This is a genomic window from Trabulsiella odontotermitis (assembly GCF_001297775.1).
Lineage (GTDB): Bacteria > Pseudomonadota > Gammaproteobacteria > Enterobacterales > Enterobacteriaceae > Trabulsiella > Trabulsiella odontotermitis.
Map to the genome: position 1 here is coordinate 57,672 of NZ_LIFX01000009.1, position 57,671 is coordinate 115,342.

50 protein-coding genes (2 of these 50 cut by a window edge) are annotated in these 57,671 nt (G+C 56.4%); 29 read left to right on the forward strand and 21 right to left on the reverse strand.

Annotated elements, in window-relative coordinates; translation table 11 throughout:
• The 3 genes in view from AOY23_RS13105 to AOY23_RS13115 are tightly spaced (at most 31 nt apart) and all read right to left on the reverse strand, a layout consistent with a single transcriptional unit that may run on beyond the window.
• Window positions 1–1,082, reverse strand: partial view of an efflux transporter outer membrane subunit gene (locus AOY23_RS13105; protein ID WP_054180053.1) — the 5' portion only. 292 nt of this gene lie to the left of the window's left edge; 1,082 of the gene's 1,374 nt are visible here — the first part of the coding sequence; the start codon lies at window positions 1,080–1,082; its stop codon lies beyond the left edge, outside the window.
• The gene (locus AOY23_RS13110) at window positions 1,079–2,161 is read right to left on the reverse strand and encodes an HlyD family secretion protein (protein WP_054180054.1); all 1,083 of its coding nucleotides are present in this window, start codon (window positions 2,159–2,161) and stop codon (window positions 1,079–1,081) included. The genes AOY23_RS13105 and AOY23_RS13110 overlap by 4 nt, the downstream gene beginning before the upstream one ends.
• Window positions 2,162–2,192: 31 nt before the next feature.
• Window positions 2,193–3,845 (reverse strand): MFS transporter, encoded by a 1,653-nt coding sequence (locus AOY23_RS13115; protein ID WP_054180055.1) that lies wholly within the window; start codon window positions 3,843–3,845, stop codon window positions 2,193–2,195.
• 255 nt (window positions 3,846–4,100) lie between these two features.
• Here AOY23_RS13115 and AOY23_RS13120 point away from each other — a divergent pair, with 255 nt between their 5' ends.
• Window positions 4,101–4,901 carry a YdcF family protein gene (locus AOY23_RS13120; RefSeq protein ID WP_054180056.1) on the forward strand — a complete coding sequence of 267 codons (801 nt, stop codon included), beginning with the start codon at window positions 4,101–4,103 and terminating at the stop codon, window positions 4,899–4,901.
• A gap of 44 nt (window positions 4,902–4,945) precedes the next feature.
• On the opposite strand, the gene gap is transcribed toward AOY23_RS13120, so the two are convergent.
• On the reverse strand, window positions 4,946–5,947 hold the full coding sequence (gap, locus tag AOY23_RS13125) for a type I glyceraldehyde-3-phosphate dehydrogenase (RefSeq protein ID WP_054180057.1): 1,002 nt from the start codon (window positions 5,945–5,947) through the stop codon (window positions 4,946–4,948).
• A gap of 190 nt (window positions 5,948–6,137) precedes the next feature.
• Here gap and cybB point away from each other — a divergent pair, with 190 nt between their 5' ends.
• From cybB to AOY23_RS13150, 5 genes are all read left to right on the forward strand, one after another.
• A complete protein-coding gene (gene cybB, locus AOY23_RS13130; RefSeq protein ID WP_054180058.1) occupies window positions 6,138–6,668 on the forward strand; it encodes a cytochrome b561 in 531 nt (176 codons plus the stop codon).
• Between the two features lie 375 nt (window positions 6,669–7,043).
• Window positions 7,044–7,670: an isochorismate family cysteine hydrolase YcaC gene (gene ycaC, locus AOY23_RS13135; protein ID WP_054180059.1), complete on the forward strand. Its 627-nt coding sequence runs from the start codon at window positions 7,044–7,046 to the stop codon at window positions 7,668–7,670.
• A 257-nt stretch (window positions 7,671–7,927) separates the two neighbouring features.
• Window positions 7,928–10,348: an oxygen-sensing cyclic-di-GMP phosphodiesterase DosP gene (dosP, locus tag AOY23_RS13140; protein WP_054180060.1), complete on the forward strand. Its 2,421-nt coding sequence runs from the start codon at window positions 7,928–7,930 to the stop codon at window positions 10,346–10,348.
• 113 nt (window positions 10,349–10,461) lie between these two features.
• Window positions 10,462–11,580: an S-(hydroxymethyl)glutathione dehydrogenase/class III alcohol dehydrogenase gene (locus AOY23_RS13145; protein ID WP_054180061.1), complete on the forward strand. Its 1,119-nt coding sequence runs from the start codon at window positions 10,462–10,464 to the stop codon at window positions 11,578–11,580.
• A 157-nt stretch (window positions 11,581–11,737) separates the two neighbouring features.
• On the forward strand, window positions 11,738–13,426 hold the full coding sequence (locus AOY23_RS13150; RefSeq protein WP_054180062.1) for a methyl-accepting chemotaxis protein: 1,689 nt from the start codon (window positions 11,738–11,740) through the stop codon (window positions 13,424–13,426).
• A gap of 46 nt (window positions 13,427–13,472) precedes the next feature.
• Here AOY23_RS13150 and AOY23_RS13155 read toward each other — a convergent pair whose 3' ends face one another.
• Window positions 13,473–14,396: a LysR substrate-binding domain-containing protein gene (locus tag AOY23_RS13155; protein ID WP_054180063.1), complete on the reverse strand. Its 924-nt coding sequence runs from the start codon at window positions 14,394–14,396 to the stop codon at window positions 13,473–13,475.
• Window positions 14,397–14,609: 213 nt separating this feature from the next.
• On the opposite strand from AOY23_RS13155, the gene hglS reads away from it, so the two are divergent.
• Complete coding sequence (gene hglS, locus AOY23_RS13160; RefSeq protein WP_054180064.1) at window positions 14,610–15,953, forward strand: 2-oxoadipate dioxygenase/decarboxylase HglS; 1,344 nt, start codon at window positions 14,610–14,612, stop codon at window positions 15,951–15,953.
• 41 nt (window positions 15,954–15,994) lie between these two features.
• Entirely contained in the window at window positions 15,995–17,503 is a 1,509-nt protein-coding gene (locus AOY23_RS13165) for a carboxylesterase/lipase family protein (RefSeq protein WP_054180065.1), read from the forward strand.
• Here AOY23_RS13165 and AOY23_RS13170 read toward each other — a convergent pair.
• Window positions 17,490–18,338, reverse strand: a complete 849-nt coding sequence (locus AOY23_RS13170; RefSeq protein WP_054180066.1) for a LysR substrate-binding domain-containing protein — start codon at window positions 18,336–18,338, stop codon at window positions 17,490–17,492. The genes AOY23_RS13165 and AOY23_RS13170 overlap by 14 nt on opposite strands.
• Window positions 18,339–18,450: 112 nt before the next feature.
• Here AOY23_RS13170 and AOY23_RS13175 point away from each other — a divergent pair, with 112 nt between their 5' ends.
• From AOY23_RS13175 to rimL, 4 genes are all read left to right on the forward strand, one after another.
• The gene (locus tag AOY23_RS13175; protein ID WP_054180067.1) at window positions 18,451–19,620 is read left to right on the forward strand and encodes a pyridoxal phosphate-dependent aminotransferase; all 1,170 of its coding nucleotides are present in this window, start codon (window positions 18,451–18,453) and stop codon (window positions 19,618–19,620) included.
• A gap of 12 nt (window positions 19,621–19,632) precedes the next feature.
• Complete coding sequence (locus AOY23_RS13180) at window positions 19,633–20,406, forward strand: ABC transporter substrate-binding protein (RefSeq protein ID WP_038154178.1); 774 nt, start codon at window positions 19,633–19,635, stop codon at window positions 20,404–20,406.
• A gap of 241 nt (window positions 20,407–20,647) precedes the next feature.
• Window positions 20,648–22,303: a glucan biosynthesis protein D gene (locus tag AOY23_RS13185; protein WP_054180068.1), complete on the forward strand. Its 1,656-nt coding sequence runs from the start codon at window positions 20,648–20,650 to the stop codon at window positions 22,301–22,303.
• Window positions 22,304–22,364: 61 nt separating this feature from the next.
• Entirely contained in the window at window positions 22,365–22,922 is a 558-nt protein-coding gene (gene rimL / locus AOY23_RS13190) for a 50S ribosomal protein L7/L12-serine acetyltransferase (protein ID WP_054180069.1), read from the forward strand.
• Here the strand turns inward: rimL and ydcK are convergent.
• Complete coding sequence (gene ydcK / locus AOY23_RS13195; protein WP_054180070.1) at window positions 22,914–23,843, reverse strand: YdcK family protein; 930 nt, start codon at window positions 23,841–23,843, stop codon at window positions 22,914–22,916. The genes rimL and ydcK overlap by 9 nt on opposite strands.
• Window positions 23,844–23,963: 120 nt before the next feature.
• Between ydcK and tehB the strand changes: the two genes are divergently transcribed.
• On the forward strand, window positions 23,964–24,557 hold the full coding sequence (tehB, locus tag AOY23_RS13200; RefSeq protein ID WP_054180071.1) for a tellurite resistance methyltransferase TehB: 594 nt from the start codon (window positions 23,964–23,966) through the stop codon (window positions 24,555–24,557).
• A 132-nt stretch (window positions 24,558–24,689) separates the two neighbouring features.
• Window positions 24,690–25,358, forward strand: coding sequence for a DUF3313 domain-containing protein (locus AOY23_RS13205; RefSeq protein WP_054180072.1), 669 nt, complete (start codon window positions 24,690–24,692; stop codon window positions 25,356–25,358).
• A 36-nt stretch (window positions 25,359–25,394) separates the two neighbouring features.
• Here AOY23_RS13205 and AOY23_RS13210 read toward each other — a convergent pair whose 3' ends face one another.
• Window positions 25,395–26,303: a DMT family transporter gene (locus AOY23_RS13210; RefSeq protein ID WP_054180073.1), complete on the reverse strand. Its 909-nt coding sequence runs from the start codon at window positions 26,301–26,303 to the stop codon at window positions 25,395–25,397.
• A gap of 183 nt (window positions 26,304–26,486) precedes the next feature.
• Here AOY23_RS13210 and AOY23_RS13215 point away from each other — a divergent pair, with 183 nt between their 5' ends.
• Window positions 26,487–27,359: a helix-turn-helix transcriptional regulator gene (locus AOY23_RS13215; protein ID WP_054180074.1), complete on the forward strand. Its 873-nt coding sequence runs from the start codon at window positions 26,487–26,489 to the stop codon at window positions 27,357–27,359.
• Here AOY23_RS13215 and AOY23_RS13220 read toward each other — a convergent pair.
• Entirely contained in the window at window positions 27,339–28,502 is a 1,164-nt protein-coding gene (locus AOY23_RS13220; protein WP_054180075.1) for a benzoate/H(+) symporter BenE family transporter, read from the reverse strand. The genes AOY23_RS13215 and AOY23_RS13220 overlap by 21 nt on opposite strands.
• Before the next feature lie 140 nt (window positions 28,503–28,642).
• Between AOY23_RS13220 and AOY23_RS13225 the strand changes: the two genes are divergently transcribed.
• Entirely contained in the window at window positions 28,643–30,601 is a 1,959-nt protein-coding gene (locus AOY23_RS13225; RefSeq protein WP_054180190.1) for a peptidase U32 family protein, read from the forward strand.
• 35 nt (window positions 30,602–30,636) lie between these two features.
• On the opposite strand, the gene AOY23_RS21835 is transcribed toward AOY23_RS13225, so the two are convergent.
• From AOY23_RS21835 to AOY23_RS13235, 3 genes are read right to left on the reverse strand one after another with little or no spacing between them, the layout of a single operon-like run.
• Entirely contained in the window at window positions 30,637–30,762 is a 126-nt protein-coding gene (locus tag AOY23_RS21835; RefSeq protein WP_072171001.1) for a DUF2474 domain-containing protein, read from the reverse strand.
• Window positions 30,762–31,772, reverse strand: coding sequence for a cytochrome d ubiquinol oxidase subunit II (gene cydB / locus AOY23_RS13230; RefSeq protein ID WP_054180076.1), 1,011 nt, complete (start codon window positions 31,770–31,772; stop codon window positions 30,762–30,764). The genes AOY23_RS21835 and cydB overlap by 1 nt, the downstream gene beginning before the upstream one ends.
• Window positions 31,772–33,169, reverse strand: coding sequence for a cytochrome ubiquinol oxidase subunit I (locus AOY23_RS13235; protein WP_054180077.1), 1,398 nt, complete (start codon window positions 33,167–33,169; stop codon window positions 31,772–31,774). Before AOY23_RS13235 ends, cydB begins: the two co-directional genes overlap by 1 nt.
• A gap of 248 nt (window positions 33,170–33,417) precedes the next feature.
• Here AOY23_RS13235 and AOY23_RS13240 point away from each other — a divergent pair, with 248 nt between their 5' ends.
• The 3 genes from AOY23_RS13240 to AOY23_RS13250 all read left to right on the forward strand — a co-directional run bounded on the left by AOY23_RS13240 (window position 33,418) and on the right by AOY23_RS13250 (window position 35,791).
• Window positions 33,418–33,732 carry a type II toxin-antitoxin system TacA family antitoxin gene (locus AOY23_RS13240; protein WP_054180078.1) on the forward strand — a complete coding sequence of 105 codons (315 nt, stop codon included), beginning with the start codon at window positions 33,418–33,420 and terminating at the stop codon, window positions 33,730–33,732.
• A complete protein-coding gene (locus tag AOY23_RS13245) occupies window positions 33,707–34,240 on the forward strand; it encodes a GNAT family N-acetyltransferase (protein WP_054180079.1) in 534 nt (177 codons plus the stop codon). Before AOY23_RS13240 ends, AOY23_RS13245 begins: the two co-directional genes overlap by 26 nt.
• A gap of 135 nt (window positions 34,241–34,375) precedes the next feature.
• On the forward strand, window positions 34,376–35,791 hold the full coding sequence (locus tag AOY23_RS13250) for an aminotransferase-like domain-containing protein (protein ID WP_054180080.1): 1,416 nt from the start codon (window positions 34,376–34,378) through the stop codon (window positions 35,789–35,791).
• Window positions 35,792–35,823: 32 nt separating this feature from the next.
• Here AOY23_RS13250 and AOY23_RS13255 read toward each other — a convergent pair whose 3' ends face one another.
• A complete protein-coding gene (locus tag AOY23_RS13255; protein ID WP_054180081.1) occupies window positions 35,824–38,268 on the reverse strand; it encodes a trimethylamine-N-oxide reductase 2 in 2,445 nt (814 codons plus the stop codon).
• Between the two features lie 21 nt (window positions 38,269–38,289).
• Complete coding sequence (locus AOY23_RS13260) at window positions 38,290–39,384, reverse strand: NapC/NirT family cytochrome c (RefSeq protein ID WP_054180082.1); 1,095 nt, start codon at window positions 39,382–39,384, stop codon at window positions 38,290–38,292.
• Between the two features lie 686 nt (window positions 39,385–40,070).
• On the opposite strand from AOY23_RS13260, the gene ydcS reads away from it, so the two are divergent.
• The 5 genes from ydcS to patD are packed head-to-tail and all read left to right on the forward strand — an operon-like array spanning window position 40,071 to window position 45,433.
• The gene (gene ydcS / locus AOY23_RS13265; protein WP_054180083.1) at window positions 40,071–41,216 is read left to right on the forward strand and encodes a putative ABC transporter substrate-binding protein YdcS; all 1,146 of its coding nucleotides are present in this window, start codon (window positions 40,071–40,073) and stop codon (window positions 41,214–41,216) included.
• 15 nt (window positions 41,217–41,231) lie between these two features.
• Complete coding sequence (locus AOY23_RS13270) at window positions 41,232–42,245, forward strand: ABC transporter ATP-binding protein (RefSeq protein WP_054180084.1); 1,014 nt, start codon at window positions 41,232–41,234, stop codon at window positions 42,243–42,245.
• A gap of 1 nt (window position 42,246) precedes the next feature.
• The gene (locus tag AOY23_RS13275) at window positions 42,247–43,188 is read left to right on the forward strand and encodes an ABC transporter permease (RefSeq protein ID WP_054180085.1); all 942 of its coding nucleotides are present in this window, start codon (window positions 42,247–42,249) and stop codon (window positions 43,186–43,188) included.
• Window positions 43,178–43,984, forward strand: a complete 807-nt coding sequence (locus AOY23_RS13280) for an ABC transporter permease (protein ID WP_054180086.1) — start codon at window positions 43,178–43,180, stop codon at window positions 43,982–43,984. Before AOY23_RS13275 ends, AOY23_RS13280 begins: the two co-directional genes overlap by 11 nt.
• 21 nt (window positions 43,985–44,005) lie before the next feature.
• Window positions 44,006–45,433 carry an aminobutyraldehyde dehydrogenase gene (gene patD / locus AOY23_RS13285; RefSeq protein ID WP_054180087.1) on the forward strand — a complete coding sequence of 476 codons (1,428 nt, stop codon included), beginning with the start codon at window positions 44,006–44,008 and terminating at the stop codon, window positions 45,431–45,433.
• Between the two features lie 100 nt (window positions 45,434–45,533).
• Here patD and yncL read toward each other — a convergent pair whose 3' ends face one another.
• Window positions 45,534–45,629, reverse strand: coding sequence for a stress response membrane protein YncL (yncL, locus tag AOY23_RS23110; protein WP_072171002.1), 96 nt, complete (start codon window positions 45,627–45,629; stop codon window positions 45,534–45,536).
• 187 nt (window positions 45,630–45,816) lie between these two features.
• Between yncL and AOY23_RS21845 the strand changes: the two genes are divergently transcribed.
• Window positions 45,817–45,990, forward strand: coding sequence for a GhoT/OrtT family toxin (locus AOY23_RS21845; RefSeq protein ID WP_072171003.1), 174 nt, complete (start codon window positions 45,817–45,819; stop codon window positions 45,988–45,990).
• Between the two features lie 36 nt (window positions 45,991–46,026).
• Here the strand turns inward: AOY23_RS21845 and AOY23_RS13290 are convergent, their stop codons facing one another.
• From AOY23_RS13290 to AOY23_RS13300, 3 genes are read right to left on the reverse strand one after another with little or no spacing between them, the layout of a single operon-like run.
• Window positions 46,027–48,174 (reverse strand): virulence factor SrfC family protein, encoded by a 2,148-nt coding sequence (locus AOY23_RS13290; protein WP_054180088.1) that lies wholly within the window; start codon window positions 48,172–48,174, stop codon window positions 46,027–46,029.
• Complete coding sequence (locus tag AOY23_RS13295) at window positions 48,171–51,149, reverse strand: virulence factor SrfB (protein ID WP_054180089.1); 2,979 nt, start codon at window positions 51,147–51,149, stop codon at window positions 48,171–48,173. Before AOY23_RS13295 ends, AOY23_RS13290 begins: the two co-directional genes overlap by 4 nt.
• Before the next feature lie 4 nt (window positions 51,150–51,153).
• A complete protein-coding gene (locus tag AOY23_RS13300; protein ID WP_054180090.1) occupies window positions 51,154–52,512 on the reverse strand; it encodes an SrfA family protein in 1,359 nt (452 codons plus the stop codon).
• Between the two features lie 270 nt (window positions 52,513–52,782).
• On the opposite strand from AOY23_RS13300, the gene AOY23_RS13305 reads away from it, so the two are divergent.
• A complete protein-coding gene (locus tag AOY23_RS13305; protein ID WP_054180091.1) occupies window positions 52,783–54,378 on the forward strand; it encodes an ABC transporter substrate-binding protein in 1,596 nt (531 codons plus the stop codon).
• 16 nt (window positions 54,379–54,394) lie between these two features.
• Window positions 54,395–54,628, forward strand: coding sequence for a YdcY family protein (locus AOY23_RS13310; RefSeq protein WP_054180092.1), 234 nt, complete (start codon window positions 54,395–54,397; stop codon window positions 54,626–54,628).
• Window positions 54,629–54,630: 2 nt separating this feature from the next.
• On the opposite strand, the gene AOY23_RS13315 is transcribed toward AOY23_RS13310, so the two are convergent.
• Together AOY23_RS13315 and AOY23_RS13320 are read right to left on the reverse strand one after the other, a co-directional pair.
• Complete coding sequence (locus AOY23_RS13315; protein WP_054180093.1) at window positions 54,631–55,080, reverse strand: DMT family transporter; 450 nt, start codon at window positions 55,078–55,080, stop codon at window positions 54,631–54,633.
• Window positions 55,077–55,595: a GNAT family N-acetyltransferase gene (locus AOY23_RS13320; protein ID WP_054180094.1), complete on the reverse strand. Its 519-nt coding sequence runs from the start codon at window positions 55,593–55,595 to the stop codon at window positions 55,077–55,079. The genes AOY23_RS13315 and AOY23_RS13320 overlap by 4 nt, the downstream gene beginning before the upstream one ends.
• A gap of 58 nt (window positions 55,596–55,653) precedes the next feature.
• On the opposite strand from AOY23_RS13320, the gene AOY23_RS13325 reads away from it, so the two are divergent.
• The gene (locus AOY23_RS13325; RefSeq protein WP_054180191.1) at window positions 55,654–56,229 is read left to right on the forward strand and encodes a helix-turn-helix domain-containing protein; all 576 of its coding nucleotides are present in this window, start codon (window positions 55,654–55,656) and stop codon (window positions 56,227–56,229) included.
• Between the two features lie 286 nt (window positions 56,230–56,515).
• On the forward strand, window positions 56,516–57,175 hold the full coding sequence (locus AOY23_RS13330; RefSeq protein WP_054180095.1) for a GntR family transcriptional regulator: 660 nt from the start codon (window positions 56,516–56,518) through the stop codon (window positions 57,173–57,175).
• Window positions 57,176–57,257: 82 nt separating this feature from the next.
• On the opposite strand, the gene pqqU is transcribed toward AOY23_RS13330, so the two are convergent.
• Window positions 57,258–57,671, reverse strand: partial view of a TonB-dependent receptor PqqU gene (gene pqqU, locus AOY23_RS13335; protein ID WP_054180096.1) — the 3' end only. Its footprint extends 1,698 nt past the window's final position; the window shows 414 of its 2,112 coding nt (coding positions 1,699–2,112); its start codon lies off the right edge, out of view — the gene reads right to left on this strand; the stop codon is at window positions 57,258–57,260.

Below are 57,671 nucleotides of genomic sequence, written 5' to 3' on the forward strand. Positions count from 1 at the left end.
TAACCGTAGAGCGCCTGGTTGCGCTGCGACATGGAAACATCCACCTGCGCGTTCAACGCCTGACGGTTCAGCAGCGGGGCGAGAATACTGCCGCCAATGCTCCACAACCGCAGCGGATTATCCAGCAACCCGGGTAACGTATCGTCCTGATAACTGCCAGAGGCGGTAAGATTAAGCGACGGCAGCAGTTTCGCCTGTGACGTGGCCAGCGTCGCATCGGCGGCGAGCAACTGGCGCTGCGCCTGAACGATATCCGGTCGGCGGTTCAACAGGGTGGATGGCAGTTGCGAGGGAAGCGACAGCGGCGTCAGCGCATCAAACTTACCGCGTTTCAGCGCACCGGGGTTTTGCCCGGTCAGTACGCTGAGCGCATTTTCCTGCTGCGTGATTTGATGCTGTAGCTGCGGCACCTGCGCGCGGGTGGCGCGCAGTTCAGAATCGGCCTGCATCAGCTCCAGCCGCGAGGTATAGCCGGTTTCATATTGCCGTCTGGCGAGCGCATACGCCTCTTCGCGCGATGTCAACGTGGCTTCGGTGACACTCAGTTGTTCATCAAGCGACAGCAGGGTGACATAACCGGAAGCGACGGACGTCGCCACGGTCAGATCCGCCGCCGCCGCGGCCGCTTTTTGCGCTTCCAGCGAGGCCTGTGCGGCACTGGCGGCGCTGCGATTCGCGCCCCAGAGATCCACATCGTAGCTGGCAGTCAGATTCCCGCGATACAGCGTGCTGTGAACAGGTAACCCCGTCGCCGCGGACTGCGCGCGGGCGCGGGTGCCGCTTAGCCCGGCGTCCAGCTCCGGGAACAGAACACCTTCAGCGGCGTAGACTCTGGCCTGATATTCATTCACCCGCTCACGGGCAATCAGCACGTCGCTGTTGTAACGCAGCGCCTGATCAACATAACCGTTGAGGGCGCTGTCGTGAAAGTTGCGCCACCAGACACCTTCGGCTGCGCTGGCCGGTCCGGATTCAGCGCGCCACTGCGCCGGGATCTGCAGCGTGGAGGGCGCCTGTTTAACGTCAACGGACTGGCAACCGGCCAGCCACAGCGCGGCGGCAATGAGCGTCAGACGCCTCATTTTCCCGCCTCCAGCGTATCAATGGTCACCTGCACCGACATCCCCGGACGCAGCCGCTGCATGTTCGACTGATCACTGTTAATGGTGATCCGCACCGGAATACGCTGGGCAATTTTCACAAAGTTGCCGGTGGCGTTATCCGGGGAGATGGCACTAAATTCGACGCCGGTGGCAGGGGAAATGTTTTCCACTTTGCCGTGAAATTTTTCATCGTTCAGCGCATCGACCGTGAAGGTCACCCGCTGCCCGGTATGGATCTCCGCCAGTTGTGTTTCTTTGACGTTGGCGATCACCCAGCGCTGTGGCGGTACCAGCGAGGTGAGGTGCGTTCCGGCGGTCACGTAGGCGCCAAGACGCACGGCGATCTGCCCTAACTGGCCGTCGCGCGGGGCGATGATGCGGGTGTTTTGCAGATCGATCTGCGCCATTTCCAGCGCCGCTTTCGCATTCTGCACATCCGCTTCCAGTGCGCCGCGATTGACGATCGTTGACTGCAAATCCTGCTGCGAGACGGCGAGCGTCGCTTTTGCCTGTTCGATATCGGCATCGCCCTGCGCGGCGCTTGCCAGCGCAGCATCGCGCTCACGAATGGAGAGCGACCCGTCAGCGGTTAAATCCTTCACGCGTTTTAAATCCGCCTGGGATTTCAGGCTCTGCGCCCGGGCGTTTTTCAGCGCCGCCGCGTTGCGGGCAATCACGGCCTCTGCGCTCTTACGCTGTTGCAGGTTATTGTTCAGCGCCGCCACTTTCATCGCCAGTTGCGCCTGCGCCTGATGAACGCGCTGTTTGTACTGGCGATCGTCAATCTGAATCAGCACGTCGCCCTGTTTAACGTGGTCAAAATCCTTGACGTTAACGGCAGTGATATAGCCATTCACCTGCGGGCTGATAAAGGTGGTCAGCCCACGCACATAGGCGTTATCGGTGAACTGGCTGTGACGGGTGAACGGGGGAAGTTGCCAGGCGTAGAGGATCACCAGCACGCCGACAAGCCCAATGGCGCCAGCGCTAAAAAGGGAAACAATACGCAAGTTGCTGCGCGTACTGGCTTGCGCTTTGGCGGCATCCTGCTGACTCATAGCCACTCCCGTTGCAAAACATCATTCATTATTATTTGGTTCCTGTCGCACGTTTCAGAGCCTGGCGGGCGGTGATTTTCAGACGCAGAAGGCGCCAGAAGATCCAGATCAGGGTGAATCCTGAGATTACCGCCGTCAGCATATAGGTATCATTGTATGCAAGAATATTCGCCTCCAGCGTGCTGGCGGTCTGTAGCTGGGTGAGCGCCTGGGTGCTGAGCGCCGCGCTGTCACCGGTCAGGTTCTGGTACATCCCGGTATACTGCTGGATACGTTCATTGACCCACGGATTAAGTGTGGTGAGCTGGTCGGCAAGCAGACTGGAGTGGTATTTTTCACGCCACGTCTGGAACGTGCCGAGGATCGCCGAGCCGAGTAAACCGCCGATGTTCTGGCTCATTCCGAAAAGCACCGAAAAACTCACCAGATTACGCGGGTCGGCCACCACGCCGCCGATACCCGCCAGCATGGCAGGCGCGAGGAAAAAGGCGCTACCGAAACCAAGCAGGAACTGGCTGAACATCAGTTGATCGGGGCGCGTCAGGTTATTTGACTGGCTGTCCAGCAGGGAGGCGATCATCATGGCGGTCACTGAAATCACAATGGGCCAGGTCAGTTTTTGCGGCTTCAGCGTCAGGCAACTTGCGACAATGCCGCAGACGATCCCGGCAAAAATGGACCACGCCAGATGCGTCATCTGTTCGTTTTGCAGCCCCATAAACTGTAGCCAGCCAACCACCCCGGTGTTCTGTTCCGCCAGCACGATACGGATCAGCAACATGATCAGCCCAAGGCGCACGATACTGCCGCTCGACAGCCAGCGGGTGTTGAGCAACGGGTTACTGCGGTTATGTTCAAAGACGATCGCCGACACGATCAGCACCACCGATGCCGCCAGCGACCAGCCAATCCACGGCGCTTCAAACCACCAGTCGAGCCGCCCGAGCGATAACACGGCGCAAATCAGCGCCATACCGGGCGCCAGCAAAAAGAAGGTAATGAAGTCTTTCTTTTCGAAGACTTTTTTGCGATCGCTGGGCGGCAGTTTCAGGGCGATCACACAGGCGAGCGAGACCAGCGCCAGCCCGAGTTCAAAGAAATAAAGACCACGCCATTCGTCGAGTTGCAGCAGTTCCGTGGAGAAAAGGCGGGCGAGGGGAATAGCCAGCGACGAGCCGGTGATGCCGATAACCAGCCCTTTCAGACGGTGTTTCGCTGGCCACGCCTGAATCTGATAGTAAATGCCGAGCGAGCTTAGCGCGGCGGCCACCATGCCGTGCGCGGCGCGAACCATCAATGCCGAACTCAGATCGTTCACGAACAGATGGAAGAAGGTGACCAGCACATACAGCACCAGAAATCCTTCAGTGAAGGCGCGCAGCCCGTACTGCTGGCGAAATTTCACCAGTAACAGGTTGATGGAGACGTTAGTCATGACATACACCGCGGGCAGCCAGGCGATCTCCGTGGACCAGGCGGCAAACGTGCCCTGCAAGTTTTGCAGGTTAGCGGTGACGACGGCATTGCCGAGCGCCCCGGTCAGGCAGACCAGCAGGCCCACCACACCATACGCAATGCGTTTTAACGCGGGGTGGTAGGGTGTCGAAGGCGACCCCAGGAGCGCTGGTTTTTCGTGCGGTGCCCAGTCATGTGGTACATACGGATCGTGTTTCGGCAGACGCATAACAGGTTATCAGCGCGCGTCACAGGCGGTCGCTGCAACGTCGGCGGTCGATGTCCACAAATAGTTTGAGTGAATGATTAATACTCAAGGGAGTTTACCTTCGATAGAAATTATTTATCAAGAGAATGTCGCCGCGCGGGTAAAATACCGGAAACGATTCAGGCACAAGGGGTTTTATGGCTTTCGGAGTGATCCCCTGTGTTCATCAGACGCATGCGTTACCCTGTCGTTTTATTGAGGAAAGAAGGGAGAATTATGTTAACGAATTTTCCGGAATTACCCGAATCAACGCTGAATGCCGCGAATACGGTTGGCGCATGGCTGGCGCAGAACGACTATCCATCGTGCCCACGTCCTGGCGAGGCGGATCTGGTGGTGCTGGCCGGTAACGCAGTGATCCCAACGATTGATGCCGCCTGCCAGCTGGTTGCTGGTGGCGAACAAACGCTGCTGATAAGCGGCGGTATTGGTCACTCAACAACGTTTCTGTATGCGGCTATCGCCCGCCATCCGCGCTATCACAGCATCCGTACCACCGGGCGTGCGGAAGCGGCGATCCTTGCTGATATCGCCCATCAGTTCTGGAACATTCCCCGCGAAAGGATACTGGTGGAAAGCAAATCGACCAACTGCGGCGAGAACGCGCTGTTCACCCGCGCGATGATGGAAGAGACCGGCATTCACTGTCAGGAAGGCGTTGTGGTGCAGGATCCGACCATGCAGCGGCGGACCATGGCGACCTTTGCCCGCGTCTGGCAGGACTGCGCCAGCGCGCCAGCGTGGAAAAGTTATCCGGGGCTGACACCAGTATTGCGTAACGGTGAGCAGGGGGCGTGTTTCAGTGGCGACAGTCACGGGTTATGGCCGGTGGAGCGCTATTTGTCGCTGATCGTCGGTGAATTACCCCGCCTGCGTGATGATGAACAGGGTTACGGTCCGCGCGGCAAAGGATTTATCAGTCATGTTGATATCCCGCCCGACGTGGAAGATGCCTGGCGGCAGTTGCGCAATGATGCGTTGCTGGTGGAGGCGTTAAAAAGTCGTGCGCTGATGTGATCCTGCGGGGAAAACGCGGATGGCCTCAGCCATCCGCAGGGGATTTACAGTTTCGCGAATTTATCCAGCACGCGAATCAACTGAGTGACAAAGCCATATTCGTTATCGTACCAGGAGACGGTTTTTACCAGTTGCAGATCACCGGCTTCGGTGATTTCGGTTTGCGTGGCATCGAAAATCGAACCGAAATGCGAGCCGACCACGTCTGAAGAGACAATCTCTTCTTCGGTATAGCCAAACGATTCGTTGTTTGTCGTCGCTTTTTTCAGTGCCTGGTGGATCTCATCCACGGTCACTTTTTTATCCAGAATGGACACCAGCTCAGTGACGGAGCCGGTTTTCACCGGAACACGTTGCGCGTGGCCTTTCAGTTTACCGCTCAGCGCCGGGATCACCAGACCAATGGCTTTCGCCGCGCCGGTAGTATGCGGAATGACGTTTTCAGCCGCGGCGCGCGAAGCACGCAGATCTTTACCGCGCGGGCCATCGACCAGCGCCTGGGTACCGGTATAGGCGTGGATCGTGGTCATGGTGCCAATTTTAATGCCAAAGGCGTCATGCAGCGCTTTTGCCATCGGCGCCAGGCAGTTGGTGGTACAGGAGGCGACGGAAATAATCGTATCGCTGGCCTCCAGCGTATCGTCGTTCACGTTGTAGACGATGGTTTTCATTTCACCCGCCGGGGCGGAAATCAGCACTTTCTTCGCACCTGCATCAAGGTGTGCTTTGGCTTTGTCCGCAGAGGTGTAGAAGCCGGTACATTCGACGATAATCTCAGCGCCCACCGCTTTCCACGGAATATTTTTCGCCTCTTTTTCGGCATAGACAGTGATTTTTTTACCATCGACGATCAACGCATCTTCGGTGAAATCAACGCTCCACGGGAAGGGGCCATAGTTGCTGTCATGTTTGAGCAGATAGGCCAGCACTTTCGGGGAGGTCAGATCGTTAATGGCAACCACATCGGCAGGGCTTTTGACTTCCAGAATGCGGCGCAGGACCAGACGGCCGATGCGACCAAAACCGTTAATACCAATTTTACTCATGGATCATCTCCTTCATAACTCAACGAGTCGATATCGTGCACTTCACCAGGCTTAGTTCAGGAAATCGAAATGAGCAACCAGCAAGTGGCAACAGACTGAAACTGTTTAGAAATTGGTACAGAAAAGTTAATGAATTCTTAAGAAAAGGCCGTTATCGTGTTCCGGTAACCTTTATCTGCGGGATAACCACATGCGTGACAAATATTCGGGCTTACAAATTGGCCTTCACTGGGTAGTTTTTTTACTGATCATCGTGACCTATTGCGCGATGGAGTTGCGGGGCTTTTTCCCGCGCGACTATCGTCCGGTGTTTAATATGGTCCACGTTTCCGGCGGGATCACGATTCTGGTGTTGACGGTGGCTCGTCTGTTGATCCGCCTGAAACGCCCGGCACCGCCGATTGTGCCAAAACCAAAACCGATGATGACGGGGCTGGCGCATCTCGGGCATCTGGTGATCTATCTGTTGTTCATTGTGTTGCCGGTGATTGGCTTTGTGATGATGTACAACCGCGGTAATCCGTGGATAGCCTTCGGTATTTCGATGCCCCACGCGGCAGAGTCAAATTTTGACCTTGCGGATACGCTGAAGGAGTATCACGAATTTCTGGCGAACCTCGGCTACTGGGTGATCGGCCTGCATGCCGCGGCCGCGCTGGCGCATCACTATTACTGGCGTGATAACACGCTGTTGCGGATGATGCCGCGCAAGCGTTCGTGATTGATATTAAGCGTTCGTGATTGATATTTAAGGGTTGAATATGTGACCTGCGGAGAAAGTTTCCGTTCACTTCAATTTCTCCGTTTCTCTGAAACCATAATACCCGTGAACGTGTTAAGGGTGCTCGTCGCCGCACCCTTAACAATCCCGGCTCCCGGCAGGAAAATTGCCGCTTCGCGGTGCCCTCCGCTTATTCCTCCAACCCAACTCCAACATAAAAACTTATCGTTCCGAAAACGCAACGCTGCGTCCTCCTTTTACGGTCTAACCGAACGCCGATAACTCGACTATGATTTTTATGACCCCAGCAGAACCGCGCAGAATCAGGCGCATCGCCGGGAGAAATAACACCGTAATTTTGAAGAGGAAAGGATAATGTCTTCTAAACCGTATGTTCGCCTGGATAAAAATGACGTCGCTGTATTGTTAGTGGATCATCAGGCAGGATTGCTGTCACTGGTTCGTGATATTGATCCTGACAAATTTAAAAATAACGTGCTGGCGCTGGCAGATATGGCGAAGTATTTCAATTTGCCAACTATTCTGACCACCAGTTTTGAAACCGGTCCGAATGGTCCGCTGGTACCGGAATTAAAAGAGATGTTCCCGAACGCGCCGTTTATCGCGCGCCCTGGTAACATTAATGCGTGGGATAATGAAGACTTCGTCAAAGCCGTTAAAGCAACCGGTAAAAAACAATTGCTGATTGCGGGCGTCGTGACCGAAGTGTGCGTAGCATTCCCGGCGCTGTCGGCCATTGAAGAAGGGTTCGATGTCTTCGTGGTGACCGACGCCTCAGGGACCTTTAACGAAATTACCCGCCATTCCGCATGGGATCGTATGTCGCAAGCGGGTGTGCAGTTAATGACCTGGTTTGGCGCCGCGTGTGAACTGCATCGCGACTGGCGTAATGATATTGAAGGTCTGGCAACGTTGTTCTCAAATCATATTCCTGATTATCGTAACCTGATGACCAGCTATGACAAACTCGCGAACAAATAACCCGTGAGTTAATCAGGCTTTCCATACTATTGTGGAGAGCCTGTTTGTTTTTTATTCCCCCGCGCTTCCTTAATCCTCAATTATTTAATAAATTCTTACATACAGGCAGAATCCGCCTAAACTGAACAAAAGAATCATTTTACTCAGTGACAAGAACTGGCGATGTCGACATTTCGCAGCGAGAGAGAATTCCTCCGCTGCGGATAACGCTGTCCGGGGAGTGGTAAAACATTTAATACCCTGCGGGGGAGAAAGTGATGAGATCCTTCAGTCTGCGCTTCACAGGCGACAACATTCTTTTTCCTGCACTGGAACAAAGTATGATGGGTGTGGTGCTGATTAATGAAAAGGATGAGGTTCTTTTTTTTAATCGGTCGGCGGAAAAACTATGGGGATATCAACGCCAGGAAGTCCTTGGAAAAGATGTCTCAGGCCTGGTGCCGTCTTACTTAAAAGGGATCCACTCCGGGTTTATCAGCCACAACCGCGAGGGTGGCGAGGCGCGGGTCGAAGGCATGAGTCGCGAACTGCTGCTGGAGCGTAAAGACGGCAGCACCGTCTGGACGCGTTTTTCGCTGTCGAAAGTGGACGTCGGCGGGCGCCTGCATTACCTGGCGCTGGTGCGGGACGCCAGTGTAGAGATGGAACGCCAGGAGCAACAACGCCTGTTGATCCTCGCGGTTGACCACGTCGACAGACCAGTCATTGTGCTCGATACCGGGCGGCGCATTGTACAGATGAACCGTGCGTTTACCGACATGTTCGGCTACACCATGAAAGAAGCCGCGTCGCAGACGCTGGACAGCCTGCTCAGGATGAACGAAAACTCATCGGCGGATAACCTTGAGCGCTTTCACCGCCTTATCTGGCAGGATTCCCACGATTATGACGAGATCCAGTTGTCGGGCAACAATGGTCGGCAAATCTGGTTCAAAGCCTCCACCAGCCCGGTTTTCGGCGCCGACAAGCAGTTGCAGAACATCGTAATGACCTTTTCGGACATTACCGAGGATTTACGCCTCCGGGAGCTTGAAAAGGACACCCTGGCGGCGATGAGCGGTCATCAGTCCTTCCAGGAGACCGGTGAGATAATCTGTCATCACATCGAAAATATCCTGCCGGGAACGGAAGTGTCGCTGCAATATCTGCGCAACGGCGTGATGACGCCGTGGGCGGCTTCGTCGGCACTCGATCCGGCAGCGGAAAACGTCGCCGAGCGGCCGATGTTCATTCGTCGCCGTGACGGAATGACCACCGGGATGCTGACGTTCAGATCTCATGAGGCAAAAGAGACGCTCGATTTTGTCGACCGTGTGGCCGATATCAGTATTCACCTGTGCGCGCTGGCTATCGAGCAGGAATACAACCGGCTGCAGATAGAGCAACTGGTGCAGTTCGATTCCCTGACCGGGCTACCCAATCGCAACTACCTGAACCAGCATATCGACGCGATTTTTGATGATCGCGAAGAGCATCGCCCGGCGGTGTTTGCCGTTTCCGTCGACAATATTCGCGACGTTATCGATGCGACAGGTTATTCGGCCACCGAACAGGTGGTGATTTATCTGGCTAACCGCATGCTCGCGCTCATCGGCACTGAGGCATTTCTCAGCCGGATCGAGGGCACGCAATTTGTCATTGTGTATACCGACATGGAAATCAGCAACATTACCTGGCTTGCTGAGAAACTAAAAACCATTGTCGCCGAACCGGTGCTGATTAACGAACACGCGTTTCATCTGACGCTCAGTATTGGTATCAGCCACGAGCAGACCCGCGACCGTGATTATCTGATTTCCACAGCGCTCAGCGCGATGGATTCCCGCAGCGACGCCGGGGGCAACGGCTGGCGTTTTTTCAATGTCGAAATGAACAAAGTGATCCGCGAACGGGTGTTGATGGGCGCATCGCTGAAACACGCGATTGCCGACGGCACGCTGCGACTGGTCTATCAGCCGCAGATCTTTGCGGTGACCGGCGAACTGTACGGTTTCGAAGCGCTGGCACGCTGGCGCGACCCGACCTTTGGCGATGTGCCGCCTGATCGGTTTATCGCGCTGGCGGAAGAGAACGGTGAAATCGAAAACATTGGCAACTGGGTACTGCGCGAAGCCTGTCGGCAAATCGCTCAGTGGCGGGATCAGCAACTCAATGTGCCGACCATCTCCGTCAACCTGTCGGCGTTGCAGTTGCATAACCGTCATCTGGTGGACGTCATCAGAGAAGCGCTGGACACCTGGTCTGTACCCGGCGATATGCTGACGATTGAAATCACCGAAAGCGGGATGATGGAGCTGGATAAAGAGATGCTGGTGCAGATCAACGAGATCAGAAAAATGGGGGTCGGTCTCTCCATTGATGATTTCGGAACCGGCTTCTCCGGCCTGTCCCGTCTTGCCAGCATGCCGGTCTCAGAAATCAAAATCGACAAAAGTTTTATCGCCAAATGCCTGACGGAAAAACGGCAGAAAGCACTGCTGGAGGCGATGACCGGGATCGGCAACAGCCTTGATCTCACGGTGGTGGCGGAAGGGGTGGAAAACCACGAACAGCTCGCCTTTATGCGCTCCATCCACTGCCCGGTCATTCAGGGTTATTATTTCTCCCGCCCGTTGCCGGCAGACACCATCCCCCTGTGGATGCAGGAATCCCTGCCGGAAATCAAGAATAAGCTGTAACGTTTTCCCTTCCGGAGGCCGCGCACGGGGCATTGCGGTTTGCATGCCCTGGCGGTTCAAATTACCATACCCCAACACCCGCTAATACCATTCACACAAAGGGAAGAGACAATATGAAATCACGTGCAGCCGTCGCTTTTGGCCCGGGCCAGCCGCTTAAAATCGTTGAAATAGATGTTGCGCCGCCAGAGAAAGGGGAAGTGCTGGTGAAAATCACCCACACCGGCGTTTGCCATACCGATGCGTTTACCCTGTCGGGCGACGATCCGGAAGGCGTATTCCCGGCGGTGCTGGGGCATGAAGGGGGCGGTATTGTGGTGGAAGTCGGTGAAGGCGTGACCAGCCTGAAACCGGGTGATCACGTTATTCCGCTGTACACCGCCGAATGCGGTGAATGTAAGTTCTGTAAATCCGGTAAAACCAACCTGTGCCAGGCCGTCCGCGCCACGCAGGGTAAAGGCTTAATGCCGGATGGCACCACCCGTTTCTCTTATAACGGCGAGCCGGTTTATCACTATATGGGCACCAGCACCTTCAGCGAATACACCGTCTGCGCGGAGATCTCGCTGGCGAAAGTGAATCCGCAGGCACCGCTGGATAAAGTCTGTCTGCTGGGCTGCGGCGTGACCACTGGCATCGGCGCGGTACACAACACGGCAAAAGTGAAACCGGGCGATACCGTGGCAGTGTTTGGTCTCGGCGGCATTGGTCTGGCGGTGATCCAGGGGGCGGTGCAGGCGAAAGCCGGGCGGATTATTGCAGTAGATACTAATCCGGAGAAATTTGTTCTCGCCAGAGAAATGGGCGCGACCGATTTCATCAACCCGAAAGATCATGAAAAGCCGATTCAGGACGTGATCGTTGAACTCACCGACGGCGGCGTTGACTTCAGCTTTGAATGCATCGGCAACGTGAACGTCATGCGTGCCGCGCTTGAATGCTGCCACAAAGGCTGGGGCGAAAGCATTATTATTGGCGTGGCGGGCGCGGGTCAGGAGATCCGTACGCGTCCGTTCCAGTTAGTGACCGGACGCGTCTGGCGCGGCTCAGCGTTTGGCGGCGTGAAAGGGCGCACGCAACTGCCGGGAATGGTGGAAGAGGCGATGGCGGGCAAGATCCGTCTCGACCCGTTCATCACCCACCGTCTGCCGCTTGATCAGATCAACGAAGCCTTTGATTTGATGCATGAAGGCAAGTCTATCCGCACCGTTATCCATTTCGGTGATAACTGATCCCCTGCGCCAGCGGAGTCACTCCGCTGGCGATTCATAAATTAAATGTCGAAGTGTGACCTGTGTGGCGTTTTTAGCGGTAATTAAACCCGTTAAACAGCCGATGACAATCTTACGGGCGTGTTTGTGCGCATTTTACTATAAGAGAGTCAAGGTCATGGACAAAACAGCAGCGCAGCTCCAGTCGCAAAAGCTGAGTTTTTTGCATAACATTCGGTTAGTCCCGCTTTTCTCCTCCATTCTGGGCGGCATTCTGCTGCTCTTTGCGCTCAGTTCCGGACTTGCAGGTTACTTCCTGCTGCAGGCCGACAGCGACCAGCGTGATGTCACCGAAGAAATCCAGGTGCGTATGGGCTTATCCAACAGCTCCAACCATCTGCGGACAGCCCGTATTAACATGATCCATGCAGGGGCGGCCAGCCGCATCGCCGAAATGGAAGACATGAAGCGCAATATTGAGCAGGCGGAAACGCGTATCAAGCAGTCTCAGGCGGCATTTAAAGAGTATACGGCGCGGCGGGTGAAAACCGATGCCGACGTCGCGCTCGAAGCCGAGCTGACGAAACGCTATGAAGCCTACATCGCAGGCTTACAACCAATGCTGAAATATGCCAAAAATGGCATGTTTGAAGCGATCATCAACAGCGAAAACGAGCAGGCGCGTCCGCTGGACGATGCCTACAACGATCTGCTGCTGAAATCCATCGCCATCCGTACCGATCGCGCAACAGCGCTGACGGCGCAGGCGCATTCACGTACCACTCTGGGGCTGATTTTCATGTTCGGCGCCTTTGGTCTGGCGCTGGCGCTGACGGTGATGACCTTTATGGTGCTGCGTCGTACGGTGATCCGTCCGTTGCAACGGGCCGCGTACCGCATTGAGCATATTGCGCAGGGCGACCTGACGATGGCCGATGAAGCCACTGGCCGTAGTGAAATTGGCAAACTCAGCAGTGACCTGCAGGCGATGCAGCGTTCGCTGGTGAAAACCGTTGGCACGGTACGGCAGGGGGCGGAAGAGATCTATCGCGGTACCAGCGAAATCTCTGCGGGTAACACTGATCTGTCGTCACGCACCGAGCAGCAGGCCGCCGCCATTGAAGAAACGGCAGCCAGCATGGAAGAGCTGACGGCGACCGTGAAGCAGAACGCCGACAACGCGCATCATGCCAGCAAGCTGGCGGAAGACGCGTCCGGGAAAGCGTCGCGCGGCGGGCAGATCGTCAACGGCGTGGTCAATACGATGGGCAGTATCTCCGCCAGTTCGCGGAAAATCTCTGAGATCACCGCGGTTATCAACAGCATCGCCTTCCAGACCAACATTCTGGCGCTGAACGCGGCGGTAGAAGCGGCGCGCGCCGGGGAACAGGGACGCGGATTTGCGGTGGTTGCCAGCGAAGTGCGTACGCTCGCCAGCCGCAGTGCGCAGGCGGCGAAAGAGATCGAGGGGTTAATCAGTGAGTCCGTGACGCTGATTGAACGTGGCTCCAGCGAAGTTGTGGCAGCGGGCACCACCATGGGCGATATCGTCGATGCGGTGAAACGCGTGACTGATATTATGCTGGAAATCGCCGCCGCTTCCGACGAGCAGAGCCGTGGGATTACGCAGGTCAGCCAGGCCATCACTGAAATGGACAACGTCACGCAACAGAACGCCTCGCTGGTTGAGGAAGCGTCTGCGGCCGCGGCGTCGCTGGAAGAGCAGGCGGCAAGACTGACGGAAGCCGTCGGCGCGTTTCGTCTGCAGGCCTCCAGTGCCAGTATTGCGCGCAGCAACACGCCATCCTCTGCGGTGAAACCGCTGACACCGGCGGTGGCAAACGGCGATAACTGGGAGACGTTTTAAGCATGATGCCGGGCTTACTACCGTAGGCCCGGCAAACGCGTAAACCTCAGACTGGCATGGATTTGCGGATGGCGCTCAGCAACGTCTGTGCGCCTGATGACAACGTAGCGTCGACGCGGGTCAGAATGCCAATCGGCTCACCGACGCCGTAGCTCGGTACTGGCAGGGATGTCAGCGTTCCCTGACGCAGATCGTCTTTTACCGCGCCGGAAGGCACAAACCACACATAGTCAAACTCCACCGTCAACTGGCGTGACAGCGATGCCGACAGCGTTTCGATACAGCCTGACGGGATCTTACAGCCCTGGCTTTGCAGCATCGCTTCGGCATTCTGCCGTGGCGTGGTGCCTTTGGGCGACACCACCACCGGCCACTCCAGCACACGGCTGAGCGTGACATTCTCCTGCAGGAGCGGGTGATGCGGGCGTACCACCAGTTTCAGCGACTCGAGAAACAGCAGCTCGTAATTCAACCCGCCCATCAGTTCAGGATCGGACATTCGCCCGATGCCCAAATCCAGCTCACCGGATTTCAGCCCCGCCAGCAGCATGGTGTTATTCATGGTGGCGACCTGAATGGTGATGTCTTTTTGCTGTTTATGGAACTGGCCGATCACCGGTGGAAGAATACCCAACGCCGCCGTCGGCAGCGCGCCAATGCGCACCACGTCACTGTTTGCGCCATCTTTATTATGCAGCGATTGTCCGGCGGTATTCAGCGCATCGAGGACCTTGACGGCATGAGTCAGAAATTGTTCACCAACCAGCGTCAGCTGTGCACCGAGACGCCCACGCTCAAAAAGACGCGTGCCGGTAAGCTGCTCCAGCTCATTTAAGGTTTTCGACAGCGCCGGTTGGCTCAGGTTAAGGGTTTCAGCCGCGCGCCCCAGTGTTCCCTGTTGAGCGACGGCGACGAAAGTATGCAAATGGCGCAAGCGGATGCGCTGACTAAAGAGACCTTTTTTTTCCATGACAGGATGTTAAAAACAGAGCGTGGACAGAAACAAGTAAAGTTGTTTAATTTTGATAACCAGCTAGCAAAATATTATTAACATTCGATATATTTGACTTACAAGTAAATTTATCCTGTCACCTTATCCGCGATCACAATTTACACATTCTTCCTGACGCAGAACCACGGCCTTCTCTACACTCCAGGTAATATTCACTGGAGAAATGACATCATGGCGAACACCATCACGGCAGATGAGATTCGGGAACTGTTTTCGCAGGCAATGTCGGAGATGTACCAGCAGGAAGTTCCGCAGTACGGCACGTTGCTGGAACTGGTGGCAGACGTCAATCTGGCGGTACTTGAGAATAACCCCCAACTACATGAAAAACTGGCTAATGCTGACGAGCTGGCGCGGCTCAACGTCGAACGTCATGGCGCGATCCGCGTGGGGACACAAGAAGAACTGGCAACGTTGCGCCGCATGTTTGCCATTATGGGGATGTATCCGGTCAGCTATTACGATCTGTCGCAGGCCGGGGTGCCGGTGCATTCCACCGCGTTCCGTCCCGTTGATGATGCGTCGCTCGCCCGTAATCCGTTTCGCGTGTTTACCTCGCTGCTGCGCCTTGAGCTGATTGATAATGCCGCGCTGCGCCAGCGGGCCGCTGATATTCTCGCAGAGCGCGATATCTTTACGCCACGCTGTCGCGAACTGATCGCGCAGCACGAAACACAGGGCGGATTTTCCGCCGCCGACGCGCAGGCGTTCGTGCAGGAGGCGCTGGAAACGTTTCGCTGGCATCGTCATGCGACGGTTGATCAACAAACCTATCAGGCGCTGCACGATGAGCACCGGTTGATTGCCGATGTGGTCTGTTTCCCCGGCTGCCATATCAACCATCTCACGCCACGGACGCTGGACATCGATCGTGTGCAGGCGCTGATGCCAAAATACGGCATTGAACCGAAAATCCTCATCGAAGGGCCGCCGCGCCGGGAGGTGCCGGTTCTGCTGCGGCAAACCAGTTTCAAAGCGCTGGAAGAGCCGGTGCTGTTTTCCGGTGAACATCGGGGAACGCATACCGCCCGCTTTGGTGAGATTGAACAGCGCGGGGTGGCGCTGACGCCGAAAGGGCGTGCGCTGTACGATAAACTGCTCAGTGAAGCCGGAACGGCGAAGGATAACCTGTCGCATCAGTTGCATTTGCAGGAGGTGTTCAAAGATTTTCCCGACAGCGAAATGCTGATGCGTCGCCAGGCGCTGGCTTATTTCCGCTATCGCCTGACACCGGCGGGAGAAGCGCACCGCCAGGCGATCCACACCGGCGACGATCCACAACCGCTGATTGAGCGCGGGTGGCTGGTGGCACAACCTATCACTTATGAAGATTTCCTGCCGGTCAGTGCGGCGGGGATTTTCCAGTCTAATCTGGGCAATGAAACGCAGGCGCGCAGCCACGGCAACGCCAGCCGCATCGCCTTTGAAGACGCCCTGGGCGCGCCCGTGCTCGATGAGTTCACGCTCTATCAGGAGGCCGAAGACCGCAGCAAACGCCGTTGCGGTCTGCTCTGAAACAGGTAATCTGCTGAGGTGTTCAGCGAAAGGAAGACGGCATGCAGGCTCCATCAACACCTCTGGCAGAAACCGCACAAGGCCCCGTTCTGGGGATGACCGAAGAGAATATTCATGTCTGGCGCGGCATTCCGTACGCCGCGCCGCCGGTCGGCCCGTTACGCTGGCGTTCGCCGCAACCGGTCGATCCCTGGCAGACGGTGCGTGACGCCACGCAGTTTTCTGCCTCGGGCTGGCAAAACCTCGATTATTGCGTGGAACTGGGCGGCGGTGATCCGGGGGCGTTTTCTGAGGATTGCCTCTATCTTAACGTCTGGTCGCCTGCGGTTCGTACCGCACCGCTGCCGGTAATGGTCTGGTTGCACGGCGGCGGTTTTACGCTCGGCGCAGGCTCGCTACCGCCTTATGACGGCAAAGCGCTGGCGTCGCGCAATGTGGTCATCGTCACGCTCAATTACCGTCTTGGTCATCTCGGTTTCTTTGCCCATCCGGCTCTGGAGGGTGAAGAGGACGAGCGTGTCTACAATTTCGCGCTGCTCGATCAGATTGCCGCCCTGAAGTGGGTGCAGGAAAATATTCATGCCTTTGGCGGTGACGCCGGCAATATCACGCTGTTCGGTGAATCCGCTGGCGCGCGCAGTGTGCTGTCGCTGATGACCTCGCCGAAAGCGGTGGGTTTATTCCATAAAGCGATTATTCAGAGTGGATATACGCTGGCGGACACGCCGCGGGAGAAGGCGCTGGAAAAGGGCGAGCAGATCGCCGCGCACTTTGGCCTGCCGAATGCCAGCGCCGACGAACTGCGTCAAATCCCCGCCGACGCATTCTGGCCGCTCGCAGCCCCACTCAACACCGGTCCGGCGCCCATTGTCGGCGATGCGGTGTTGCCGCAGCCGATGCTGGAGGTTTTCTTCGCCGGAAAGCAGCAGCCGATGCCGGTGATTGTCGGTTCAAACAGCGATGAAGCCAGCGTGATGGAGGTGTTTGGCGTCGATCTAGCAGAACAAATCCAGAAGCTGCGGCGCGAGCGTCGTCTCGGGCTCGGGCTGATCAAACTGTTATACCCTGGTGTGAAAGGGGATGTGGAGCTGGGGCGTCAGGTGTGTCGCGACATGGCGTTTACCACGCTGGGTTATGTGGTGATGCAGGCGCAACAGCGTGTCGGGCAGCCCTGCTGGCGTTACTGGTTTGATTATGTCGCGCAGAGTGAGCATCAGACCTACCTCAACGGCGCGTGGCACGGCAATGAAGTGCCGTACGTGTTTGCCAACCTGCGGCTGGCGGAGCCGTCGCGTAATTACGTTAACGACCATGACGTGGCGTTTTCTGAACACATTGCGGATTTCTGGGTCAATTTTGCCCGTACCGCCAGCAAAACCAGTGACACGCTACACGGCGTGACCCGCTGGCCCGCCTGTCGCAAAGGCCGTGACCGTTTGCTGCGCATCGGGCTGAACAAACATGCCGGATTTAAAGTGGAAAACCGCTTTATGCGCGCCCGGCTGGCGTTGTTCAAACGGGTGATGAAACATCACGTCACGCTGGATTAAGCAGCTCATCACGAAACCGCGCCAGCCCCGACGCTTTGCTTTGCGAATCGCGGATCACCAGCCGGTAGCTGGCGCCGGTTTTCACGCTCAGTGCATAAGGACGCACTAAGCGCCCGCGACGAATATCCTCGGCTACCAGCGTTTCATCGGCAATGGCGACGCCAAATCCCTGGATGGCGGCGGTGATCGCCAGATCCATGGTGTCGAAGTGTTGATTTTTTTGCATAACCACCTGCGCTGACTGCGGAAAGGCCGACAGCCACAGCGACCAGTCGGTTTTATCCCGTGTGGGGTGCAGAAAGGTTGCCCCGCGCAGCGCATCGTCACGGCTGATGGATTTGCTCTGTACCGGCGTCAGCGCTTCCTCAAACAGCAAATCGCCCACGTTCAGATGCGGCCCGAACACAATGGCGGCGTCAAACGGTTCCGTTTTGAAATTCACCTGATGTTCAATGGTGGTGGTGAGCGCTATCTGCAATTCCGGGTAGCGCTGTTCAAGCGCCACCAGACGCGGCACCAGCCAGCGCATGGCGCAGGTCGGCGCTTTCAGGCGCACCACAGTTTGTTGCTGGCGCGCCTGATCGGCCACCGTCACCAGTTGCCCGAAAGCGGCGAGCAGATCCGGGTAGAGGGCGCTGCCCTGGGGTGACAGGCGCAGGCCACGTGCGTGCCGCTCGAACAGCGGAAAACCAAACCAGTTTTCGAGGCTGGCGATTTTGCGGCTTACGGCGCCTTGCGTCAGGCACAGCTCTTTCGCGGCGTGCGTCAGATTCAGATGACGGGCGGTCACAAGGAAGGTTTCAACGGCATTCAGCGGCAGATCGGTGCGCGACATCATTGACTCCAGCTATGCAAAATAGTCATGGCTATTATGACAACAATTCGTTTGTCGCTTCAATCACCTTCGGTTTGAATAGTTATGCATATAAAACGAGAAAGGATTGAAGATGACAGTTCGTACACCGGTGAAAACTCGCTCTAAATTGCCAGACGTTGGTACCACTATTTTTACTGTTATTGGACAACTCTCCGCACAGCATCAGGCTGTCAACCTTTCTCAGGGGGCGCCGAATTTTTCCTGTGATGCCGGGTTAGTGGCTGGCGTCACGCGGGCGATGGAGGCCGGGCATAATCAGTATGCGCCGATGACCGGACTTCGGGTGCTGAAAGAACGCATTGCCGAAAAAATCGCCACGCTCTACGGCACGCAGTACGATGTCGACAGCGAGGTGTTGATCACCGCCAGCGCCAGCGAAGGGCTCTATTCCGCCATCAGCGGGCTGGTTCACCCTGGTGATGAGGTGATTTACTTCGAACCTTCCTTTGACAGCTACGCGCCGATCGTGCGTCTGCAGGGCGCGACGCCGGTCGCTATCAAGCTGACGGTGCCGGATTTCACCATCAACTGGGATGAAGTGCGCGCCGCCATTACGCCAAAAACGCGGATGATCATCATCAATACGCCGCATAACCCGAGCGGGCAGGTGTTTTCACGCGACGACCTCACGCAGCTCGCGGCGGTCACCCGCAATACCGATATCATTATTTTGTCTGATGAAGTTTACGAACATGTGGTATTTGATGAACAACAGCACCACGGTATGGCCACGCACCCGCAGCTTGCCGAACGTAGCGTGATTGTCTCGTCGTTTGGCAAGACCTTTCACGTCACCGGCTGGCGCGTGGGGTATTGCGTTGCGCCCGCAGAACTGATGGATGAGATCTGCAAAGTACACCAGTTCCTGATGTTTTCCGCCGATACGCCAATGCAGTACGCGTTTGCCGAACATATGAATGATCCGCAGACCTGGCTTTCGCTGGCGGCGTTTTACCAGCGCAAACGCGACCTGTTGCAGACGTTGCTGGCAGATTCCCCGTTTCACCTGCTGCCGAGCGCGGGCTCGTTCTTTGTGCTGGCGGATTACCGCCACTTCAGCGACGAGAGCGACAGCGAAATGGTGAAACGACTGATAACTGAGTGTGGCGTTGCCACCATCCCGCTGTCGGCGTTTTATACCGATGGTACGGATAACAAACTGATTCGCCTCTCTTTTGCCAAAGATGAGGCAACGTTACGGGCCGGTGCGCAGGCGCTGTGTCGCGTGAAGCCGCGTTAAGGAGCATAAGCCATGAAGATCAAAGCACTGTTACTTATTCTGGGGATGTTCAGCGTTTACTCGTCGTTTGCCGCCACTGAGTTGCGTTATGGCGTGGAAGCCGAGTACCCGCCGTTTGAGAGCAAAAACGCGGCAGGGGAGCTGGAAGGGTTTGATATTGAGCTCGGCAAAGCCATTTGTCAGGCCGCTTCGCTGAAATGCAGTTGGGTGGAATCTTCGTTTGATGCGCTGATCCCGGGGCTGGTGGCGAAAAAATTCGACGCCATTAACTCGGCGATGAACATCACCGAGCAGCGCCGCAAAAGCATCGATTTTACCCAGCCAATCTACCGTATTCCGTCGCAACTGGTCGGTAAAGCCGGGGATGGTATGGAAGCAACGCCGGAAGGACTGAAAGGCAAAACCATCGGCGTGTTGCAGGGATCGATTCAGGAAACCTATGCCAAAGAGCACTGGGAAGCTCACGGCGTCACGGTGGTGTCATACAAAGATCAGAACATGGCGTGGGCAGATTTGCTGAACGGCAGGATCGACGCCTCGCTGGTGATGTCCGCCGCAGGACAGGCGGGTTTCCTCAGCAAACCTCAGGGGAAAGGATTCGGATTCATCGGCAAACCGGTATCGGATGACACCATTCTTGGTAGCGGGATCGGTTTTGGCCTGCGTCAGGGTGATGACGCAACGAAAGCACAGCTCAACGCGGCAATTGACAAGGTCCGTGCTGACGGAACGATCACCACGCTCGCGGCTAAATACTTTCCGGGTATTGACGTCAGCGTAAAATAAGAATGCTGTGCTACGGCTTTGACCCCTGCTGATGATGTCAGGCAGGGGTTTTTTTATACATAAATTTACCTCCGATTCGGCTGATTCTGGTCGACAGAAATTTTTTCTGGCTTTGCGCGCTTTTTCTGCCGTCAACAATTGGATTATCAATCATTTTTGTCTAGAGTGAGCGACATTCACGACGCATCTGTTTGCCGCCGTTGCGCATCAATTGACATTATAAAAGGACGCTTTCTCAGGCATGAATCGCAGACGTTTTTTAAAATCTTCCATGGCCGTGGCCGCCGTTGTGGGCACCTCCGGAGTCGCTTCTCTTTTCACCAACGCCGCCTGGGCTGAAGAGTCGGATATCGCCGACGGTCAGACGCGTCGTTTTGATTACAACGTGCTGCAATCCATGGCGCACGATCTGTCCCGCCAGCCGTGGGGCGGGCCGCCGCGCGCACTGCCAGAAACGCTGGCGACCATGACGCCGCAGGCCTACAACAGCATTCAGTATGACGCCGCGCAATCGCTATGGAACAACGTTGAAGACCGCAAGCTGGATGTCCAGTTCTTCCATGTCGGCATGGGGTTCCGCCGTCGCGTGCGCATGTTCTCGCTGGATTCACAAACCCAGCAGGCGCGTGAGATTCATTTCCGCCCTGAATTGTTCCAGTACAACGACGCGGGGGTGGACACGAAACAACTGGAAGGGCAGACCGATCTCGGTTTCGCCGGATTCCGGGCCTTCAAAGCGCCGGAACTGGCCCGTCGCGATATCGTCTCGTTCCTCGGCGCCAGCTATTTCCGCGCCGTTGACAGCACGTATCAGTACGGTTTGTCCGCCCGTGGTCTGGCGGTAGATACCTTTACCGACACGCCGGAAGAGTTCCCGGATTTCACCTCGTTCTGGTTTGAAACCGTCAAGCCGGGCGCCACCACGTTTACCGTGTACGCGCTGCTCGACAGCCCGAGCGTCACCGGGGCGTATAAATTCGTGATCAACTGCGAAGAGAGTCAGGTGATCATGGACGTCGAAAACCACGTGTATGCGCGCAAAGACATTAAACAGCTCGGCATTGCGCCGATGACCAGCATGTTCAGTTGCGGCAATAACGAGCGTCGTACCTGCGATACCATTCACCCGCAAATCCACGACTCTGACCGCCTGGCGATGTGGCGTGGCAACGGCGAGTGGATCTGCCGCCCGCTGAATAACCCGCAAAAGCTGCAGTTCAACGCCTTTCAGGACAAAAACCCCAAAGGGTTTGGCCTGTTGCAGCTCGATCGCGATTTCAGCCACTATCAGGACGTGATGGGCTGGTACAACAAACGCCCGAGTCTGTGGGTAGAGCCGCGCAACGCGTGGGGCAAAGGGGCCGTCGGGCTGATGGAGATCCCGACCACCGGCGAGACGCTGGATAACATCGTCTGCTTCTGGACACCGGAAAAAGCGGTGAAAGCGGGCGACGAGCTGGACTTCAAATATCGCCTTTACTGGAGCGCGATGCCGCCGGTACGTTCCCCGATGGCGCGTGTGCTGGCGACCCGCACCGGCATGGGCGGTTTCCCGGAAGGCTGGGCACCAGGTGAGCATTTCCCGGACAAATGGGCGCGTCGTTTTGCCATTGACTTTGTCGGTGGCGATCTCAACGCTTCCGCACCGAAGGGCATTGAACCGGTGATCACCCTCTCCAGTGGTGAAGCGAAACAGGTCGAAATTCTTTATGTACAACCGTTCGACGGGTATCGCATTCTGTTTGACTGGTATCCCACGTCCGATTCCACCGAACCGGTGGAAATGCGGATGTTCCTGCGTTGTCAGGGCGAGGCGATCAGCGAAACCTGGCTGTATCAGTATTTCCCGCCTGCGCCGGACAAGCGCAACTATGTTGATGATCGCGTGATGCGTTAATCCACCCACGCCCCGCCAGATCTCACGGCGGGGCGCCTGATGATTGCAAAAGGGAGTGCCGATGGCGACAACCCCCGATATTTTTATCCCCGTCAATGACCGGTTGTCGCTGCGTGCGATCGACGAGCGTTTCGTGCCGGAACTGCATCAACTGGTTTTGAAAAATCAGACGTGGTTGCAGCATTCCCTGAACTGGGTAAAAGACGTCACTGATGAAAACGCCACGCGCCAGCATGCGCAGGGAAACGTCATGCTTCATCAACGCGGCTACGCCAAAATGTTTCTGATCTTTGACGATGAAGAGATGGTGGGAGTGTTGTCGTTCAATCAGATTGAGCCGCTGAATAAGACGGGCTATATCGGCTACTGGCTGGATGAGGTGCATCAGGGGCAAGGCATTCTGTCGCAGGCGCTACAGGCGTTTATCCATTTCTACAGCCAGCGTGGCGACGTGCGGCGGTTTGTCATCAAATGCCGGGTGGCGAACGCGCCGAGTAACCGGGTGGCGCAACGCAACGGGTTTGTGCTGGAAGGCTGCCTGAAACAGGCGGAATTCCTCAACGGTGAATACCACGACCAGAATATCTACGCGCGGATTGTCGACTCTGCATCAAAGTGACCCCAGCAGCGGCGTACGCGTAATGCGCTGGTCGCCGCTGATCACTTTCTGCCCGCGCAGGTGAATCTGTTCGCCATTGAAGGTTTCAATGACCGCATCGCCGCTGATGTCAACGTCATGCTCGATGATCACATCACCGCGAATGCGCGCCCGTCCGTGAATAATCACATTATCATCCAGTAACAATGGGCCGCCCTGTAACCAGGCGTGGCCGCTGATCCGCACGCGTTGTTTCAGCACGCAATTGCCTTCCACCACCGCGTCGTCGGTCACCGTCGCGCCATAGCGCAGCGTGGGGATCGCATCTTCCCCGCGCCCGGCGAGGATCCGCGCATTACCGGACACGCTGGCGCAATCGCAGATCCAGACATTGTTTTCTTCATTACCTTCAACACGCGCGTTGCCGAAGATCTCCGCACGGTGTTCGACAAATGCCTGATTGACGAAAGCCTCGCCATAAATCTGCGCCTGATGCACAATCCGCGAACGGCTGACGATGGCGCGCTCGTAGATTTGCAGTATTTTCTCCGCATCCGGCGTCAGCCCTCTGACAGCAACAATGTCGCATTGTTGCAGCACGCAGGCGTCGTCGAAGAGATGGCATTCACCGCGGATTTGCGAAGCCTGAACAGTGACGTTGTCACTTATTTGTGCCTGATGACTGACAGAACAGACACCGATCAGGCGGGCGTTATCTTCAATCCGCGCCCCGGCGAAAACCACGCTGTTATTGTCGTAGATCCAGCAGTTGCCCTGCTGACTGAGGGCGGATTCGTCGTCTATCCAGCCGCCTGCGGTTCCGACAGTAACGTCAGCGAAATCGCGCAGGGCAATGATCTGCCGCAGCGTCACGGCGCGGTTTTCCCCGTCTTCCGGGTATTGATGTTGACGGGTTTCTTCGCTGAGGCGGTATTTGTTCATCGTGATCACTCGTTACTGTCGGTTAACATAAACGTAGCAAAGATCTCCGTAGCGTGGTTTTAAAGGTTTATTTAAAATGCATCTTAAAACACGTTTAGCATCAGAATAAAAGGATTAACCATGACCTGCGACGAAAACTACTTTACCGACAAGTATGGCCTGACGAAAACGCACTCTGAAGTGCTGCACGCTGCAACGATTGTGCCGCCGGGCAAAACGCTTGACCTGGGTTGCGGCAACGGGCGTAACAGCCTGTATCTGGCGGCCAACGGCTTTGACGTCACCGCATGGGATAAAAATCCGCTGAGCATTAATAATCTGGAAACCATTCGTTATGAAGAGGGGCTGGATAATCTGCGTACTGCGGTTAAAGATCTTAATACCCTTAGTTTTGACGGGGAATATGATTTTATTCTCTCGACGGTAGTGCTGATGTTCCTGGAAGCGAAAACCATTCCGGGTCTTATCGATAATATGCAGCGCTGTACGAAAGCGGGCGGATATAACCTGATTGTGGCGGCAATGGATACGGAGGATTATCCCTGTACGGTCGGATTCCCGTTTACGTTTAAAGCGCATGAGCTGAGCGATTATTATACTGGCTGGGAATTGCTCAAATACAACGAAGAGGTGGGCGAATTACACCGCACCGATGCTAACGGTAATCGTATTAAGCTGCGTTTTGCCACGATGCTGGCGCGTAAACCAGCGTAACCGGCCATTCAGCCCATCTGACGGTGGGCTTTCTTTTCTCGATAATTTGATCTTCCCCGTTTATTGCCACAACAAACCCCTCAGTCGTTTGCTATAACTACCTTGCACTCATGCATTTAAAGGGATTCCTACATGCGTACTAAAGCGTTATTAAGCGTGGCTGTTATTACAACCATGATGGCGTTAACAGGTTGTGCCTCAAAAATTGCGCAGCCTGATAAGTATTCCGGTTTTTTAAAAGATTACTCTAATCTGAAGGAGACGACGTCCGCTTCCGGTAAACCGGAATTACGCTGGATCGACCCGAATTATAACCCGGCTAATTATGACAATGTGGTTTATAACCCGGTCGTTTATTATCCGGTGCCGAAACCGAATACCCAGATTGGCCAGAAGGCACTGGATCAAATCCGTAATTACACCAACACGCAACTGAAACAGGCGATCGCCGAGCGTAAACCGCTGGCGACAACGGTCGGGCCGCGCAGCCTGATTTTCCGTGGCGCGATCACTGGAGTGGATTCCAGCAAAGAAGGGCTGCAGTTCTATGAAGTCATCCCGGTTGCGCTGGTCGTGGCGGGAACACAGGCGGCGACCGGTCATCGCACGATGGACACCAGCCTCTACTTTGAAGGGGAACTGATCGACGCGAAAACCAATAAACCGGTGATCAAAGTAGTCCGTAAAGGCGAAGGGAAATCGCTGGCGAATGAAAATACGCCAATGACCGTCGATACGCTGAAACAGGTGATTGACGATATGGCCATTGACGCGGTGAAATTCGACCCGAACAATAAGTAAGACAGTCAGCGCCATCCGTTGATGGCGCTTCATTTCTCAGGCGGTTTTGCCGCGCAACCCACGTGGGCGAAACCAGGTTTCCGGCCTGGCAAACATCACCAGATTTCCCACCAGAATTAACGCCAGACCCAAAACAGCGTTCAGATGCCAGACATATCCCTCGTAAAACGTCGAAATGGTCAGCGCCACCAGCGGGAACAGCAGGGTGCTGTAGGCGGCATTGCTGGCGCCGATGCGCCCGACCAGCGTGAAATAGGCACCGAAAGCGACCACCGACCCCAGCAGCGCCAGGTACAGCAGCGCGCCCATATAGCTAAACGTCCACTGCGGCGTGAAGTCGTCACCGCGAGCCAGGGCAATCATTCCCATCACCAGCGTGCCATACAGCATCGCCCAGCTGTTGGTGGTCAACGTTTCCAGGCCGCGACGCTGGTGGCGCAGGCTCAACATATTGCCCAGAGAAAAACCGTAGGTACCCAGCGCGCTCAGCCCGATGCCGAACAGCAGCGAGGTGTTAACGCCGCTGGCCAGCAGATCGTCCCAGAACAGCGTGACAATGCCGGACAACCCCAGCAGTGCCGCCAGATAAAAGCGCCCCGGCGGTTGCTGGCGGAAGAACAGAAAGCTGTTGATGGCATTAAACAATACCGCCATAGAGAAAATCACCGACTCCAGACCAGTGTTGATGTAGGCCGCCGCGGTATAAAAACACCAGAAGTTAAAGCAAAAAACGCAGCACCCCTGTAGCAGGCAGAAGAGGTGATCGCGAAAGCTCAGACGACGCAGGCGGTGCAGGGCGACCAGCACCACCAGCATCGTGACGCTGGCGACCGCAAAGCGCCAGAAAATCGACACCGGCGCAGGCACCGGCCCTTGCTGCAGAAAAATAGCAATCCATGTCGTTCCCCAGATAACCACAACCAGCACATACAATAAGACGTTCATTTTTATTCTCTCATGTAACAACCTGCCTTCAGTCTGCCGGATCACGGGGAAACGCGCTGTCATCCGTCTGCGCCTGACTTGCAAATTCTTGCGGTTTTTTTTGCCGGGTCATATTCACAACGCTGGCATCGGACGCGGACTCTTCATAGACTGGAGCTCTGATCCCTCGATTTAACGGTTGCCATGTCTCACGCTTACAGTACCTTTGAAACGCTGTGTAAACAGAACGCCACCCTGCGGGATACGGTGTCGCTGAACTCTGGCATTCAACTGGCATCCTGGTACAACAAGCACGATACCGTCACTGTGCAGAGCGATCACCACACCCTGAGTCTGTATGTGGCGGACGGCTACGAAAGCTATCAGAAAACGCCCGGCGGCTGGAAAAACGGCGGCGGTCCGGATCGTTTTTGCCTGATGCCGAAAGAGAGCGAAACGACGTGGGACATTCGCGATGATCTGTCGTTTGTGCATCTGTACTGCACGGATGAACACCTGCGCGACATTGCCGAGAAAATCTGGGATCGCAGCCCGGCGAGGCTGACGCTGGATGAGCGAATTTTCGCTGACGACGCCAGAATCACCGCCGTTTACCGCCAGTTTCTGCTCGGTTGCGACTGGCAACAGCAGGCCAACCAGTTGACACTCAGCAGCGCCAGCACGCTGTTGCTGACGCACCTGATCCAGCACTATTCGAGTGTCCAGTGGCGGCTGCCGACGGTGACCGGCGGGCTGGCACCGTTTGTGCTGCGTAATACGCTGGCCTATATCGAAGCGCATCTGTCGCAACCGCTGACTCTCGCGGCGCTGGCGCAGGAAGCAGCGCTCAGTGAATACCATTTCGCGCGGATGTTCCGCCAGTCAATGCAGATGGCGCCGCACCAGTATGTGATGCAGCGGCGAATGGAGAAAGCGAAGGAACTGGTACGCTATTCAACGATGTCGCTGACGGAGATTGCCCAGGCCTGCGGGTTCAGTTCCGCCAGCCACTTCAGTAACCGTTTTCGCAGCGCGACCGGTAAAACCCCGTCACAACTACGCGCGGCGGCGCAGTGACAGCACGGCATAGCACAGCCCACCGAGCAATAATCCCCAGAAGGCCGAACCGATCCCGACAAGCGTTATGCCGCTGGCGGTCACCAGAAAGGTGACAATCGCCGCGTCACGTTCGTTTTCCTGTGCCAGCGCCTGCACCAGACTGCCACTGAGGGTGCTGAGCAGCGCCAGCCCGGCCAGCATCTGGATCCACGCCACCGGCAGCGCACCCATCAGCGCCGTTATCGAACCGCCAAAGATCCCCGCCAGCAGATAAAACACGCCCGCCGTCGCCGAAGCGCGCCAGCGCTCTTTGGGATCGGGATGCGCGTCCGGGCTCTGGCAAATGGCGGCGGTGATGGCGGCGATACAAATGGAGTAGACACCAAATGGCGACAGTAGCAGCGCCAGACCACCGGTGAAGATAATCAGCGGCGAAACCGGCACCGGGTAACCGCCCGCCTGCAGCGTGGCAAATCCGGGCGCGTTTTGCGATGCCATCGTGACCAGAAAGAAGGGGATCCCGACGCTGATCAACAGTGACGGTGTAAACTGCGGGGCGATGAATTCCGGCATCACCACGGCAAAGGAGAGCGGTGCGGTAGCAATTTCTCTCTGCAACAGCGCCACGGCACTGCCCGCGACCAACGCGGCGATCACCGCATAGCGCGGCGCGAGCGCTTTCACCACCAGCCATGCCAGCAGCATACTGCCGCACAGCAAAACATGTTGCTGCAGACTGACAAACGCCTGCAGACCGAAGCGTAATAAGATCCCGGCGAGCATGGCCGCCGCCAGCGAATGGGGGATGATTTTCATCAGCCGCGCAAACAGTCCGGTGACGCCACACAACACGATCAGCGCATTGGCGAAGATGAACACCCCAATGGCTTCCGCCAGCGTGACATTCTCTAAGCCGCTGACCAGCAGCGCGGCACCCGGCGTTGACCAGGCCGTCAGCACCGGCGCTTTACGCCACAAGGTCAGCGCCAGCGTGCTGATCCCCATCGCCAGACCCAGTGCGGTCATCCAGCCCGCAATTTGTACCGGCGTGGCCTGAGCAGCCGCGGCAGCCTGCCAGATAATCGCCGCCGAACTGGCATAGCCCACCAGTACTGCGACGAAGCCGGACATCAGCGTGGGAAAGGGAAGCGCGCTGCGCATGAATAACTCCTTGTGTGTTATACCATTCGTTGCAATGTAACATTGTCCGTGGCTATCGCAACGATGGAAAACGTTTTCGTCCGGGCGCGGTTCTGACTACAATAGCCGCCATTTCGAACCTGACGGATAACGACAATTTCATGCGCCAAACTTCTCATCTTGAACTGCTCAGCCCCGCCCGTGACGCGACGATCGCCCGCGAGGCTATTCTTCATGGCGCAGACGCCGTCTATATTGGCGGACCAGGGTTTGGCGCCCGCCATAACGCCAGCAACAGCTTGCGCGATATCGCGGAGCTGGTGCCGTTCGCCCGACGCTATGGTGCGAAGGTGTTCGTCACGCTGAATACCATTCTTCATGATGATGAGCTGGAGCCCGCGCAACGGCTGATTACCGACCTCTATCAGACCGGCGTGGATGCGCTGATCGTGCAGGATATGGGGATCCTCGAACTCGACATTCCGCCCATCGAACTGCACGCCAGCACCCAGTGCGATATCCGCAGCGTAGAAAAAGCAAAATTCCTCGCTGACGTCGGCTTCACGCAAATCGTGCTGGCGCGCGAGCTGAATCTGGAGCAAATCCGCGCCATTCATGCTGCGACCGACGCCACCATTGAGTTCTTTATTCACGGCGCGCTGTGCGTGGCCTATTCCGGCCAGTGCTACATTTCGCATGCCCAGACCGGACGCAGCGCCAACCGCGGCGACTGCTCGCAGGCCTGCCGTTTGCCCTATACCTTAAAAGATGATCAGGGGCGCGTGGTGTCGTTCGAAAAACACCTGCTGTCGATGAAAGACAATGACCAGACCGCCAACCTCGGCGCGCTGATCGACGCCGGTGTGCGCTCATTCAAAATTGAAGGGCGCTACAAAGACATGAGTTACGTGAAAAATATCACCGCGCATTATCGTCAGATGCTGGACGCCATTATTGACGATCGCGGCGATCTGGCGCGCGCCTCCGCCGGTCGCACGGAGCATTTCTTCATCCCGTCGACCGACAAAACCTTCCATCGCGGCAGCACGGATTATTTCGTTAATGCCCGTAAAGGGGATATCGGCGCCTTCGATTCGCCGAAGTTTATCGGCCTGCCGGTGGGCGAAGTGCTGAAGGTGGCGAAAGATCACCTCGACGTTGAAGTGACGGAGCCGCTGGCGAATGGCGACGGGCTTAACGTGATGATCAAACGCGAAATCGTCGGTTTCCGCGCCAATACGGTAGAGAAAACCGGCGAAAATCGCTATCGCGTGTGGCCGAACGAAATGCCCGCCGATCTGCATAAAGCACGTCCGCATCAGGCGCTGAACCGCAACCTCGATCACAACTGGCAGCAGGCGTTGCTGAAAACCTCCAGCGAACGTCGCGTGGCGGTGGATATTGAACTCGGCGGCTGGCAGGAGCAACTGATCCTGACGCTGACCAGTGAAGAGGGCGTCAGCGTAACGCATACGCTCGACGGCAACTTCGATGAGGCCACCAACGCCGAAAAAGCGATGAACAGTCTCCATGATGGCGTGGCAAAACTGGGGCAGTCGATTTACTACGCCCGTGATGTCAGCGTGACGCTGCCGGGTGCGCTGTTTGTACCGAACAGCCTGTTAAACCAGTTGCGTCGCGAGACGGTGGAAAAACTCGACGAGGCGCGTCTGGCTAATTACCAGCGCGGCAGCCGCAAGCCGGTCTCCGTACCGCCGCCGGTATTCCCGGAAACCCATCTCAGTTTCCTCGCGAACGTCTACAACCACAAAGCGCGCGAGTTTTATCATCGCTACGGCGTGCAACTGATTGACGCAGCGTATGAAGCCCATGAAGAGAAGGGCGACGTGCCGGTGATGATCACCAAACACTGTCTGCGTTTTGCCTTTAATCTGTGTCCGAAACAGGCGAAAGGGAATATCAAGAGCTGGCGCGCCACGCCGATGCAACTGGTGCATGGTGACGAGGTGTTAACCCTGCGTTTTGACTGCCGTCCGTGCGAAATGCATGTGGTAGGAAAAATCAAAAACCACATCCTGAAGCTGCCGCAGCCAGGCAGTATTGTGGCGTCCGTCAGCCCCGACGAACTGATGAAAACCCTGCCGAAGCGCAAGCGCTAATGGGATACGCCAGGGGGAAATCTTCCCCCTGGTTTTCAGGATTTAAACCCGGCCGCCGCCATCAACAGACGAAAAACGCTCCCGGCGACAGTCAGTGCCAGCACGCCTGCGCCCCATAGAATGACCAGCCACAACAGCCGTTTCAGTAACGATTGCTGCATCAGTGATAACCCTCCCCATGCTGTACTTTTCCGCGAAACACGTAGTAACTCCAGAAGGTGTAAACCAGAATTATTGGGATGATCAGCAGCGCGCCGACCAGCATAAAGCCCTGACTTTGCAGTGGCGCAGCGGCCTGCCAGAGCGTGATGTCCGGCGGGATCAGGTGCGGCCAGATGCTGATGCCCAGCCCGCTAAAGCCGAGAAAAATCAGCCCCAGCGTCAGTAAAAACGGCGACGCGTGTTGTGCCGGGTTCGCCAGCACACGCCACAGCCAGATGCTCAGGGCGATCACCAGCAACGGGACAGGCGCGAGAAAGAAAAGATTTGGCAGACTGAACCAGCGTGAGGCGATCGCGCTATGCGCCAGCGGCGTCCAGAGACTGATGATGGCGATCACTGCCAGCAGTGCCAGCAGTAACTTTTTCGCCGCGTCGCGCATTTTCGCCTGCAGCGGATTTTCGCTTTTCATCACCAGCCAGGTGGCGCCGAGCAGGGCATAGGCAATCACCAGACCCACGCCGCAGAACAGGGTAAACGGCGTCAGCCAGTCCAGCGGGCCGCCGGTATAAGCGCGAGCAGTCACCGGAAAACCATTCAGTACCGCACCGACCACCACGCCCTGGCTGAAGGTGGCGAGCAGGGAGCCGCCAATAAACGCCTTATCCCAGAACGGGCGGTGTGACGGCGTGGCTTTGAAACGAAACTCAAAGGCGACGCCACGAAAGATCAGGCCGATTAACATCAGCGTCAGCGGAATGGTCAGCGCGTCGACAATCACCGCGTAGGCCAGCGGAAAGGCGCCAAACAGCCCGGCGCCGCCGAGCACCAGCCAGGTTTCATTGCCGTCCCATACGGGTGCCACGCTGTTGACCATCACATCGCGATCTGCCGGGTCTCGCGTCAACGGAAAAAGCACGCCGATACCGAGATCAAAGCCGTCCATCACGATGTACATCAGGGTGGCGAAAACGATGATCACAAACCAGATAACAGAGAGATCGATACCCATCAGCGATGCTCCTCAGCGGGAAAAGATTCAACGACAGCAGAAAGCGGACGCGCCGGGGTACCCGAGGTGTCCGGGTCGTCATCCTGCGGCCCTTTACGGATCAGGCGGATCATGTAGCTGTAACCGACACCAAACACGGCACCGTAGACGACAAAAAACGCGAGCAGGCTGATGCTCATATGCAGGTCGCCATGGGCAGAGACCGCATCAGCAGTGCGTTGCAGGCCATAAACCACCCACGGCTGACGACCCACTTCAGTGGTGACCCAGCCCGCGAGGATCGCAATCAGACCCGACGGTCCCATCCACAGCGCAAAGCGCAGGAACGGGCGTGAGACGTAGAGGCGCTGTTTTTTGCGCAGCCACAGCGCGGCAATACCGAGCAGGATCATCAGCATGCCCAGCCCGGCCATGAGGCGGAATGACCAGAACACGATGGTGGAATTGGGGCGATCCTCTTTGGGGAATTCCTTGAGCGCCGGAACCTGTTTATCCAGGCTGTGGGTGAGGATCAGGCTGCCGAGGGCGGGGATCTCCAGCCCGTAACGGGTACGCTCCTGAGCCATATCCGGCCAGCCAAACAGCAGCAGCGGCGTCGGCTCGCCCGGCAGGTTTTCCCAGTGGCCTTCGATAGCGGCAATTTTCGCAGGTTGATGCTCAAGCGTATTCAGACCGTGCATATCACCGAACAATGCCTGCAACGGCGCCACAATCAGCGTCATCCACAGCGCCATGGAGAGCATCGCGCGGATGGCGGGCGTATTATTACCGCGCAGCAGATGCCAGGCCGCCGACGCAGCAACAAACAACGCGCTACTCAGAAACGCCGCTGTAAACATATGCAGCAGGCGGTACGGGAACGACGGGTTAAATACCACCGCAAACCAGTCGACCGGCACCACCTGACCGTTGACTATCTCAAACCCTTGCGGCGTCTGCATCCAGCTGTTAGACGCGAGGATCCAGAAGGTAGAAATAATGGTGCCCAGCGCCACCATGCAGGTGGAAAAAAAGTGCAGGCCGGGGCCGACTTTGTGCCAGCCGAACAGCATCACGCCGAGAAAACCGGCTTCGAGGAAGAACGCCGTCAACACTTCATAGGTCAGCAGCGGGCCGGTAATGCTGCCCGCAAATTGCGAAAACCCACTCCAGTTGGTACCGAACTGGTAAGCCATCACCAGGCCTGACACCACACCCATACCGAAGTTAACCGCAAAGATTTTCGACCAGAAGTGGTACAGCGAGCGCCATACCGGATTTTTGCTTTTCAGCCACAACCCCTCGAGAACCGCCAGATAGCTGGCAAGCCCGATGGTGATGGCGGGAAAGATAATATGGAAGGAAACCGTAAACGCAAACTGGATCCTCGCCAGATGAAACGCATCAAGACCAAACATGCAGAACTCCGCAGAGTAAATTGATTCAGCGCAATTTTAGGGTCTGACACATCGCAATGGCAGAAACAGTACAGTGATATTAATTGATAACAGTTCCACAACTGTTATGTATTGCCATCGGGCACAATTCCTGGTTTATACGGCTGTAAGCCGTACTGATTGACGTCCATGAAGGAGTGGCGTAGATTTTCAGCATACGGCTATCAGCCGTACCTGTTTTTCTGAAGGAGGAAAAATGAGAGGTCATTATGGCTAAAGTTGCGACATTCTCAGATGAACCGCGCAGCGCGAAAAATGCCAGAGTAGAACTGAAAACCAGCACCGACATCAAAGACGTGCTTCGTGAGGCGGCAGCGGCAGCAGGACTGGATCTCAGCGCTTTTATTCTTGGCGCGGCACTGGAACGTGCCGAAAGCGTGCTCGACAATCAACGGCGCCGCCAGCTGTCAGCAGAAAGCTGGCAACAGCTGAATCAGTTGCTGTCCGAACCAGCGGCACCGACGCTGGCGCTTCAGGCATTAATGCGGAGGGAAACCGATGGGAAAAAATCAGGAAGAGAGTGATATTTTGCTTTGCGCGTATCAGGCGGATATCACGTATCCGGGGCAAAAGCATTTTGATTGCGGCAATGTCACCATCAACCATTTTGTACGTAATTCGCTAAAAAAGAATGTGAAAGAGGGCAACTGCGCTGCCAGAGCGCTCATTGACGGGCAATCTGGCGAGCTGTTGGGGTGTTGTACTTTTACTGCGTATTCGCTGGATCGAGACAGGCTGGCGGCAGCGTTATCCGGCTCACTGCCGGGTGACGTTGGCGTCGTGCGTCTGGTCATGCTGGGCGTGGCGCAGAAAGTGCAGCGGCGGGGCTTCGGTCTGGATCTCCTGAGCGATTTTTTCCGCCAGATTAAACTGATTCATCAGTCGCTGCCACTGAAAGGGGTTTATCTCGACGCCGCGCCTGACGCCATCAATTTTTATGCCCGGCTGGGTTTTGCTCCGCTTTCAGAGCAGCCCGGCACTTCCGGTACCATTCCGCTTTTTCTGGGCATTCAGCATATTCTCGCTGCCTGATAATGCCATTCGCCCGACCAGGATCATCGTCGGGCGGCACGCTGATTCTCCGCTTCTGGCAATAACAGTTTACCAAAACTGCTAAAATCGTCTTTCTGTTATATGATGGTGAGACATCTTCAGCAGGAACCCGCCATGAAAAAATACCAGCGTCTCGCGCAGCAAATCATCGAACAGATTGAGCTTGGCGTGTGGGAACCCGGTGACCGTTTGCCGTCGCTGCGTGAGCAGGTGGTGAGTAGCGGGATGAGTTTTATGACCGTCGGGCATGCTTATCAGCTACTGGAAAGCCAGGGGCGGATTATCGCCCGGCCGCAGTCGGGTTATTACGTCGCGCCGCGCCCGGTGCGTCAGCCGCCTGCCGCGCCACCGGAGCAGGTGATGCGTGATGAATCCGTCGACATCAATACCTATATTTTTGAAGTGCTGCAGGCGAGCCGCGATGCCTCTGTGCTGCCGTTCGCCTCGGCGTTTCCTGATCCGCGTCTTTTTCCCTTACAGCAGCTTAACCGCTCGCTGGCGCAGGTGAGCAAAACGGCGACGGCGATGAGCGTGATTGAAAACCTGCCGCCGGGCAATGCCGAACTGCGCCATGCTATCGCCCGCCGTTATGCGTTGCAGGGGATGAACATCTCGCCGGATGAGATTGTGATCACCGCCGGGGCGCTGGAAGCGCTCAACCTCAGCCTGCAGGCAGTGACCGAACCAGGTGACTGGGTGATCGTCGAGAACCCGTGTTTCTATGGCGCGTTACAGGCGCTGGAACGTCTGAAGCTGAAGGCGTTGTCGGTGGCGTCCGATGTGAAAGAGGGGATCGACATGAACGCGCTGGCGCAGGCGCTGCGCGATTACCCGGTGAAAGCCTGCTGGCTGATGACCAACAGCCAGAATCCGCTCGGCTTCACGCTCTCAGCGGATAAAAAAGCGCAACTGATTGCGTTGCTGACGGCGCATAACGTGATGCTGATTGAAGACGATGTCTACAGCGAACTGTACTTCGGGCGGGAAAAGCCGTTGCCAGCCAAAGCCTGGGATCACGACGATATGACGCTGCACTGTAGCTCGTTTTCGAAATGTCTGGTGCCGGGGTTTCGCATTGGCTGGGTTGCTGCCGGAAAACATGCGCGCCGCATTCAACACCTGCAACTGATGAGTACGCTCTCGACCAGCTCGCCGATGCAACTGGCGCTGGTGGATTACTTAGCCACCAAACGCTATGACGCCCATCTGCGCCGTTTACGCCGACAGCTTGCCGAGCGAAAACAGCAGGCCTGGCAGTCGTTACTGCGGCATTTGCCCGCCGAAGTGAAAATCCATCATAACGACAGCGGTTATTTTCTCTGGCTGGAATTGCCTGCCGGGATAGACGCGGGCGAACTGAGCGCGAAAGCGCTGGCGCAGCATATCAGCATTGCGCCGGGGAAAATGTTTTCCACCACCAACAGCTGGGCATCGTTTTTCCGTTTTAATACGGCCTGGGGATGGGGCGAACGAGAGGAAAATGCGGTGAAAACGCTGGGGGTGTTGATTCGCGAGCTTCTCAAAAAATAGCGCCTGCAAAGGCAGGCGCTATAGGGTTGTGATTATGCCGTCACGATGGGCGGTTCTTCAAACGCGGTCAGCTTCGGTGCTTCGCCTTTGTATTTCTCAGCGTACACCAGCGAGGTGTTACCCGCGCAGCCGTTCGCCAGACGTGACGTCGGAATATCCGCGGTCAACACGTTAGCGCCACCGTTTTTACAGATCCCGTTTTCAATGTCCGGCCAGGCACCTTCGTGGATACAGATCACGCCTTGCTTGATGCCATCGCTGACGCGGGCACCCACCAGTACCTGTCCACGGGCGTTCCAGACACGGACCAAATCGCCGTCGGCGATGCCTCTGGCTTTCGCATCTTCCGGATGGATGGTGACCGGCTCACGGTTTGCTACCGCATACTCTTTACGCAGCGCGGCATAGTTCAGCTGGCTGTGCAGACGGTGCGCCGGGTGGGCGGTCAGCAACTGCAACTGATCTTTATCCGCGGTGCCTTTCCACTCATCCGGCGCCAGCCAGGAGGCGTGCGGCGGACAGTCTTTGTAATTGTATCCCTCGATGGTTTTTGAGTAGATTTCAATTTTGCCGCTTGGTGTCCCGAGGGCGTTCATGACCGGATCGCTGCGGAACTCAGCGTAGCGAACGTACTTCTCGTTTTTCTCGTTCTTACGCATTTCGATCAGTTTGTTCTGCTGCCAGAAAGCGTTGAACTGCGGCATCGCCACACGCTGCGCACGACCGGCTTTTTGCGCCTCATCATAGAACTGCTTCAGCCAGCCCATCTCATCTTTGCCTTCGGTGTAGACCGCTTTACCGCCAGCTTTAAGCATTTCGGCCAGATCAGCAAACACATCGAAGTCATTACGGGATTCAAACTGCGGCGGCACGGCCTGTTTCATCGGCACCAGATGCTGGTTACTGTAGTCACCGGTCATGGTCAGGTCGTTACGCTCGAACGAGGTGGTGATCGGCAGAACGATGTCCGCGTGTTTCGCCGCCGCCGTCCAGTAGCTTTCAGAAATCACCACCAGTTCCGGTTTCTGCCAGGCTTTGATCAGGCGGTTGGTATCCTGATGATGGGTGAAGTTACCGCCGCCTGCCCACCAGATCATTTTGATATCCGGGAAGGTCTGCTCTTTACCGTTGTGCTGGTATTTGCCGCCAGGGTTTTCCAGCGCTTCGACGATACGCGCCACCGGAATACTGGTGACGGCGTCGGACACCGCCCAGTCGTTACCGGCGGAAGAACCACCTGCGATCTGTGCGGAAATGGCTGGCAGCACGCCGCCAACGCGGGTCGGGTTGCCGCCGTTGGAGTAGTGATAGGTGAAGCCAAAACCGCCGCCTTCCGTCCCGATCTGGCCAAGCATCGCCGCCAGGGTAACCAGCATCCAGTGACGCTGTTCGCCATATTGCTGGCGCTGAATGCCCCAGCCCGCCATCAGCATGGTTTTGTTGCCCGCGAAGATGTCTGCCAGTTTCTCAATTTGCTCGGCGGGTACGCCGCTGATGCCCGCTGCCCACTCGGCGGTTTTTTCCGTTTTGTCGGTTTTGCCGAGCAGGTACTCTTCAAACTGCGGATAACCGGTGGTGTACTTGTCGAGGAAAGCTTTATCGTGCAGCCCTTTTTTCACCAGCGTATGGGCGATACCGAGCATCATGGCCACGTCGGTACCCATATTCGGGGCGATCCAGGTGGCGCTGTCGCCAAAGAAATCGATGGTTTCGGAACGCATCGGGTCAATGGCGATGACACTCTTGCCTGATTTTTTCAGCAGATGGAAGTATTCCAGCCCTTGCTCGTCGGTGCTGCTCCAGGCAATTTTCAGCGTGTTGAGCGGGTTCATGCCCCACAGCACCACGACCTGACTGTGCTCAAGGATCATCGGCCATGTGGTCGGCTGCTCGTACACTTCAACTGACCCCAGCACGTACGGGAGGATCACCTGCGCAGCGCCGGTAGAGTAGTCGCCAGTGTGCCCGGCATAACCGCCCGCCATGCTCATATAGCGCTGCAACAGGGTCTGTGCTTTATGCAGCACGCCGCTGGAGCGCCAGCCGTAGGAACCGGCGAAAATGGAGGAGGGGCCATAGCTGCTGCGAATGCGGCTGTGCTGTTCGTGAATGAGTTTCAGCGCCTGATCCCAGCTCACGCGAACGAACGGATCGTTTCCGCGTTTGCCGTCCGCTTTGCCCGGGTTTTCCAGGTAGCTTTTACGTACCATCGGGTATTTGATACGGGCAGTGGTATGTACCTGATCCGGCGCAGTTTGCTGTAATGAGTTCGGAACGGTTTTTGGCAGTGCGCCTTTAGAGGAAACGATTTTTCCGTCCTTGACCTCGACATACATGGCACCCCAACGTCCGGCGGTCAGAATAGCGCCGCCTGCCGGGCCTTCCGCCCAGGCTGGCATCGGGATGGCGGACGTAATCGCCAGCGTACCTGTTGCTGCTCCGGCCGTTTTAATAAAGTCGCGTCTTGTGAGTCTCATAGTTGCTCCTGGTGTTCTCGTTTATTCTTTGATGTCTTTCGCGTTGTACTGGAAATAACGGCTCAGAATATCCAGTTCGTTTTCACTGATATTGGTGCGCGCGCCCATGCCTTTCACCACCGACGGCCAGGCATTGAGGGTGTAGTGATGCGTAGGGATCGGCGCATGACAACCCGCGCAGTAAACATCGTCCAGTTTGCGGGCGTAATCCCACATCGGCTCGCGGCTGGCGAGCGCCGATGCGCTCCATTCGCCCTGTAACGTCACGTCGCGCCAGGCATTGCCGTAATCATCTTTTTTCCAGTCGGAAAGAACCTTCAGCGACTGCTGGCCTTTTTCACTGAGACTGGCGAGGATCAGGCGTTGGCCCGCGGCGTAATAAATAACCTGTTCGCTGCCCTGCATCTGGCTACCGCGAATTTCCACCTGCCGCGCTTTCTCTTCTGTTTTCAGCACATGCAGCTCCGTTGCCGGGTAAACGGTGCCGAGATCGCCAAGCGGCGTTTTGCTGACCACATATAACGTTTTGGCATCGGCAGGGGTGGTTGCGGCCTGGGTTTGCAGCGCCTTGACAGCGCTGTCGTCCATCTTGATTTCCGGCGGGAAGTGGGCGACGCCTTTATGGCAGTCGATACAGGTCTGTTTTTCTTTAATCCCCATGGCGTGCATTTTTTGTGCTTCGGCACTCTGCGCGCTGAGATCCATGGCATCCATGCTGTGACAACTGCGGCAGGTCGCCGAGTCGTTGGCTTTTAATTGCGCCCAGACGGTCTGCGCCATTTCCAGCCGATGCTCTTCAAATTTCTCCGGGGTATCGATCTTTTTGGTGATGAACTGGTGATAAATATCTTTCGAGGCGAGGAATTTGGTGACGAGATAATCCATACCACCCTGTGGAATATGGCAGTCAGCACATTCCGCGCGGATCCCTTTCTGGTTCTGGAAATGCACTGACCCCGTGTATTCTTCATAAGGGGCTTGCATGGTATGGCAGGACAAACAGAATTCGGTGCTGGAGGTTTTATGTAATGTCCATTGCCCGGCAAGGATCGCCAGCGCACCGAGAATAACGCCAAGCAAACAGGTTAGCGCCAGAGTTTTATTTATTTTTCGCATTCCACATCTCGTTATGTGTTTACCTCATTGTGAGTAGACGATAGGTAACCAATAAGCGTTAAACCTTGATATTCATCAAAAGGTAAGGGGAATAGCGGCAGAGAATGATGCATTCCTGAAGAGGATCTCATTTTAGAATACAGCGGAAAAGCGATGACTAAACAGCATCCTGTGCTGGCATTAATGGTTTGATGTGCCAGCATTTAACTTAGGAATAGTATAAAAATCCGAACTGTGACCTGCGATGAACTCATAAGGGTCATTAATCAGCAAAAAACACTTGGTTATATATTTTATTATACAACGTAGCGGCGTAAAACGTGTAAATGGCGACAGGGGAAAATCCCGCTGCTGAACTATTTACTAAACACCGTTCTTATTCACTGAATATCTTTTTCTGGTTTTAAAAATAGCGCATTTAATTAACGATGATTATTTGCAGTGATATTCCTCCGCAATGGTCATATGAAAAATCAATACTCTCAACGGCACGGTAACCGTTTGTCCGTTTCGCGGTCTATTATTACTTTTGTCTGACTTTTCAGCGTAATGCGCGGCCTGTCACAACCTGAGTAAATTTCCTCAGCGCGGCAGGTGCGTGCTCGTTGCGCCGTCTACTGTTATTAAGGGAGATATTTTTACGGCACGGCTGCCGCCAGAATTCATTGTGACAGGAGTAAGATTCTATGAGCAAGAAATTTGCCCGCAGCAGCCTGTGCGCGCTGGGAATGACCGTCATTGCCGCGCAAGCCGCCGAACCCCCGACATCGCTCGACAAAGGTGAAGGCCAGTTAGATATTATCGCCTGGCCTGGCTACATCGAACGGGGGCAGACGGATAAAAACTACGACTGGGTGACGGCTTTTGAAAAAGAGAGCGGCTGTCAGGTCAATGTGAAAACCGCGGCGACCTCTGACGAAATGGTCAGCCTGATGGCAAAAGGCGGATACGACCTGGTCACCGCCTCCGGCGATGCGTCCCTGCGCCTGATCATGGGTAAACGCGTGCAGCCCATCGACACCGGTCTGATCCCGGCCTGGAAAACCCTCGATCCGCGCATTGTTAAAGGCGACTGGTTTAACGTCGGCGGTAAAGTGTACGGCACGCCTTATCAATGGGGGCCGAACCTGTTGATGTACAACACCAAAACGTTCCCGACGCCGCCGGACAGCTGGAGCGTGGTGTTTGTTAAGCAAAATCTGCCCGATGGCAAAACCAATCAGGGGCGCGTGCAGGCTTACGATGGCCCTATCTATATCGCGGATGCCGCGCTGTTCGTGAAAGCGACGCAGCCGCAGCTCGGGATAAAAGATCCCTACCAGCTCACCGAAGAACAGTATCAGGCGGTACTGAAAGTGCTGCGCGATCAGCATGGTCTGATCCACCGTTACTGGCATGACACCACCGTTCAGATGAGTGATTTCAAAAACGAAGGCGTCGTCGCGTCCAGCGCCTGGCCTTATCAGGCCAACGGACTGAAAGGCGAAGGGCAGCCCATCGCCACCGTATTCCCGAAAGAAGGGGTAACCGGCTGGGCCGATACCACCATGCTGCACGCGCAGGCGAAGCATCCGGTCTGTGCCTATAAATGGATGAACTGGTCGCTGACGCCAAAAGTGCAGGGGGACGTTTCCGCCTGGTTTGGCTCGCTGCCGGTGGTGCCGGAAGGCTGCAAAGCCAGCACATTGCTCGGCGATAAAGGCTGCGAAACCAACGGCTACACCTTCTTTGACAAAATCGCCTTCTGGAAAACGCCGGTGGCGGACGGCGGCAAATATGTCTCCTACAGCCGCTGGACACAGGATTACATCGCCATTATGGGCGGTCGCTGAGCGCGGGAGTGAAACATGACGTATGCAGTAGAGTTTCATGACGTCTCACGTCTGTATGGTGATGTGCGCGCGATGGATGGCGTCAGTATCGCGATTAAAGATGGTGAGTTTTTCTCCATGCTGGGGCCGTCCGGCTCCGGCAAAACCACTTGTCTGCGGCTGATCGCCGGGTTCGAGCAGCTTTCCGGCGGCAGCATCAGTATTTTCGGTAAAGCGGCCAGCGAGCTTCCGCCCTGGGAACGCGACGTCAACACCGTCTTTCAGGACTACGCGCTGTTTCCGCATATGTCGATCCTCGACAACGTCGCTTACGGGCTGATGGTCAAAGGGATCGACAAAAAAACGCGGCTGCAGCGTGCGCAGGAAGCGCTGGAAAAAGTGGCGCTCGGATTTGTTCATACCCGAAAGCCGTCACAGCTTTCCGGCGGTCAGCGCCAGCGGGTGGCGATTGCCCGCGCGCTGGTCAATCAACCGCGCGTGCTGTTGCTTGATGAACCGCTGGGGGCGCTGGATCTCAAACTGCGCGAGCAGATGCAGCTTGAGCTGAAAAAGCTGCAACAGGATCTGGGGATCACTTTTATTTTCGTCACCCACGATCAGGGTGAAGCGCTGTCGATGTCCGATCGTGTGGCGGTGTTTAACAATGGTCGCATTGAACAGGTCGATTCACCGCGTGATCTGTACCTGCGCCCGCGTACGCCGTTTGTCGCCGGGTTCGTCGGCACGTCTAACGTGTTTGATCCGGCGATGAGCGAAAAACTGTGCGGGATGGCGGGCGTCTGGTCGTTGCGACCAGAACATATTCGTCTCAATGAAGGCGGCGAAGTGCAGGTCAACGGCGTAGTGCAGGCGGTGCAGTATCAGGGAGCAGCAACGCGTGTTGAGATTGCGCTGTCAGGTGGTGAAAAACTGCTGGTGAGCCAGGCGAATTTTACCGGTAGCGCACTGCCCGCAGCACCTGTGCCGGGGCAAACGGTGCTGGCGTCCTGGGCGCGAGAGGCCATGGTGCCGCTTGACGGAGGGAGGTGAAATGGAGATGAGTCTATCCCCAACGCCGTCACCGTCGCACATCGGTCGCCTGTCAGGTCTGTTCTGGCGCAAACCCGCGCTCGGGTTGTTCCTGTTGTTGCTCGGGCCGCTGATGTGGTTTGGCATCGTCTATCTTGGTTCGCTGTTCACGCTGTTGTGGCAGGGGTTTTATACCTTTGACGATTTCACCATGTCAGTCACGCCGGATCTGACGCTGGCTAACCTGAAAGCGCTGTTTAACCCGGCGAATTACGACATCATCCTGCGCACACTGGCGATGGCGGTCGGTGTGACTATCGCCAGCGCAATCCTCGCGTTTCCAATGGCCTGGTATATGGCGCGCTACGCCCGCGGCAAAATGAAAGCCTTCTTCTATATTGCCGTCATGCTGCCGATGTGGGCGAGTTACATCGTTAAGGCCTACGCCTGGACGCTGCTGCTGGCGAAAGATGGCGTCGCGCAATGGTTTCTCAGTCATATGGGACTGGAAGGGTTGCTGAATCTGATCCTCACGCTGCCCGGCATCGGTGGCAATACGCTGTCGACTTCCGGGCTGGGGCGCTTTCTGGTCTTCGTTTACATCTGGCTGCCGTTCATGATCCTGCCGGTACAGGCGGCGCTGGAGCGTCTGCCGCCGTCATTGCTGCAGGCTTCGTCCGATCTCGGCGCCAGACCCAGCCAGACGTTTCGTCATGTGGTGCTGCCGCTGGCGATCCCCGGTATTGCGGCAGGCTCGATTTTTACCTTTTCGCTGACGCTCGGTGATTTTATCGTGCCGCAACTCGTCGGGCCGCCGGGGTATTTCATCGGCAACATGGTCTATTCCCAACAGGGGGCGATCGGCAATATGCCGATGGCGGCGGCATTTACGCTGGTGCCCATCGTGTTAATTGCCCTTTATCTGGCGTTCGTGAAGCGCCTGGGAGCCTTCGATGCACTCTGAACGCGCACCGTGGTTTCTCAAAATCGCCACCTGGGGCGGCGTGGTTTTCCTGCACTTCCCGCTGGCTATCATTGCGATATATGCCTTCAACACCGAAGACGCCGCGTTCAGTTTTCCACCGCAGGGGCTGACGCTGCACTGGTTTAGCGTCGCGGCAGGGCGCGGTGATATTCTCGATTCCGTGACGTTGTCACTTAAAATCGCCGCGCTGGCGACGCTGATTGCCCTGGTGCTGGGGACATTAGCCGCCGCGGCACTGTGGCGCAGCACGTTTTTCGGCAAAAACGCCATCTCATTGCTGCTGCTTCTGCCCATTGCCTTACCAGGCATCATCACCGGGCTGGCGCTGCTGACGGCGTTTAAAGCAATTGGCCTTGAGCCGGGATTCCTGACCATTGTGGTGGGGCATGCCACCTTCTGCGTGGTGGTGGTGTTTAACAACGTGATCGCCCGTTTCCGGCGCACGTCGTGGAGCCTGGTCGAAGCGTCGATGGATTTAGGCGCTAACGGCTGGCAAACCTTCCGCTATGTGGTGCTACCGAATCTCGGCTCGGCGCTGCTGGCCGGGGGCATGCTGGCCTTCGCGCTCTCCTTTGATGAAATTATCGTTACCACGTTTACCGCCGGACACGAACGCACGCTGCCGCTCTGGCTGTTGAATCAGCTCGGACGGCCGCGCGACGTACCGGTGACCAACGTGGTGGCTTTGTTAGTGATGTTGGCAACAACGATTCCCATTCTGGGTGCCTGGTGGTTAACCCGAGACGGCGAAACGGTCGCCGGAAGCGGGAAATAAACGATAAATATGGAGTCTGCTATGCAACATAAGTTATTGATCAATGGTGAACTGGTGGCAGGTCAGGGGGAGATGCAGCCTGTCTACAATCCGGCAACGGGCGAGGTGATCCTCCAGATTGCGGAAGCCACGCCAGCACAGGTTGATGCGGCGGTGCTGGCAGCGGATCGGGCGTTTGCCGAATGGGGACAAACGACACCGAAAACACGCTCGGAATGCCTGCTGAAACTGGCGCAGGCGATCGAAACCCATGCTGAAGATTTTGCGCGCCTGGAGTCGCTCAACTGCGGCAAGCCGCTGCACTGCGTACTTAATGACGAAATACCGGCCATTGTGGATGTGTTCCGCTTTTTTGCCGGCGCATCACGTTGCCTGAGCGGTCTGGCGGCGGGCGAGTATCTGGAAGGGCACACGTCGATGATTCGTCGTGATCCGGTCGGGGTGGTGGCCTCGATTGCGCCGTGGAACTATCCGCTGATGATGGCGGCCTGGAAACTGGCGCCTGCGCTGGCCGCCGGGAACTGTGTGGTGATTAAGCCCTCGGAAATCACCCCGCTGACCGCACTGAAACTGGCTGAACTTGCCAGCGGCATTTTCCCGCCAGGCGTGCTGAATGTGCTGTTCGGGCGCGGCAAAACCGTCGGCGATCCGCTGACCGGTCATGAAAAAGTGCGCATGGTGTCGCTGACCGGGTCCATCGCCACCGGCGAGCACATCATCGGCCATACCGCGTCGACGATTAAGCGTATGCATATGGAACTGGGCGGTAAAGCGCCGGTGATTGTGTTTGATGATGCCGATATCGATGCGGTGGTGGATGGCGTACGCACGTTCGGTTTCTACAATGCCGGGCAGGACTGTACCGCTGCCTGTCGCATTTACGCGCAGCGGGGCATTCACGACCGGCTGGTGGAAAAACTGGGTGCGGCGGTGGCCAGCCTGAAAATGGGTGATCCGCAGGATCCGTCCACCGAACTCGGCCCGCTCAGCTCGCAGGCACATCTGGATCGGGTATCGGCAGCGGTCGAGAAAGCCAAAGCGCTCGGTCATGTCAAAGTGGTGACCGGCGGCAATAAAGTCGAGGCGCCGGGTTATCGGTATCAGCCGACGGTGCTGGCGGGGGCGTTGCAGGACGATGAGATTGTGCAACGCGAAGTGTTTGGCCCGGTGGTCAGCGTGACAATGTTCGATGATGAAGCGCAAGTGCTGGCCTGGGCCAATGATTCGCAGTACGGGCTGGCGTCGTCGGTCTGGACGCGGGACGTCGGGCGTGCGCATCGACTCAGTGCGCGCCTGCAATATGGCTGCACCTGGGTCAACACCCATTTCATGTTAGTCAGCGAAATGCCGCACGGCGGGCAGAAGCAGTCTGGCTTCGGCAAAGATATGTCGCTGTACGGGCTGGAGGATTACACCGTCGTGCGTCATGTGATGGTGAAACACGAATAAGTGCTGTAAATACATTGCCCCGGGACACGTGAATATCCCGGGGCAATGCCTGTCGTGACAGAAAAGTGAGTATTCGTTGCTATTACAGGAAAGGAAAAAATCAGAAAATCCAGTTAAATCTGTAGCATAAGAGACTCAGTAACAGCAACGCAGCCATAACATTAATCACTACTACGGTTCTTCCGGAAACGTCCATAACGCCACCTCGCTGAATTAACCACTAAACATATAGACGGCGAAGTGACTAAGTGCAATCGGATAAAGACTTAGATTTCTAAAATTCAGCGTTGGCAAGAAATTTTCGCATTCTTGAGCTGAGATCTTGATGGTCGTCATAAAAAGAGTCATAGTGCGCCCGGTTTTTCCATGGAATGGGCTTCCCAATGACGCTATACCAAAAAATGCTGGTGTTCTATATCGTGATGGCGGTGATCTGTTCACTGATCACCTGGTTTCTGACGAAAGAGCGCTTCTGCATCCGCCTGATGGCTTCCCTCCTTGTTGGTGTTACCTGGCCGTTTAGTTTCCCTGTCGCACTGCTGATATCGCTGTTCTGAGGATCAATGACCGGCTCACGTCCCTGTGAACCATCATTACTGCAAATGTTTCTGTAGCTGACGCCGTGCGTCTGCGGTGATCTCCAGCGGATGCTGCCAGCCCGCGTTTTCCGTCGCCCGGCTGTAAAGCGCCACCAGCCAGTCGTACACGTACCGCGTCGCGGCATGCACCGGCTGTTCGCCCAGTTGCGTCAGACGCGCGCTGGTGTCCGGTGATTTCAGTTCAAAGATTGCGCTGCCCTTGGCAATACGACTTGCCGGGCGGGTGTCCACCGGCAGGGCGGCATAATCAAACCAGGCAATAAAATTCCCGATGGTGGCGCGCAGTTGGGCCGCGCTGGGATTTTCGCCGCGCATTACCTGTTGCAGCCTGGCCGGTAGCTGCAGACGATAGCTGGTGACGATCAGGCATTCGGCCAGTTGTTGCAGCACCTCAGGCGTCAGGCCCGCATGCGCGGCAATATCAGCCCTGCGGCTCCACCGATGCAGATGCTTGATCCACAACTCATGCGCCAGCGTGCCGGTATCCTGTTCGCTGTTGACCCTGCGGGATTTCTCTTCCGGCTGCGCAAACAGATCCACACTTTCACTGAACAAGCCCGCCACTTTCTCTTCCCGCGGCTGCTGTGTCTGACAGAGCATGTCAAACGCGCGCTGGGCGGGCAGCAATCCTTCTATTATTTCCCCCAGCGTCGCGGCGCGGGACTGCAACTGGCGAACCAGTAACTGCGCCTGCTGTTGCATGGCGGCGGGATCGCGATGCGCCGGGGCGAGATACGGCCCCATCAGTGCCGCCAGCCGGGCATTGATGCTCTGACCGAGCAGTTGCAGACGACTGCTGCGCAGCGCCGGGTTCAGCGCCTGCGCCAGCCACTCCATCAACCGTTGCATGCTGCTGCTGTCCAGCGCCTGCAAGGTGCCCCAGCGCTGACCGGGTTTTTTGATCAGCTGTTGTACGCCTTCATCGAGATTCTGTTTCAGGGTGAAACGGTGATCGTGCGGGGTGATTGCCCAGACCAGCCCCGGCAGCGCGCTCTCCTGCACCGGCTGCGTGTCATCCACCCACTGCATCAGCGCACGGGCGATGGCGGGCGTTTGTGCGCGTTGCACGGACGCGTTGCACACCAGCAGAATGTCCGGCCCGAAGCGCTGGCGATAACTCTCCAGCAGCCAGCGGCATTTGCTCTGCCATAACGGTGCGCCCGGCGAGTGCGGCACCGCCGGAATATCAACGATCTCGACGTTTTCCAGTACGCCGTTTTCTACCGGCAGCACCAGCTCAAGGCTGAGTAACGCCAGGGTGGCGATGGGCAGGCTGATGGCGTTTTGCAGACGATCGTTATGCAGCGGATGCACCACCACATCACCTTCAACCTCAACGTCAGGGGTTAAAAAGCCTTCCGCCGGTAACGCGAAGCTGTCGACCAGCAGGCTCAGCGGCGCAGCAACCTCACGGGCATTGCCGGTCTGGTGCAGCGTATGTGCCAGTGCCAGCCATTGCCGGGTCAGCGTTTGTTGCTCTCCCCACAGCAGCGACCAGGCGCTGGCGCGGGCGCTGAGATCCAGCGACGGCAGCAGCGCGGCAAACTGATACCACAGATCATCGTCCATCTGCTGTTGCGAAACCGGCACGCTTTCGCGCCAGAAGCGGGCAATCGCGGCGATCGCGTCCCGATCAACTCCCGGGACCAGTTGCGGCTGACGCAGGGACTGCCAGCCCGCCAGCCGCGCGGCAATCACGCTTTTCTCGACCGGGCGGATCTCATCCTGATCTGACGCATGCGCAATAAACAGCTGCACCAGTTCCGCTTCACTCATCAGTTTCAGCCGCAGCGGAAACGCTTCATCCGGCGCAGTGGTCTGCGGACTGAAGCGGATCGCCATCCGGGTGGTGTTATGGCCGGGATTAATATGGGTAAACCAGTCCAGCGTTTTGGCGCCTGCGGTGATCGGCAGCCGTCCGGCGGGGCTGTTGCACAGGGTAGTCAGCAGAAGGGCTTTGGCCTCAAGGGCGTGACCGTACAGACCAACAGACGGCGGCTGGTGTTGTACCGACGCCAGGCGCCGCTGTTGATGCTTCAGCGCCAGCAGGCGTGTCAGCAGGGCGTCCGCATCGTTATTTAGTAAGGGGGCGTGCAGACGCGTGGCTTCCGTCCACGCGATGACGGCTTGTAAATCACTCATTTCAGATAAACGCTCCCGCTATCGATCCAGTAGTGGCTACCGCTGTGACGGCGATCGGCCAGCGTATTCAGTTTCAGCGTCAGGGCATCCGGTGCGACCGGCGTACCGTCCTGCAACCAGGCGTCAGCCAGTTCAAAGGCATCAGGTGCCAGATGCCGGTTGCCGCCGCGCAATTGCAGGCGGACGTGCAGGACCCCATCCCCGGCGATGGTTTTTGCCAGTTCCGGGCTGTTAATGCTCAGGGTGTAGAGCGGCGTGGCAGGCCAGCGGGCGTTGGCGAGCTGGCGGAAACCCAGTGTGACGTTGCCGCGCAGCGGGAAATGGAGCCGCGAGTCGAGCTTCACGCCCGGCTGATCCAGATCGATGTCCGGGTACCAGACGTTCTCATCGCGCAGCGTGTTCACCACGTTATCCAGCACACCGAGATAGCGCACGGTGGAGTAAGCGCCGATGTCGGCGGCTCTAAAGTTAAAACGCGGCAGACGCAAATCAAGCGCCAGACTGCAAAGCATCGCGCCCACGGCTGCGGTTGATTTCGGGTTGCCGATTTTGCCCTGCTGGCTGAACGGATACCATTCATGTACGTGATATTTATCGAGCCAAACCATGCGGCTGGCCGGGACTGGCTGCAGATGGCGGATCAGCGCCTGTACACCAGGCAGACACCCCGGACGTCCGGTGATCAGCAGCACGTCGCAATGGTAATGGGAGATGGCTTCGCACACCGCATGCAGTGGCGAGGCGATGGTAAATTCACCGGCCAGCATCGCCTGTTGCAGATCGTTAAAGTTCACCTGCAACGGCACGCTGAGCAGTTCAAACGGCGCGGAGCCAGCAGGCAACTGATGCTCAACCGCATGAGTAATGTAGTTCATCACGTTGCGGGTAGGCTGTTGACTCAGCAGTTCGCCAAAGGTGGCGTAGAGCCCCGCCAGTGGATCGCTGCTGTCGCTGTCTTCCCACGCGGCAAGAATGGCGTGGCCGATCGGCATAAACAGCTGGAGCGTGGTCTGTTGACGCAGCACCGCCTGGGTATCGATGCGGCCGGAATCGCCAAACAGCGTCGCCATCAGGGCGGGCGCATCGGCAATACCGCTTTTCTGTAACTGCGTCTGCAATGCCGGTAGCACGCAGCGCTGAATGATATCCAGCAGAATATCGTCGCCCGCCACTTTAAAGCCTTCACGGAACAGCAGATGCGGGGTGATTTTGACGTTGCTGCCGGTGCCGCCATCAAGCTGATACTGGGTGATCGCCATATCGGTGGTGCCGCCGCCAAGATCGACGGAGGCCACGCGCAGGGTGCGACCCGACTGCTCGTTTTGCCCGGCGGCGCGATCCGGACGGGACAGGGCGGCGAAGAACGCTTCCGTCTGCCCGCTGTAATGCGACACGGCTTCGTTATACAGCCATACCAACTGGCCGCAACTGGCTTCGTCCCACTCCATCTGGATCTGCGGCACCGGCACCACGCTGTTTTTTTGCAGCTTCACGCTGGCAAAATCGTCATCCTGCGGATGCCAGCCGAGGGATTTCCACACCAGCGCGATTGCTTCAAACATCCGGCGGCGGAAGATCTCGCGTTCCTGTTTCGGCATCGCCGACGGCAGGGTCAGAATGATAGTGCGCAACTGACGCGGTGACGACGGGAAACCAAGCCGCAGACGGGTGGCGACGCTGTTGATCTGCCCGAGCGCCTGCGCCAGCAATTCACACAGCATATGGGTCATCAGGGTGCTGCGACTGTACTGCGGCGAAAACACCGGCAGACGATCTTCCGGCGGCAGCGTATACAGCGGTTGCCCGTCATCGTTCATCAGATTCATCAGCGGGAAAGCGGTCGCCAGCGGTTCGCGTTGCGTTTTGCTGTTGATCTGGCTGAAGCGCCAGTCCTGTACGGTGGGGGTTTCATCCCACAGATAGCGACGCGGGCTGGACAGGCCGCTGTAACCATCAGTACCGAGACGTTGCATCGCCAGTTTTCGCGCTTCGTCGCCGACGCGAACAATCGACGGCCAGACGAAGGCGTCATCACGCCCGCTCTCGACTGAGCAGTGCTGTTTGCCGAAACGGGCTTCGCAGAATTCAATGCGGCTGCTGAACAGCGGCTCATTAAGATATTGCGGTTCCGTCAGCGAACGGACCTGTAACTCCGCCGTCTGGCGCAGGCCGTCATTGGCATCGCTCTGATCTTCAATAATCACGCCACAGGTGTGGGTGTTGCCGACATCAAGGATCAGGTCGACCGGGATCGCCGGGGTACTCAGCGTGGCGGTAACTATTTTAATCTCCGGGATGGAGAGTTGTTCGCCAAGCAGGGTGAGCAGGTTCAGCCAGTGGCCCTGATATTCAAAACTGCGCATCGCCTGCGCAATGTCGCGCTCGGTGCGGCTTTGCTGCGTGGCGTACTGGTTAAAGACTTCCCGCAACCAGCCGTCGATCCAGGTTTGATCGATAAAATCAGTAATTTCGTCATCACGCCACGCCAGCGAAAAACGGGTGCCGTTGAGAATGTCATTTTCGACCGGCGCCAGCGACGCCGGGCTGTCGCCGCTGAGCTGGCTGTCGAAGGCCAGCGTCACGCGGTGGCTGTGTCCGGCGCTGTCCGGCTGGCTCAGCTTACGGATCTGCACGCGCGCCCAGTTGTCCGGCCCTTCAACGAACGTCCGTGGCGGGTTAAAGCGGAAGAAGGGCAGCGGCAGCCAGAGCCCGTCGAGGATCGCCAGCGACTGCTCGAGCGTTAATGTACTTTCCGGTTTGACCACTTCCGCCTGTTCACCCTGACGGGCAGGCAGTGTATAGCGGCCATTGACCAGATCGTAATCGAGCCGCAACAGCGGGCCGTTGGCGGTTTTACGCACGAAGCGCCCGCTGTGGAGCGACTCCTGCGGCGTAAGACCAAAATCAAGAAACTGCACACCGCTGTTGGCAATCAGCGTGACGCTCTGTTTGTAATCGCAAAGAGTAACCAGCATGACATCAGGCCCCTGTTTTCTTGAACGTCAGCGGGACGATGGTTCTGGCATCGTAACGGCCGGTGCATTGCGCCACATCGCTGGTGCCTGCTTTGCAGGTAATTTCCGGCATCGGGTAGCGTGAGCCGTCAGCACAGCGCGCCGCGCCACGGCTCTTAATCTGCAACTCGCCGTTCTGATGCAGACCGGAGAAGATTTCCGCACGGCAGACGATATTGTTGCCATGGACCACGCGCGCTGTGCCTTTGTTGTTCTGGATCTGATAGCGCAGCGACGGCACTTTGCCGGTCGGATCTTTGATATCGCCCAGTACCCGCCAGCTCCCGTTGAGGAAACGGGTGGTGCCTGCTTTGATCTGCCCGGCGTCCATCACCAGCGCATCTTTAGGAATGGCGGCGATGACCACCGGTTCCTCCGCCGGTTTTGCGTTCTCTTCTACTTTCTCTTCTTTGCTTTTGACGACATCGGCCTGATGCAGCGGCAACCCGGCGGTGAGTTTGGGTAAATCTGCTGGTGCCGGTAATTCCACCGGGGCAGGCGTTTCAGCGGCCACGGTTACCGGAACCTCTGCCGGGGCGCTCTGTTTCCACAGTAGCGGCACGGCAACGGCGGCGACCACCACAGCCGCGAGCGGCAGGCTCCACAGCGGAATGCGGCGGCGGCGGGGCGCTGGCGTCGTTTTTTCCGGTTGCGGCTGTGCTTCCGGGATGAGCGGAATCACGATTTCAGGTTCGGGTTCAGACATCTCCACCGGGGTAAACGGCGGTTCAGGGAGCGGTGGTGCAGGTGAAAACAGCGGTTTGTCGCCATCGCTGAACATGACCGGCTCAGGGAGTGTCTCGGCGGGCGGTTCCGGGAGTTGCTCAATCACCGGTTCCGGCTCTGGTAACGTCAGGCAGGCCAGCACGTCCTCGCGGGCGTTTTCATTGAGATTGATAAATCCCCAGAAGGTGATGACCGGTTTACCATCGACCAGGTAAACGTGATTTTCACCGGGGAACTGCAACGCTTTTTCGAGCAGGGCGCCAAACAGTTGCTGCGCGGTTTTGCCGGATTGCAGGCTTTTGCGGCTCAGCGCCAGCGCGCTGTCAAAGGTGCTGTGCAGATAACGCAGCGCCCGCTCGCGGGTGTCGTTGTCGGCTGCTTTCCAGGTAATCGCCTTTCCTTCAACCGGCGCGTACCACGCCACGCGGTCGTTTTCGTCGTTGACCTGCGGAATGGCCAGGCAGTCTACCAGTGCCAGCTGTTTGCGCAGGCGCAGGGTTTCACGGATTTGCAGTGCCGAGTCAAAGACCGCCTGACCGCCGCCGCCGACCGCCTGGAAATCGTCAAGATCGCCACTGCGTAATAGAGTTTTTGTCACGTTCTCATCCCATAGACTTCTTCACTCCATTACTCTACTGGAGCAGCCCGGGTTCTAAACGGCAAAAGACAGGCTAAAACCGTCGAATTCTCGTGCTATTGAGCGGTGAATTTTTGCTTGACCTTTGCGAAACAACTTAAGCCAAACAGCTGATTAAGAAAGCAACGAAAAACACCCGCTTAGCATAACCTGATGACGATTGATTATTTGTCAGTTGTTACCGACTGTGCTGTTATTAAGATCCACATAATAAAAGCAGGGTTTACCACCATGTCTAAAGGGATAACGCTACTCGCGCTGGCATTGAGCGCACTTTTACCGGCAAGTGCCTTCGCGGCAGACAAAGACACCATCATCTACTGTTCCGAAGCCTCACCGGAATCCTTCAACCCGCAGATTGCCAGCTCCGGCCCGTCGTTCGTCGCCAGCTCGCAAACGCAATATAACCGGCTGATCAACTTTGACCCGGTGAAGAATACCCCGGTGCCGTCACTGGCGACCGAGTGGAAAATTTCCCCTGACGGTAAAACCTACACTTTTACCTTGCGTCAGGGCGTGAAATTCAATAGCAACAAATTCTTCAAACCGACGCGTGATTTTAATGCCGATGACGTTATTTTCTCGGTGATGCGTCAGAAAGACCCTAAACACCCGTACCACAATGTCTCGCAGGGTAATTACGAATATTTCACCGACGTGGGGCTGGATAAACTGATTCAGGACGTGAAGAAGATCGACGATTATCACGTCCAGTTTGTGTTGAGTGAGCCAAATGCCGCGTTTCTTGCTGACTGGGGGATGGATTTCGCCTCGATCCTCTCCGCCGAATATGCCGACGCGATGCTGAAAAAAGGCACGCCGGAAAACGTCGATAACTGGCCGATCGGCACCGGGCCGTATGTGCTGCAACAGTACAAGGTCGATTCGCTGATCCGCTACGTCGCTAACCCGAACTACTGGGATGGCGCCGTGCCGACGAAACACCTGATTTTCTCCATCACCCCGGATGTGCAGACCCGTCTTGCCAAACTGCAGACCAACGAATGCCAGATTATTCCTGCGCCGTCACCCGTCCAGTTCGACGCGATCAAGAAGAATAAAGATCTGGCGCTGCATTCCGTTGACGCGCTGAACGTCGGCTATCTGGCGTTCAATACGGAGAAAAAACCGTTTGATAATGTACTGGTGCGCCAGGCGCTGAACTACGCGACGGACAAGAAAGCCATCGTCAACGCGGTGTTTATGGGCTCCGGTACGGTGGCGAAATCGCCGCTGCCACCAAACATGCTCGGCTACAAAAAAGATCTGCAGGACTACGCTTACGATCCGCAAAAAGCGAAGGAACTGCTGAAGCAGGCCGGTCTGGAAAACGGTGCTGAGGTGACGCTGTGGTCGATGCCGGTTCAGCGTCCGTACAACCCGAACTCCCGCCGTATTGCAGAGATGATCCAGAACGACTGGGCGAAAGTGGGCATCAAAGCCAAAATCGTGACCTATGAGTGGGGTGAATACCTCTCTGGCATGCGCAAAGGCGAGCACGACTCGGCACTGTTTGGCTGGATGTCTGACAACGGCGACCCGGATAACTTTGCTGATGTCCTGCTCGGTTGCGGCAGCGTTAAAACCGGTTCTAATGCCGCCCGCTGGTGCGATAAGGGGTACAATGACCTGGTACAGAAAGCGAAACTGACCAGCGATCCGGCGGCGCGTGCTGAACTGTACGGCAAGGCACAGGAGATTTACTACCAGCAGGCGCCGTGGATTGCGCTGGCGAATGGTAAAACCTTCTTCGCCACCCGCAGCAACGTCTCCGGTTTTAGCGTCAGTCTGATGGGCAGCGATTTCTCGAAAGCGAAGTTAAATTAAGTGAAAGGAGTGGGTTATGGCGCATCTGGATGAGGTGACCGCTCGCGTGGACGCGGCGGTGGAAGAGAGCATCATTACGCATATGAATGAGTTGCTGGTGGAACTGAGCGAGGATGCGGCGCTGAGCCGGGAAGATCGCTATGCTCAGCAGCAGCGCCTGCGTAATGCCATTGCACATCACGGCCGCCAGCATAAAGAAGATATGGAAGCGCGCCACGAGCATCTCACCAGAGGCGGTACCATTCTTTAACGTTAAAACTGGCGTCTGGCCACCAGCCAGGCGCCAGCCACCAGCATGACAGCGCCGCACACCGGTCCCACCAGCGCCCGCCAGGGAATGCCCTGACTGCGCATCACATCCATCACCAGCCCGCCAATTAACTGACTGGCGACCAGCACCGCAATGGTGGTTGCCGCGCCGACATACTGATAACCACTGATGCTGGCAAAAACGAAGAATGAGCCGAGCAGGCCGGGGATCAGCGTCCACCACTTCACGCTTGCCGCCAGTTCCTGAAAACCGCCCGCGCCGTGTTTGATCCACAGAATGCTGACGAACAGGACAATCCCGACCAGCGAATTCAGCAGCATGGCGATCAGGATCGTCGAGGCATTCTGGGTGATCCGCACCATCAGGGTATTCTGGATGACCAGACCAAACCCGGCGGCGATGAGAAAGGCGAGGGTCAGCGACTGGTTCATGGCCGCGCGTCCGGTTCGCTCCGGTCATCAAGCTGGAGCTGCATAAAAGTCAGATCCAGCCAGCGACCAAACTTGGTGCCTACCTGCGGCATTTCTCCGGTGGTGATGAAACCGAGAGAGGCGTGCAACTGCAGCGACGCGAGGTTTTGCGATTCAATGCCTGCCACCATGACGTGTTTGCCGATGTGTCTGGCTTCGTCAATCAGTTGTGTCAGCAGCAGGCGGCCCAACCCTTTGCCCTGATGCGCCGGATGTACATACACGGAATGCTCGACGGTATGACGAAAGCCATCAAACGCCCGCCAGTCGCCAAAAGAGGCATAACCGGTCACTGTGCCGTTTTCTTCACTCACCAGCACCGGATACCCCAACTGCTGACGCGCCTCAAACCATGCAATACGGTTATCAGTGTCGACGGTGGAATCGTTCCAGATGGCGGCGGTGTGCAGTACGGCATGATTGTAGATTTCTGCAATCGCTGCACAGTCTTCTTTACAGGCATAGCGAATCGTCATAGCAAACCTCAGGGTATGTATACTATAGTAGTACGATGTTATTACTATAATGTATTCCATGATGACGCCAGAAGACAATGTAAATCAGCGTATCAGCGCACGTCTGCGTATTGAACGCGAATCCCGCGGCTGGTCCCTCAGCGAACTGGCAGAGCGGGCAGGGGTTTCCCGCGCGATGGTGCATAAAATCGAACGTGGCGAAAGCAGCCCGACGGCTACCATGCTCGGGCGCTTATCCGGCGCCTTTGGCCTCAGCATGTCAACGCTGATCGCCCGCGCGGAAATGCAGGAAGGCAAACTGCTGCGCCGGGAAAATCAGCCGGTGTGGCGCGATCCGCAAAGCCATTATCTGCGCCGCCATGTCTCGCCGCGCAGCGACCTGCCTATCGATCTCGTGGAGATTGAACTTCCCGCCGGGAGCGATATCCCGATGCCCGCGTCATCGTACGCGCTGGCGCGCCAACTCATCTGGTTACAGCAGGGGGAACTGGTGTTTATCGAGGGTGATACGCGTCATGAAATGAAAGCGGGGGATTGCCTCGAACTCGGGCCACCGAACGACTGCCGTTTTGTCAACGAAACGAAACAGACCTGTATTTACCTGGTGGTGAGATTAAATCAGGCTGTTTCATAACTACGACTTATCAATTAAACATTATTTCGCCAAAGTGATTTGACACAAAATATTTTCATGGCAAATTTTGATATTACCGTCTTTAATTAGTGCAGCGTCGATCACCACGCGCTGTACGGTATGGCCTTTTATTAGCAAACTAATAACTCTAAAAAATGACAGTTGACTTTTTATTTCATGTACCAACGCCAGTGAAGGATACAGGATATATTCTCTGTGTCCTGTAAAATAGTTTCTGCTAAATGGCTGCAACGATAACGATGAGACTAAGCAACAGGATGTCCCTATGCTGGATTTTGAGAAAGCACAGCGTACGAGTTTGACCACCCAGGTCGAAGTGAATTTAAAAAGCGCGCTAATTATTGGCGCGCTGAAACCCGGTGCAAGGTTAATTACCAAGGAGATTGCCGAACAGTTAGGTACCAGTATTACCCCGGTGCGTGAAGCGCTGTTACGACTGGTATCATCAGGCGCATTGCAGGCGACGCCAGCCCAGGCGTTTCTGGTGCCGGTGGTTTCGCAGGAGCGTTACAGGGAGATCAACACCATCCGAAAGCAGTTAGAGGGGATGGCAGCGGTCACCGCGCTGACGCATCTGACAGCAGAAAAGCACAGTGAACTGCAACGCCTTGCCGAGGACTTTCAGAGTAAAGTCCGGCATGGCGAAGTGGAACAGATGCTGGAGGCAAATTACGTGTTCCGCTTTCGTCTCTATCGCTACGCCGAAATGCCCACGCTGATCGCGCTTATTGAGCAATTGTGGGTGCAAATTGGTCCCTGTTTTAATTTTCTTCATCCCCATTCCGGCGATATTTTCCCCGATACGCATTTTTATGCGAATTTACTGACGGCACTGGAAAAGAAAGATGAGATAGCGACCCGGAAGGCAATGGAAATAATTATCGATCACGATACGCTTATTTTACAGCGGCAGTATGTTTATTAAGCGGAGTTGCGCGTTGCGACATTGATATTCATCTTCCCCGGTACAAAGGCTTATTATTTGTCCGGGGATAGTTTATATCGCTTTATTCGAATTGATACGCCAGTGATAATCCCACACCGAAATTACGTCCCGGTGAGGGTTCATAGTAGCGGCCGTTTGATTCGTTGACGATCACTGAGCCGACATATTGACGATCGAACAGATTATCGACGCGGCCGAAAAGATCCATTGTCCATTCACCTGCAACAACTTTATAGCCGGTATTCAGACCCACTACCGTCCACGAAGGGGCTTTCGCGGTGTTAGCATCGTCAGCCATAATGTCACCCATGTAGCGGATATCCGCTCCGGCGTACCAGCCGGTTTCAGGCACATAACCCAGCGACGCAAACCCCATATTGCGGGCAATACCGGGAATGCGGTTACCGTTGCAACTGCCGTCACCACAGACATCGGTGCGATAGGTGGCATCAAGCCAGGTCCAGGCGGCGGTCAT

Coding starts and splice junctions, on each gene's coding strand:
- tehB (WP_054180071.1), top strand. CDS start 23,964: ATGACCTGCGACGAAAACTACTTTACCGACAAGTATGGCCTGACGAAA.
- AOY23_RS21845 (WP_072171003.1), top strand. CDS start 45,817: ATGACGCTATACCAAAAAATGCTGGTGTTCTATATCGTGATGGCGGTG.
- AOY23_RS13295 (WP_054180089.1), bottom strand. CDS start 51,149: ATGCTGGTTACTCTTTGCGATTACAAACAGAGCGTCACGCTGATTGCC.
- AOY23_RS13315 (WP_054180093.1), bottom strand. CDS start 55,080: ATGAACCAGTCGCTGACCCTCGCCTTTCTCATCGCCGCCGGGTTTGGT.
- AOY23_RS13255 (WP_054180081.1), bottom strand. CDS start 38,268: ATGAGACTCACAAGACGCGACTTTATTAAAACGGCCGGAGCAGCAACA.
- ydcS (WP_054180083.1), top strand. CDS start 40,071: ATGAGCAAGAAATTTGCCCGCAGCAGCCTGTGCGCGCTGGGAATGACC.
- AOY23_RS21835 (WP_072171001.1), bottom strand. CDS start 30,762: ATGCAGCAATCGTTACTGAAACGGCTGTTGTGGCTGGTCATTCTATGG.
- AOY23_RS13330 (WP_054180095.1), top strand. CDS start 56,516: ATGCTGGATTTTGAGAAAGCACAGCGTACGAGTTTGACCACCCAGGTC.
- AOY23_RS13250 (WP_054180080.1), top strand. CDS start 34,376: ATGAAAAAATACCAGCGTCTCGCGCAGCAAATCATCGAACAGATTGAG.
- yncL (WP_072171002.1), bottom strand. CDS start 45,629: ATGGACGTTTCCGGAAGAACCGTAGTAGTGATTAATGTTATGGCTGCG.
- AOY23_RS13205 (WP_054180072.1), top strand. CDS start 24,690: ATGCGTACTAAAGCGTTATTAAGCGTGGCTGTTATTACAACCATGATG.
- AOY23_RS13280 (WP_054180086.1), top strand. CDS start 43,178: ATGCACTCTGAACGCGCACCGTGGTTTCTCAAAATCGCCACCTGGGGC.
- gap (WP_054180057.1), bottom strand. CDS start 5,947: ATGAGTAAAATTGGTATTAACGGTTTTGGTCGCATCGGCCGTCTGGTC.
- AOY23_RS13175 (WP_054180067.1), top strand. CDS start 18,451: ATGACAGTTCGTACACCGGTGAAAACTCGCTCTAAATTGCCAGACGTT.
- patD (WP_054180087.1), top strand. CDS start 44,006: ATGCAACATAAGTTATTGATCAATGGTGAACTGGTGGCAGGTCAGGGG.
- AOY23_RS13220 (WP_054180075.1), bottom strand. CDS start 28,502: ATGCGCAGCGCGCTTCCCTTTCCCACGCTGATGTCCGGCTTCGTCGCA.
- AOY23_RS13270 (WP_054180084.1), top strand. CDS start 41,232: ATGACGTATGCAGTAGAGTTTCATGACGTCTCACGTCTGTATGGTGAT.
- AOY23_RS13240 (WP_054180078.1), top strand. CDS start 33,418: ATGGCTAAAGTTGCGACATTCTCAGATGAACCGCGCAGCGCGAAAAAT.
- AOY23_RS13305 (WP_054180091.1), top strand. CDS start 52,783: ATGTCTAAAGGGATAACGCTACTCGCGCTGGCATTGAGCGCACTTTTA.
- AOY23_RS13325 (WP_054180191.1), top strand. CDS start 55,654: ATGATGACGCCAGAAGACAATGTAAATCAGCGTATCAGCGCACGTCTG.
- rimL (WP_054180069.1), top strand. CDS start 22,365: ATGGCGACAACCCCCGATATTTTTATCCCCGTCAATGACCGGTTGTCG.
- AOY23_RS13155 (WP_054180063.1), bottom strand. CDS start 14,396: ATGGAAAAAAAAGGTCTCTTTAGTCAGCGCATCCGCTTGCGCCATTTG.
- AOY23_RS13275 (WP_054180085.1), top strand. CDS start 42,247: ATGGAGATGAGTCTATCCCCAACGCCGTCACCGTCGCACATCGGTCGC.
- dosP (WP_054180060.1), top strand. CDS start 7,928: ATGAGATCCTTCAGTCTGCGCTTCACAGGCGACAACATTCTTTTTCCT.
- AOY23_RS13170 (WP_054180066.1), bottom strand. CDS start 18,338: ATGTCGCGCACCGATCTGCCGCTGAATGCCGTTGAAACCTTCCTTGTG.
- hglS (WP_054180064.1), top strand. CDS start 14,610: ATGGCGAACACCATCACGGCAGATGAGATTCGGGAACTGTTTTCGCAG.
- AOY23_RS13245 (WP_054180079.1), top strand. CDS start 33,707: ATGGGAAAAAATCAGGAAGAGAGTGATATTTTGCTTTGCGCGTATCAG.
- ydcK (WP_054180070.1), bottom strand. CDS start 23,843: ATGAACAAATACCGCCTCAGCGAAGAAACCCGTCAACATCAATACCCG.
- AOY23_RS13150 (WP_054180062.1), top strand. CDS start 11,738: ATGGACAAAACAGCAGCGCAGCTCCAGTCGCAAAAGCTGAGTTTTTTG.
- AOY23_RS13235 (WP_054180077.1), bottom strand. CDS start 33,169: ATGTTTGGTCTTGATGCGTTTCATCTGGCGAGGATCCAGTTTGCGTTT.
- AOY23_RS13290 (WP_054180088.1), bottom strand. CDS start 48,174: ATGAGTGATTTACAAGCCGTCATCGCGTGGACGGAAGCCACGCGTCTG.
- AOY23_RS13260 (WP_054180082.1), bottom strand. CDS start 39,384: ATGCGAAAAATAAATAAAACTCTGGCGCTAACCTGTTTGCTTGGCGTT.
- AOY23_RS13180 (WP_038154178.1), top strand. CDS start 19,633: ATGAAGATCAAAGCACTGTTACTTATTCTGGGGATGTTCAGCGTTTAC.
- AOY23_RS13110 (WP_054180054.1), bottom strand. CDS start 2,161: ATGAGTCAGCAGGATGCCGCCAAAGCGCAAGCCAGTACGCGCAGCAAC.
- AOY23_RS13310 (WP_054180092.1), top strand. CDS start 54,395: ATGGCGCATCTGGATGAGGTGACCGCTCGCGTGGACGCGGCGGTGGAA.
- cybB (WP_054180058.1), top strand. CDS start 6,138: ATGCGTGACAAATATTCGGGCTTACAAATTGGCCTTCACTGGGTAGTT.
- AOY23_RS13225 (WP_054180190.1), top strand. CDS start 28,643: ATGCGCCAAACTTCTCATCTTGAACTGCTCAGCCCCGCCCGTGACGCG.
- AOY23_RS13145 (WP_054180061.1), top strand. CDS start 10,462: ATGAAATCACGTGCAGCCGTCGCTTTTGGCCCGGGCCAGCCGCTTAAA.
- AOY23_RS13320 (WP_054180094.1), bottom strand. CDS start 55,595: ATGACGATTCGCTATGCCTGTAAAGAAGACTGTGCAGCGATTGCAGAA.
- AOY23_RS13210 (WP_054180073.1), bottom strand. CDS start 26,303: ATGAACGTCTTATTGTATGTGCTGGTTGTGGTTATCTGGGGAACGACA.
- AOY23_RS13165 (WP_054180065.1), top strand. CDS start 15,995: ATGCAGGCTCCATCAACACCTCTGGCAGAAACCGCACAAGGCCCCGTT.
- AOY23_RS13215 (WP_054180074.1), top strand. CDS start 26,487: ATGTCTCACGCTTACAGTACCTTTGAAACGCTGTGTAAACAGAACGCC.
- cydB (WP_054180076.1), bottom strand. CDS start 31,772: ATGGGTATCGATCTCTCTGTTATCTGGTTTGTGATCATCGTTTTCGCC.
- AOY23_RS13115 (WP_054180055.1), bottom strand. CDS start 3,845: ATGCGTCTGCCGAAACACGATCCGTATGTACCACATGACTGGGCACCG.
- AOY23_RS13185 (WP_054180068.1), top strand. CDS start 20,648: ATGAATCGCAGACGTTTTTTAAAATCTTCCATGGCCGTGGCCGCCGTT.
- ycaC (WP_054180059.1), top strand. CDS start 7,044: ATGTCTTCTAAACCGTATGTTCGCCTGGATAAAAATGACGTCGCTGTA.
- AOY23_RS13120 (WP_054180056.1), top strand. CDS start 4,101: ATGTTAACGAATTTTCCGGAATTACCCGAATCAACGCTGAATGCCGCG.